At 66.8% G+C, this 56,912-nt stretch carries 53 protein-coding genes and 1 tRNA gene (2 of these 54 running past the window's edge); 27 read left to right on the top strand and 27 right to left on the bottom strand.

The genetic code is table 11. From position 1 onward, the window contains the following. The 11 genes from AC07M1_RS01720 to dapF all read right to left on the bottom strand — a co-directional run. Window positions 1-321 carry the 5' portion of a GFA family protein gene (locus AC07M1_RS01720; protein WP_495160842.1) on the bottom strand. 81 nt of this gene lie to the left of the window's left edge, so the window shows 321 of its 402 coding nt (coding positions 1-321); the start codon lies at window positions 319-321; its stop codon lies beyond the left edge, outside the window. 197 nt (window positions 322-518) lie between these two features. Next, the gene (locus AC07M1_RS01715) at window positions 519-1,649 is read right to left on the bottom strand and encodes an OmpA family protein (protein ID WP_495160841.1); all 1,131 of its coding nucleotides are present in this window, start codon (window positions 1,647-1,649) and stop codon (window positions 519-521) included. Window positions 1,650-1,758: 109 nt separating this feature from the next. Further along, a complete protein-coding gene (locus tag AC07M1_RS01710) occupies window positions 1,759-2,259 on the bottom strand; it encodes a DUF2793 domain-containing protein (protein WP_495160840.1) in 501 nt (166 codons plus the stop codon). 16 nt (window positions 2,260-2,275) lie between these two features. Then, complete coding sequence (locus AC07M1_RS01705) at window positions 2,276-3,607, bottom strand: GTA baseplate fiber-binding domain-containing protein (protein WP_495162792.1); 1,332 nt, start codon at window positions 3,605-3,607, stop codon at window positions 2,276-2,278. Between the two features lie 4 nt (window positions 3,608-3,611). Further along, window positions 3,612-4,511, bottom strand: coding sequence for a phage portal protein (locus tag AC07M1_RS01700; RefSeq protein ID WP_495160839.1), 900 nt, complete (start codon window positions 4,509-4,511; stop codon window positions 3,612-3,614). 75 nt (window positions 4,512-4,586) lie between these two features. After that, window positions 4,587-5,255, bottom strand: a complete 669-nt coding sequence (locus AC07M1_RS01695; protein WP_495160838.1) for a spermidine synthase — start codon at window positions 5,253-5,255, stop codon at window positions 4,587-4,589. 66 nt (window positions 5,256-5,321) lie between these two features. After that, window positions 5,322-5,939 (bottom strand): PilZ domain-containing protein, encoded by a 618-nt coding sequence (locus AC07M1_RS01690; protein ID WP_495160837.1) that lies wholly within the window; start codon window positions 5,937-5,939, stop codon window positions 5,322-5,324. A gap of 255 nt (window positions 5,940-6,194) precedes the next feature. Continuing rightward, entirely contained in the window at window positions 6,195-7,250 is a 1,056-nt protein-coding gene (locus AC07M1_RS01685) for a right-handed parallel beta-helix repeat-containing protein (protein WP_495160836.1), read from the bottom strand. A gap of 321 nt (window positions 7,251-7,571) precedes the next feature. Further along, window positions 7,572-8,903: a DNA-packaging protein gene (locus AC07M1_RS01680; protein WP_495160835.1), complete on the bottom strand. Its 1,332-nt coding sequence runs from the start codon at window positions 8,901-8,903 to the stop codon at window positions 7,572-7,574. Beyond that, on the bottom strand, window positions 8,900-9,415 hold the full coding sequence (locus AC07M1_RS01675; protein WP_495160834.1) for a hypothetical protein: 516 nt from the start codon (window positions 9,413-9,415) through the stop codon (window positions 8,900-8,902). Before AC07M1_RS01675 ends, AC07M1_RS01680 begins: the two co-directional genes overlap by 4 nt. A gap of 642 nt (window positions 9,416-10,057) precedes the next feature. Beyond that, on the bottom strand, window positions 10,058-10,996 hold the full coding sequence (gene dapF, locus AC07M1_RS01670; protein WP_495160833.1) for a diaminopimelate epimerase: 939 nt from the start codon (window positions 10,994-10,996) through the stop codon (window positions 10,058-10,060). A gap of 104 nt (window positions 10,997-11,100) precedes the next feature. Here dapF and AC07M1_RS01665 point away from each other — a divergent pair, with 104 nt between their 5' ends. Next, window positions 11,101-13,572 (top strand): DUF2339 domain-containing protein, encoded by a 2,472-nt coding sequence (locus AC07M1_RS01665; RefSeq protein ID WP_495160832.1) that lies wholly within the window; start codon window positions 11,101-11,103, stop codon window positions 13,570-13,572. Here the strand turns inward: AC07M1_RS01665 and AC07M1_RS01660 are convergent. After that, on the bottom strand, window positions 13,557-14,036 hold the full coding sequence (locus AC07M1_RS01660; protein ID WP_495160831.1) for a DUF6456 domain-containing protein: 480 nt from the start codon (window positions 14,034-14,036) through the stop codon (window positions 13,557-13,559). The two genes, AC07M1_RS01665 and AC07M1_RS01660, sit on opposite strands and share 16 nt — an antisense overlap. A gap of 89 nt (window positions 14,037-14,125) precedes the next feature. Here AC07M1_RS01660 and AC07M1_RS01655 point away from each other — a divergent pair, with 89 nt between their 5' ends. Together AC07M1_RS01655 and AC07M1_RS01650 are read left to right on the top strand one after the other, a co-directional pair. Further along, entirely contained in the window at window positions 14,126-14,695 is a 570-nt protein-coding gene (locus AC07M1_RS01655; protein ID WP_495160830.1) for a helix-turn-helix domain-containing protein, read from the top strand. Between the two features lie 67 nt (window positions 14,696-14,762). Further along, on the top strand, window positions 14,763-15,125 hold the full coding sequence (locus tag AC07M1_RS01650) for a hypothetical protein (RefSeq protein WP_495160829.1): 363 nt from the start codon (window positions 14,763-14,765) through the stop codon (window positions 15,123-15,125). 12 nt (window positions 15,126-15,137) lie between these two features. On the opposite strand, the gene AC07M1_RS01645 is transcribed toward AC07M1_RS01650, so the two are convergent. Next, window positions 15,138-15,213, bottom strand: a tRNA-Val gene (locus AC07M1_RS01645). A 99-nt stretch (window positions 15,214-15,312) separates the two neighbouring features. Here AC07M1_RS01645 and gltX point away from each other — a divergent pair. The 9 genes from gltX (at window position 15,313) to AC07M1_RS01600 (ending at window position 22,007) form a co-directional block, all read left to right on the top strand. Beyond that, window positions 15,313-16,638, top strand: a complete 1,326-nt coding sequence (gltX, locus tag AC07M1_RS01640) for a glutamate--tRNA ligase (protein WP_495160828.1) — start codon at window positions 15,313-15,315, stop codon at window positions 16,636-16,638. Window positions 16,639-16,766: 128 nt separating this feature from the next. Beyond that, on the top strand, window positions 16,767-17,435 hold the full coding sequence (locus AC07M1_RS01635; protein ID WP_495160827.1) for an energy transducer TonB: 669 nt from the start codon (window positions 16,767-16,769) through the stop codon (window positions 17,433-17,435). Window positions 17,436-17,478: 43 nt separating this feature from the next. Further along, entirely contained in the window at window positions 17,479-17,835 is a 357-nt protein-coding gene (locus AC07M1_RS01630; RefSeq protein ID WP_495160826.1) for a hypothetical protein, read from the top strand. 31 nt (window positions 17,836-17,866) lie between these two features. Next, a complete protein-coding gene (gene ribD / locus AC07M1_RS01625) occupies window positions 17,867-18,823 on the top strand; it encodes a bifunctional diaminohydroxyphosphoribosylaminopyrimidine deaminase/5-amino-6-(5-phosphoribosylamino)uracil reductase RibD (RefSeq protein WP_495160825.1) in 957 nt (318 codons plus the stop codon). Between the two features lie 4 nt (window positions 18,824-18,827). Then, window positions 18,828-19,439 (top strand): riboflavin synthase, encoded by a 612-nt coding sequence (locus tag AC07M1_RS01620; protein WP_495160824.1) that lies wholly within the window; start codon window positions 18,828-18,830, stop codon window positions 19,437-19,439. Further along, window positions 19,423-20,577, top strand: a complete 1,155-nt coding sequence (gene ribB / locus AC07M1_RS01615) for a 3,4-dihydroxy-2-butanone-4-phosphate synthase (protein ID WP_495160823.1) — start codon at window positions 19,423-19,425, stop codon at window positions 20,575-20,577. The genes AC07M1_RS01620 and ribB overlap by 17 nt, the downstream gene beginning before the upstream one ends. Continuing rightward, window positions 20,577-20,996, top strand: a complete 420-nt coding sequence (ribH, locus tag AC07M1_RS01610; protein ID WP_495160822.1) for a 6,7-dimethyl-8-ribityllumazine synthase — start codon at window positions 20,577-20,579, stop codon at window positions 20,994-20,996. Before ribB ends, ribH begins: the two co-directional genes overlap by 1 nt. Before the next feature lie 10 nt (window positions 20,997-21,006). Next, complete coding sequence (locus AC07M1_RS01605; RefSeq protein WP_495160821.1) at window positions 21,007-21,564, top strand: GNAT family N-acetyltransferase; 558 nt, start codon at window positions 21,007-21,009, stop codon at window positions 21,562-21,564. Further along, window positions 21,561-22,007: a hypothetical protein gene (locus AC07M1_RS01600; protein ID WP_495160820.1), complete on the top strand. Its 447-nt coding sequence runs from the start codon at window positions 21,561-21,563 to the stop codon at window positions 22,005-22,007. Before AC07M1_RS01605 ends, AC07M1_RS01600 begins: the two co-directional genes overlap by 4 nt. On the opposite strand, the gene AC07M1_RS01595 is transcribed toward AC07M1_RS01600, so the two are convergent. Then, a complete protein-coding gene (locus AC07M1_RS01595) occupies window positions 21,992-23,092 on the bottom strand; it encodes an alkene reductase (RefSeq protein WP_495160819.1) in 1,101 nt (366 codons plus the stop codon). The genes AC07M1_RS01600 and AC07M1_RS01595 overlap by 16 nt on opposite strands. A 56-nt stretch (window positions 23,093-23,148) precedes the next feature. On the opposite strand from AC07M1_RS01595, the gene AC07M1_RS01590 reads away from it, so the two are divergent. From AC07M1_RS01590 to AC07M1_RS01570, 5 genes are all read left to right on the top strand, one after another. Continuing rightward, window positions 23,149-24,084 (top strand): DMT family transporter, encoded by a 936-nt coding sequence (locus tag AC07M1_RS01590; RefSeq protein WP_495160818.1) that lies wholly within the window; start codon window positions 23,149-23,151, stop codon window positions 24,082-24,084. 2 nt (window positions 24,085-24,086) lie between these two features. Continuing rightward, on the top strand, window positions 24,087-24,746 hold the full coding sequence (locus AC07M1_RS01585) for a COQ9 family protein (protein ID WP_495160817.1): 660 nt from the start codon (window positions 24,087-24,089) through the stop codon (window positions 24,744-24,746). Window positions 24,747-24,812: 66 nt separating this feature from the next. Beyond that, complete coding sequence (locus tag AC07M1_RS01580; protein ID WP_495160816.1) at window positions 24,813-25,064, top strand: hypothetical protein; 252 nt, start codon at window positions 24,813-24,815, stop codon at window positions 25,062-25,064. A 39-nt stretch (window positions 25,065-25,103) separates the two neighbouring features. After that, entirely contained in the window at window positions 25,104-27,821 is a 2,718-nt protein-coding gene (locus tag AC07M1_RS01575) for an ATP-dependent DNA helicase (RefSeq protein ID WP_495160815.1), read from the top strand. After that, complete coding sequence (locus tag AC07M1_RS01570) at window positions 27,821-28,363, top strand: SixA phosphatase family protein (RefSeq protein ID WP_495160814.1); 543 nt, start codon at window positions 27,821-27,823, stop codon at window positions 28,361-28,363. Before AC07M1_RS01575 ends, AC07M1_RS01570 begins: the two co-directional genes overlap by 1 nt. A gap of 3 nt (window positions 28,364-28,366) precedes the next feature. Here the strand turns inward: AC07M1_RS01570 and AC07M1_RS01565 are convergent, their stop codons facing one another. The 5 genes from AC07M1_RS01565 to rpmF form a co-directional block, all read right to left on the bottom strand. After that, window positions 28,367-28,717 carry a MerR family transcriptional regulator gene (locus AC07M1_RS01565; protein ID WP_495160813.1) on the bottom strand — a complete coding sequence of 117 codons (351 nt, stop codon included), beginning with the start codon at window positions 28,715-28,717 and terminating at the stop codon, window positions 28,367-28,369. Between the two features lies 1 nt (window position 28,718). Next, window positions 28,719-29,018, bottom strand: a complete 300-nt coding sequence (locus AC07M1_RS01560) for an integration host factor subunit alpha (RefSeq protein ID WP_495160812.1) — start codon at window positions 29,016-29,018, stop codon at window positions 28,719-28,721. Between the two features lie 86 nt (window positions 29,019-29,104). Then, window positions 29,105-30,085 carry a beta-ketoacyl-ACP synthase III gene (locus tag AC07M1_RS01555; RefSeq protein WP_495160811.1) on the bottom strand — a complete coding sequence of 327 codons (981 nt, stop codon included), beginning with the start codon at window positions 30,083-30,085 and terminating at the stop codon, window positions 29,105-29,107. Next, window positions 30,082-31,113: a phosphate acyltransferase PlsX gene (gene plsX / locus AC07M1_RS01550; protein ID WP_495160810.1), complete on the bottom strand. Its 1,032-nt coding sequence runs from the start codon at window positions 31,111-31,113 to the stop codon at window positions 30,082-30,084. Before plsX ends, AC07M1_RS01555 begins: the two co-directional genes overlap by 4 nt. 25 nt (window positions 31,114-31,138) lie before the next feature. Then, window positions 31,139-31,318 carry a 50S ribosomal protein L32 gene (gene rpmF / locus AC07M1_RS01545; protein ID WP_447727913.1) on the bottom strand — a complete coding sequence of 60 codons (180 nt, stop codon included), beginning with the start codon at window positions 31,316-31,318 and terminating at the stop codon, window positions 31,139-31,141. 212 nt (window positions 31,319-31,530) lie between these two features. On the opposite strand from rpmF, the gene AC07M1_RS01540 reads away from it, so the two are divergent. Beyond that, on the top strand, window positions 31,531-31,962 hold the full coding sequence (locus AC07M1_RS01540) for an MAPEG family protein (protein WP_495160809.1): 432 nt from the start codon (window positions 31,531-31,533) through the stop codon (window positions 31,960-31,962). Here the strand turns inward: AC07M1_RS01540 and nudC are convergent. Genes nudC through mutY form a run of 3 tightly spaced genes read right to left on the bottom strand, consistent with a single transcriptional unit; the run spans window position 31,959 to window position 35,208 of the window. Then, window positions 31,959-32,831: an NAD(+) diphosphatase gene (gene nudC / locus AC07M1_RS01535; RefSeq protein ID WP_495160808.1), complete on the bottom strand. Its 873-nt coding sequence runs from the start codon at window positions 32,829-32,831 to the stop codon at window positions 31,959-31,961. The genes AC07M1_RS01540 and nudC overlap by 4 nt on opposite strands. After that, complete coding sequence (locus tag AC07M1_RS01530) at window positions 32,831-34,138, bottom strand: serine hydrolase domain-containing protein (protein WP_495160807.1); 1,308 nt, start codon at window positions 34,136-34,138, stop codon at window positions 32,831-32,833. The genes nudC and AC07M1_RS01530 overlap by 1 nt, the downstream gene beginning before the upstream one ends. Next, window positions 34,135-35,208: an A/G-specific adenine glycosylase gene (gene mutY / locus AC07M1_RS01525; protein ID WP_495160806.1), complete on the bottom strand. Its 1,074-nt coding sequence runs from the start codon at window positions 35,206-35,208 to the stop codon at window positions 34,135-34,137. The genes AC07M1_RS01530 and mutY overlap by 4 nt, the downstream gene beginning before the upstream one ends. Before the next feature lie 27 nt (window positions 35,209-35,235). Between mutY and AC07M1_RS01520 the strand changes: the two genes are divergently transcribed. From AC07M1_RS01520 to AC07M1_RS01490, 7 genes are all read left to right on the top strand, one after another. Beyond that, window positions 35,236-35,748, top strand: a complete 513-nt coding sequence (locus AC07M1_RS01520) for a DUF721 domain-containing protein (RefSeq protein ID WP_495160805.1) — start codon at window positions 35,236-35,238, stop codon at window positions 35,746-35,748. Then, window positions 35,748-36,461 carry a DsbA family protein gene (locus AC07M1_RS01515; protein WP_495160804.1) on the top strand — a complete coding sequence of 238 codons (714 nt, stop codon included), beginning with the start codon at window positions 35,748-35,750 and terminating at the stop codon, window positions 36,459-36,461. The genes AC07M1_RS01520 and AC07M1_RS01515 overlap by 1 nt, the downstream gene beginning before the upstream one ends. A gap of 22 nt (window positions 36,462-36,483) precedes the next feature. Next, complete coding sequence (locus tag AC07M1_RS01510) at window positions 36,484-37,212, top strand: thioredoxin domain-containing protein (protein ID WP_495160803.1); 729 nt, start codon at window positions 36,484-36,486, stop codon at window positions 37,210-37,212. A 39-nt stretch (window positions 37,213-37,251) separates the two neighbouring features. Beyond that, window positions 37,252-37,977 (top strand): DsbA family protein, encoded by a 726-nt coding sequence (locus AC07M1_RS01505; protein WP_495160802.1) that lies wholly within the window; start codon window positions 37,252-37,254, stop codon window positions 37,975-37,977. Between the two features lie 33 nt (window positions 37,978-38,010). Continuing rightward, window positions 38,011-41,418: a chromosome segregation protein SMC gene (smc, locus tag AC07M1_RS01500; protein ID WP_495160801.1), complete on the top strand. Its 3,408-nt coding sequence runs from the start codon at window positions 38,011-38,013 to the stop codon at window positions 41,416-41,418. Between the two features lie 172 nt (window positions 41,419-41,590). Next, window positions 41,591-43,996: a glycoside hydrolase family 31 protein gene (locus tag AC07M1_RS01495; RefSeq protein ID WP_495160800.1), complete on the top strand. Its 2,406-nt coding sequence runs from the start codon at window positions 41,591-41,593 to the stop codon at window positions 43,994-43,996. Next, a complete protein-coding gene (locus tag AC07M1_RS01490; RefSeq protein ID WP_495160799.1) occupies window positions 43,993-45,324 on the top strand; it encodes an MFS transporter in 1,332 nt (443 codons plus the stop codon). Before AC07M1_RS01495 ends, AC07M1_RS01490 begins: the two co-directional genes overlap by 4 nt. 215 nt (window positions 45,325-45,539) lie before the next feature. Here AC07M1_RS01490 and AC07M1_RS01485 read toward each other — a convergent pair whose 3' ends face one another. Further along, window positions 45,540-47,831, bottom strand: coding sequence for a glycoside hydrolase family 3 N-terminal domain-containing protein (locus AC07M1_RS01485; RefSeq protein WP_495160798.1), 2,292 nt, complete (start codon window positions 47,829-47,831; stop codon window positions 45,540-45,542). A gap of 190 nt (window positions 47,832-48,021) precedes the next feature. On the opposite strand from AC07M1_RS01485, the gene AC07M1_RS01480 reads away from it, so the two are divergent. Both AC07M1_RS01480 and AC07M1_RS01475 read left to right on the top strand, forming a co-directional pair. Beyond that, window positions 48,022-49,017: a LacI family DNA-binding transcriptional regulator gene (locus AC07M1_RS01480; RefSeq protein WP_495160797.1), complete on the top strand. Its 996-nt coding sequence runs from the start codon at window positions 48,022-48,024 to the stop codon at window positions 49,015-49,017. A 30-nt stretch (window positions 49,018-49,047) separates the two neighbouring features. Next, entirely contained in the window at window positions 49,048-50,481 is a 1,434-nt protein-coding gene (locus tag AC07M1_RS01475) for a glucoamylase family protein (RefSeq protein WP_495160796.1), read from the top strand. A 165-nt stretch (window positions 50,482-50,646) separates the two neighbouring features. Here AC07M1_RS01475 and AC07M1_RS01470 read toward each other — a convergent pair whose 3' ends face one another. The 4 genes from AC07M1_RS01470 to AC07M1_RS01455 all read right to left on the bottom strand — a co-directional run. Then, complete coding sequence (locus AC07M1_RS01470; RefSeq protein WP_495160795.1) at window positions 50,647-52,494, bottom strand: family 43 glycosylhydrolase; 1,848 nt, start codon at window positions 52,492-52,494, stop codon at window positions 50,647-50,649. Continuing rightward, complete coding sequence (locus AC07M1_RS01465) at window positions 52,491-53,165, bottom strand: DUF6445 family protein (protein WP_495160794.1); 675 nt, start codon at window positions 53,163-53,165, stop codon at window positions 52,491-52,493. Before AC07M1_RS01465 ends, AC07M1_RS01470 begins: the two co-directional genes overlap by 4 nt. Before the next feature lie 74 nt (window positions 53,166-53,239). Further along, entirely contained in the window at window positions 53,240-56,296 is a 3,057-nt protein-coding gene (locus AC07M1_RS01460) for a TonB-dependent receptor (protein ID WP_495160793.1), read from the bottom strand. 189 nt (window positions 56,297-56,485) lie between these two features. After that, on the bottom strand, window positions 56,486-56,912 hold the 3' portion of the coding sequence (locus AC07M1_RS01455) for an amidohydrolase family protein (RefSeq protein ID WP_495160792.1). It continues 2,771 nt past the right edge of the window; the window shows 427 of its 3,198 coding nt (coding positions 2,772-3,198); its start codon lies off the right edge, out of view; the stop codon is at window positions 56,486-56,488.

Here is a 56,912-nt window from a genome sequence, read left to right as displayed (position 1 = left end):
GGCGATGCGGGTGGAAGGGAAGCTGTTCGGATCGCCGTTCTTCGGCGTCCCATCCGCATTGTACACCGATGCCCAATCCGGTGAATCGCCCCAGCTGCTGCTCCCGCACTGGCCGCAGAAATGGTGCTGGTTCATGCCACCGCTCGCGGAATAGATCTTGTCCGCTTCACCCGACAGGATCGTGATCGCGTCGGGCGGAAAATAGCTCCAGATCGCCCCGGTCTTGAAGCAATAGGTGCAGTTGCACTGCTTCGCTTCGGTCGGCGGATGCGGCAACGCGATCTTGGTGGCGCCGCAATGGCAGGTGGCGGTCAGGGTCATCGATGGTCGCTCCGTGGGGATTCGATGACGATGCTACATCAGGGGAATGTCAGGAAGTGGCAGCAGTCGATGACTGCCGGCAGAATCCTTGACCAACCGGAACCACGGACCTTGGCGTAACTTGCGCACAAAGAAAAAGGGAGGCTGGTTGCCCAGCCTCCCCAATTCTTGTCGATCCGCGGAGCGGACCGCGCGGCTTACATGCCCGAACCCGGACCGTAAGTGATTTCCACGCGGCGGTTCTGCAGCTCGCGGACGCCATCGGCGGTCTCGACGCGCGGACGGCTTTCGCCGAACGCTTCCGTGCTGATCGTGCCGTCGGCGATGCCGCGACCGGTCAGATACCCCTTCACGGAGTCCGCACGGCGCTGCGACAGACCGACGTTGTAGCTCGCCGAACCCGAACGGTCGGCGTGGCCCGCCAGCATGACCTGCGCGTTACCGCAGTTCTGGTATGCCGAGATCGCATTGTCGAGAATGCCGGCAGCCTCAGGCGTGATGTCCGACTTATCCCACTCGAAGAACACGATGTACGGTCCAGGAGTGCAAGGGGTCGGCGGCGGCGGCGGCGGCGGCGGCGGCGGCGGCGGAGGCGGCACCTCGACCGGCGGCGGCGGCGGCGGCGGCGGCGGAGCTGCCGGTTCGCCGAAGTTGAAGGTCACGCCACCCAGGATGCTGTGCGAACGGAAGCGACCGTCGAACTGACGGCCGGTCACGTCGACCAGCTTGACGTTGTCGGCGTTGAAGAAGCGATACTTCAGCGTCACGTCGATGTTGTCGCTGATCGGCTGACGCAGACCGGCGAGAACCTGCCACGCGAACACGGTGTCCGAATCGTCGAGGAACGAACCGCGAGTGTTCAGACCATAATCGGCCTTGACGCGCGACACGCCCGCGCCACCACCGATGAAGCCCTGCACGCCATCGTCATCACCGAAATCGAGCAGGCCGTTGACCATGAAGCTCAGCGCCGACGACGAGCCGCCAGCATAGTCATAGTTGCCAGCCGGCGCGTTCACCAGCGCATTGGCCGCATTGTAGGCCGGCGTGGTCAGGGTCGAACGATAGGCATCGACGCCTGCACGACGATAGCTGACGTCCGCCTCGATGCGGAACGCACCGAGATCGTAGCCGATGACGCCGCCGACGTCCCAGCCATAGTTGTGGTCGACGGTGCCAGCAGCGGTCGCCGCGCCGATGTCGAAACTGATATCTTCGACGATCATCGCGCCGCCTTCGACGCCCACATACCACGCGTTGTCGCGGGCGAGGGCGGGCGTTGCGAGCGCGGTCGAAGCGAGTGCCAGTGTTACGGCAAGCTTCCGCATCATAAATCCCCTTTCTTGGTTGCCACTTCGGACAGCGCTAACTTCCTACCGTGCGGAAAGTTTCCGCGCAAGCGAACAAAATCAGGGGACTGTTGCCGGAACGTCACAGTCAGAGCGGGTCGATCAGGCCGTGACTTCGGAGCGCTCCAAGGATCGCCTCGATCGCCGTCCGTCCCTCGACATCCACCACAACGCCACCGTCGGGATCCTCGATCGCCGGCTCGCGCGGACCCACCACCGGCTCGCCGTCAATCTCGAGCCGCGTCGCAGTCAGCCGTCCGTTTCGCCACGCCCCCGCCGTAAAGCGCGCGCCCACCGCGTCGGCCGAAACCCACGCGGTCATGCCCTCGCGCGGTGCGATGAAACGCCACCCGCCCGCGGTCCAGACCGCCAGCGTCCGGGCCGCGCCCGCCCATTCTCCCGTGGGCGATTCGCCAACGATCCAGCATTGCCCCACCGCCGGGGCGGCCGGTGGCGCGTTGCCTCCCATCGCTTCGACGCAAGGCTGCATCAGCGCGTCCGCTATCGTCAGCGCTTCGTTGTGAAACAGTTCCTTCTGCGCCTGGCCGGGATACAGCAGGGGCAGCGCGAATCGCGCGGTTACGCTCATGGTCGTTGCTCCAATTCTAAAGGGTCAGCAAGGCGGGCGGCGACAGGCCGTGATCGCCGATTTGGCGAACCTCGATTCGCACCGGTCCGGCAAGACCGGCCGGCAGCGGCCGTTCGGTCACGGTCACCATATCCACCAGTTCGTCGCTCGCTGCGGGGATGATCCGCACGCGATACCGCTCGGCCTCTTCGCCCATCGGTACCTCGATTCCGTCCTGCCAACGCCAGCCGGTGCGGCTGCGCCGCGTCCAGTGAATCCGCGCATCTCCGCCCGCTGAGGTCTCGATTCGCAGGTGAACTGGAGCGGGCGGAAGGATCGACGCGCCACTAAGGTGGGCCTCGACCTCCACGCCATCGCCATCGGCGGGCGCGGTCCCCAGGATCGCCACGGTTGCGCCAATTCCCGCCACCCCGTCGCGTGTCGCGAGTGTCATGGGGTCAATCAGAACGAACCGGTCCCCCGCCACCGCCGTGCCGGCCGCCGCCTCCGTGCCGCGACGCCCGCGCCACAGTTGAGACAAGCGCCAACGATTGCTCCCCAGCGCTTCAGCCTCTCCGAACTGAAGCAGCTCGCCGCCAACCAGTGCCAGATTCGCGCCCGCATCGAGCCCCGCATCGTCCGCATCCGCCAGCATCATCTTGTCATGCGCCAGCGCGACGATGATCGCGTTGCGACGATCGACAATTGTGCAGTCGGCAGCCCCGCCCGGATCCTCGACGGTTCCGGCAGCCGCCGACGCGGCCGTAACGCCTGCAGGTTCCCAACGCGCGCCGCCATCGATGCTCACCGCAAGAGCCGCCAGCCGCCAGCCGGCACCGGTGCCGCACGCGGCGATCGACAGGCGCGGCGCGGCCAGGGCGCCTTCGCCCAGATGCGGTAGCTCGAACGCATGCAGGATTGTCGTCCCCGCCACGTCATCGGGCGCAGGCAGCACGCGTCCCGGCGTTGCTCGGGCGGGGAGCGGCGCCGATGCGATTCGCACCAGTTCCAACTTCACGGCCATCGTCTCCAGGTTCCAGTCGACGACGCGCCACTGTCCCGGCTCTCCGGCGATCCGAACGCGTGCGCCCAGCGCGTTCCACCCGGCCCGCACCATCCGTCGCTCCCGCTGCTGATCGGCTCGGGCTAGCGCGGCTTCGGCAAGCTGCTTGGCCGCTTCGGCGGCAAGCGCGGCGGGCAGTTCGATTATCGAGTCCCGATATCCCGCGCCCGGCCGCGTCGCGGTCTGTACCCCGGCCTGATAGTCGCGGGCCGGATCATAATGGCTCAACGTCACCCGTCGCGGCGTCCGGTCCGCGGTCGCAATCGCGCGATCGCCCGCCAGCCCCGTTCCCGCGCCGATATCCACAACCTCAACCGCGTCGCCGGTCCCGCGCAGCAGCTTCACGCCGCCGGCCAAGGTCGGCCAAGCCCCCAGAGCATCGGCAAGCGGTTCGATCACGCCGCGCTGCGATCCGCCATAGGCGGAAAAGCCATTGATCGGCACCAGTGCATCGCCACCGGAAACCCGCCCGCCCGAAACGGCGTCGACAATCGCCTCCGCCGCCACCGGCCCCGCGTCGGCGATCACCTCGAACGACAGTGAACCGCTCGAACTGCGCGGGCGCCAGCGCGCTGCCGTCGCCTGGGTCATAGACCAGCGCCCCGGACGGTCGCGCGGCATTGTCGAGCAGCGCCTTGTTCCAGCGCGTCGCCGCGTTGTGGATCGCCACCGCGCCGCTCGCCGCGCCCAGACACCCCAGCCCATAGTGATCGTCGACCGGACTGAACGCCTTCAGGTGGATCAGCTGCGACTGGCCCGCCGCATCCTCCGCCGCGATCCGGCTCACGCTCCCACCGACCCGATAGCGATAGGCGGCGGGCCAGCCGCCCGCGTCGGTCTCCACCGACACCCGCTCGGGCCGCAGGGCGAACAGCTCCGCCACCCCGCCGGCGCCATCGCCCAGGATCTGCACGAACGCGTTGCCGTGCAGCAGCAGTTGCGCCGCCAGCGTCGCGATCAGTTCCTGCCCCTGCGACCGCCCCTTCACCAGCGCCAGCAGCGCCGGGGCCGACGCTTCAAGCGGCGCGTCGGTCACGCCCTCGACGATGATCTTCACCGCGCGCTGCGCCACCGGGTTGGCGCAATAGCCCTCGCGCACCTGCGCCTCATAGCTTTGCGGCCATTCGCCCAGAACGCCCGCCGCGCCATGCGCACGCGTCAACACCGGACGCGACGCATCGCGCCCGGACTTCCGTCCGAACCAGTTCATGAAGATGTCTCCTGTGGTCGCCTCGCGGCGCTTGAGCGGCGCCAACCGGCACCGCATCCGCGTCAGCGGATCAAACTAGCGTCTTCCAAACCAGATCACGTGCCGCGGTCCCTTGCCGTTCTGGCGCGCGCGCACCGCCACTTCCTCGACGGCAAATCCAACCTCGCCCATCCGCCGCGCGAATTTCGGGTCCGGCCCCGCCGACCACACCGCCAGCACCCCGCCGGGCTTCAGCGCCGCCCGCGCCGCGCGCAGTCCGTCGAACGTATAGAGCCGGTCGTTCGCCAGCCGCGTCAGCCCGTCCGGCCCATTGTCGACGTCGAGCAGGATCGCGTCATAGGCGCCCCGCCCACGCGCGATCGCCGCGCCGACATCGCCCATCACCACCTCGGTGCGCGGATCGTCGAGGCATCCGGCGGCGAGCTCGGCCATCGGCCCGCGCGCCCAGTCGATGATCTTGGGCACCAGCTCGGCGACCACCGCCTTGCCCCCCGGGCCCATCAGCGCCAGCGCCTTGCGCAGCGTGAAGCCCATCCCGTACCCGCCGATCAGCACCGTCGCCGAAGCCGGCGCCGCCAGCCGCGCCAGCGTCATCTCCGCCAGCGCCTCTTCCGATCCGCTCATCCGGCTCGACATCAGCTCGTTGCGATCGAGCACGATCATGAAATCGTCGCCGCGCCGGAACAGCCGCAGCGGATCGCCGCCCGGCACCTCGGCCACATCGATCAGCTCGCGCGGGGTCATGGGTTCGTCCTCATCCCCGCCTCATAGCCCGCTTGCCGGACAGGGCCAGCGAAAGCCGCTCGCGCGTCAGCGTTCGCCAGGCAGGGTCTGCGCCCATTCGGCAAGGTCGGCGAGCGCGATCGCGGTCGAGAATTCGATGCCCACCCGGTCGCCCTTCATCCAGCGGACCCGGCCCGACAGCGCGTCCAGCCCCTCGACCGCCAGCTCGACCGCGGCGTCCGTCTCCATCGGCAGGTCGCTCTGGACCTTCGCCCCCTTCTGCGACAGGTCGATCAGGTCGACGACATGCCACATCGCCCCGACGCGCAGCCGCGCCCGGCGCTCGACCATCAGCCGGGGTCCGCGCGGCGTCTCGCGCTCGACGGGCAGGTGGTTCAGGTTGAGATAGTCGGCGACATCGATCGCCGCGTCGAAGGCGACGCCGGCATTGCGGTCCTTGACCCAGCAGATCTTGCCCGTGACCGGCTCACACCCCTTGGGCTCGACCCGCACCACGGTCCCCAGCGCGAACGGCGCATAGGTCTCCAGCATCAGCCCGCCCGCGCCGATGTTGCGGATCAGGCATAGATGCTGCGTGCCGTTCTCGACCACCACCCGCGCCACGCGGAACAATGTGGTGAACCGCGTACCAGAGCGTTGGTCGGGTATGGCGTTCCAGTCCGGCGCATCCGCGGAACCACGCACGAGCAATCTCCCGCGAGCAATCGATTACCGAAACAGGGAAAATGCTCGCCACCCCCATCCCGGCCCCACCCCTTCCTCATGCCTTTCCAGGGCTAACCAAAATTTGCGAAACATGATTAATATACACAGCATGTATGCGCTGCCTCTCGGCAGCGCATACAGAATAGAGACCGATTTGGTTCTACTCCCGCCTACGACACCGTCGGTGTCGCCGGACGGCGTCCCGGCCTTGTGAGCGCCAAGACTTGGCTGTTGCTAGTGTCCGATCAACCCATGTCCGGTGTCGCTGTGCAGGTCATCGATTAGAGCCTTCAGCCGCTGCGCCAGCTCGGAAAGTGTCACCGTGCCGGGATCGAAGCTGGCGCGCGAGGAGGCCCCTGTCGGTGGAGTCCAGCCAGTCCGACGCGCTTCCAGAACCTGCTCGGTCCCCACGTGATAGGTGCCATTGACGGAGAGCTCCCCATAGAATCGCGTTGCCTGGCCTGAAGCCAGCGAATTTTCATTCAGCACGATGTTCCTGGTTGCCGAAGCGCCGAAGAATGCCCGATGGTTTCCGTTTGGCGGGTCGAAGTAATTACCGGATTCGGTACATGCGAATGCTCCACCCGTATAGGTGATGCCGGTGGTCATCGACTCGAAACGGCATCCGCTGATCAATGTCGCGTGCCCGGAGTTGTAAATACCAGTTCCGCCATTGCTTTCAAAGGTCGTGTTTTCAATACGGATATTCTGGCAATTGTCGCCGATATAAACGCCAGTATTCCCTGAGCCCGGCTGGATGCGACAATCAGTCACGGTGTTGCTGTTACATCCACCTGCTGCGGTAAGTGAGTCATTGAACACGATGCCAGCTGCTAGATTGCCCATGTAGCAGCGATCAAAACTGTTGTAATAAGGCGATGAGCCTGTGCCCCCCGCTCCGAAGAAACAGATGGTTTTTGCGGCCGTGCCGTTCACCCAAACATCGACGAACTTCGAGAATGACATCGCGCTGAAGTCGACAACGCGCCTTTCAAAGGTCGTGTGCGATTCGCACAGTATCAAAGCGCGCGTCAGAGAGAAGTAATTAATTGCGGTTGCTCCAGCGGCGTGCCGAAACACCTCGATATCGCCGTCCGCCAAGATGGTCAGGTTACGGATTTCGAGAAACCTGCTTTGGTTCGGAATATTCAATGGCGCCGTGATGCGATACGTCTTTCCATTCCCGTCGAGAACTTCCCAGGACGGGTTTGCGTCTATCAGAGCCTGCATTTCGATAGTATCATCCCGAACGCCGTTGCCGGCAGCTCCGTAGTCGGTAAAGATTTTCATTGAACTTCCTTCTATAGAAGATAGATGACCATGATTATATAATTCCGCGCCATATCGTATGATCAAAATTTTGGCATCAGTCCCTGTAGTCGATGTATGCAGTGTTACTTGATCGAAATATGCTACTGAACTGCATCCACAACTTCTATGATACAAGTTATCTATTCGGCAGCTTTTGGCGTGACGCTACCTTCATGAATTGCACCTATTTTTATTATTATTGTATCATTACTGCGATAGGAACGACGGCTTTCGACCTGGTAACCAGCGTACCTCCGATATGACGCCGATATCGATCCGCTCGCGGCGGTCCGGTTCACCTCACCCCAGCCCGCGCACCTTCACCGCGCGCTTGCGTCCCAGCATCAGTTCGGTCAGCGCCCAGACCAGCGCATCCGCCCGGTCGGGCGATCGCCCCGGCCCTTCATAGCTGCCGCCCATCGACAGGCCGCACAGCTCGTCCTCCAGCGCGGGGAAGCGCCCGGCATGCTTGACCCGCCCGGCCTCGTACAAAGCCGCCACCGGTTCAGCGCGCGCGACCTTGCCGTGGCTGGCATGGACCAGCTTCAGCGGCAGTGTGACATCGGCCGCGCGCAGCACGCTGCGCACCATGTCGCCGCCCTGGTTCTTCTCGGCCACGACCTTGTCGGCGCCATGCTTCGCCGCGCATGCGGCGACCGCGCGCGCCCAGCCCTCGGGGGACAATCCCTTCACGCTGGCGTCGGCGATGACATGGCCGATATCGGCGGCATCCAGCGCCACCGCGACGATCCCGCACGCGTCGCCCTCCGCGCTGGCCGGGGGATCGACCGCCACCACCACTCGCACCACGTCTTTGGGCTTCTTTCCTCGGCACGCCTCGATCATCGCACGCGGCCACAGCGCGCCCGCCACCTCGTCGATCAGCTCGCCATCCAGCTCCTGCCGGCCGAGCCGCGTGCCGCCATATTCGGCCTCCATCGCCTCGATGAAGCTCGCGGGCAGGTTGGGATTGTCCCGTGTCCGCCCACGCGTCTCGACCGTGCCGGGCAATGCCATCACCCGCCGCATCAGCCGGGTCGGTCGCGGCGTCGTCGTCACCAGCACGCGCATATCCTCGCCCGCGCGCAGCCCCAGCATCAGATTGTCCCACACCGTCTCGCCATGCCGCCACTTGCCGAGCTCGTCGCACCAGGCGGCGTGGTGCTCGGGGCCGCGCAGCCGCTCGGGCGCTTCCGCCGAATAGACGAACCCCTTGGCGCCGGACGCGAACTCCACCTCACCCACACTCGGGCGCCAGTGCACCCGCTCACCGTCATGCGCGATCGCGATCAGCCCGCTCGGGCCTTCGATCATCACCTTGGCGACGTCGTCCCCACTCGCGCCGACCAGCGCGATGCGCCCATCCTTGTTGCGCCGCGCCCAGTCGCTCACCCATTCGGCGCCCGCGCGCGTCTTGCCGAAACCGCGCCCGGCCCGGATCAGCCACACCCGCCAGTCGCCCGGCGGCGCCATCTGCCCGCCATGCGCCCAGGCATCCCATCGCTCGCGCAGCTCGATCTGCTGCATCCGGGTGATGCGCGACAGCACCCGGTTCCGGTCCACCGTTCTCAGCAGCGCCAGCCGCTCGGTCGCGTTCTGCGGAATCGGTTCGCCCGCTTCCTCCTCGCTCACGATCTCCGGCCGCTTCCGCGCAGCCTGCGCTCAAGCGCGTCGAGCTGCTTGGTGAGCGCCGCGTCGGTCTCTTCCGGAGTCGGGCGGGGGCCGCGCTTGGTCACCGGCTTGCCGTCCACGGTCTGGCGATGCTTGGTCAGCAGCGCCATCGCCAGCTGCAGCCCGCCGGCGGTGACCAGGTCCGGCGCCGCGGCATCCCCCGCCGCCTCGACCGCCTCGCCGATATCGATCGCATTCACCCCGATCAGCGCATGTTCCAGCAGCGCGATCTCCAGCCGCTCATAGCCCAGTCCCAGCGCCTCGGCCCATAGATCGCCGAACGCCGGGTCACGCTTGCGCAGCTGATACACGCCGCTCGGCGTCATCCCGGCCGCCGCAGCCGCTGTCTTGACGTTGCACGTCCCGGCCAGCGTCGCCAGGAACAGCTCGCGCTTGGCCTTGGTCCACCCGGTGGCCGCCACGTGCCGTTTCTGGATCGGGCGCCGGTATCCTGGCTCCAACTTCTCCGTCATGATCCGCTCCTGCAAAACAGAAACGGGCCGGATGCGCCCCGGCCCGATCGAAACGCCCAAGGCGAACGGGCCGGCAGCGCGCCATGGCGCGCCAGCCCGTTCGCTGCGAATCCGGCGATGCGCCCCAGAGCCGCCCGCTCCCGCATCCGCCCGACTCGCAATTCTTCAGCGTTCTTGTTTTGTACCTAAACAGCGTGACGATGTCAAGCACATTTTACCCATTTGGTTCGTTGTGGTCGAGGATCCTGGTTCCCCCGCGCTTTCCGCCACCGGGCAGGATACTTCGGCGGCTGGCACAAGCCGCCGCCTCTTGCTTGCACGCTAAACACGCGGTTCAACGACCGTTCACATGCCCAGCAACAGCATGCGATGGGCATAATAGGGGGTATCGCATCGTGAAGCCTTCGATCCGACCACTGCTCGCTCCGGACCCGCCAGCCGCGCGGTCGACCGGAACACGCTGATCCGTGCAAATGGCGAGCAATGCCGCCTCAATTCGCTGGTCCAGCTTCCCGGCAATCCGCCGGCGACGGAACGGGACCGCGAAGCGCACCCTCCCCGTTCAGGCGGGCTGAAACCACGCAGTACCGCACCCAGAAGCTGTCGCTCTAGCGATCGGCGGTCCGCGCCCCGGCCGGACCGCTAGCCGCGCACCGCCGCCCAGGCCGCGATCTCGTCCTCGCGCCGCCGGGTGACGGTCAGTTCGCCCAGCACGCCGGTCGCCGGGTCGATCTCGATCTCGGCATCCCATTCGAACGTCGCGTTGCCCGCGATCGTCACCGCGTCGCCGCCTTCGGGACCTTCGGCGCGGGTGCGGACGCGGCCCCCGGGATTGTGGACGGTGATCCATTCGCCGAACGGGATGCGGCCGGTCAGCCCGGCGACATGCGTCGCCGCGCCCATCGCGGTGCCGCACGCGTTGGTCAGGCCGACGCCGCGCTCATAGGTATGGACGAACAGGCCGTCGGGGCGCCGCTCGACGAAGCTCACATTGGCGCGGTCGGCCAGCAGCGCCGGGCCCGCTTCGCACCAGTCGCCCAGCGCGGTCAGCTCGGCGACGTCGATCGCGTCGACAAAGGTGATGAGGTGCGGGTTGGGCATGGCGACCGCGGTGAAGGCGCGCTCGCTCGGCAGGCCGGGCACGCGGGCCTCGATCGCCGGCGCGGCGACATGGATCCCGGCCGCGACCGGGTCGGTCGATGCCGGGCCGACGGTGGTGCGTACGGTATAGACGCCCGGCGCCAGCTCGGGGTCGTGCGCGACCTGCGCGTCGCTGGTCTTCAGCCTGACCGCCGCCGCTTCGATCCCCAGCGCCTCGAACCCCGCGCGCGCGGTGCAGCGCAGGCCGTTGAGGCAGGTCTCGGGGATCGATCCGTCGGCATTGACCACCATCTGTGCGAATGCCGCGCCGCCATTGGCTTCGCCCAGCAGCAACAGCCCGTCGGCCCCGACCGGGCCGGCGCGGTCGCACAGCGTGCGGGCGACGCGTCCCCACTCGGCGTCGGTCAGCCGGAGCGTCCGGGCATCGAACAGGGCGAAGTCGTTCCCCGACCCGTGGCATTTGGTGAAGGTCAGCCGCATGGTTCCGCATCTAGGCGCACTGGCGCGACGCGCAACCGCAGATCGGCTTGGCCCACATATAGCGGGGCTGGCGCCACCGCGTTTCTGCTGCGACAAGCGGGGGGATGGAGGGCATCCTTTTCCTTGCGATCGTGGTGCTCGGCATTGTCGCCGCGGCGCAGGGCCAGCGGCTGAAACGGCTCGCCCGCCGGATCGAACGGTTGGAGCGCGATCCCGTAGCGGTCCTTCGCGAACCCGTGGCGGCACCGCTCGCCCGGCCGGAACCGGAGCCTGCACCCGCTCCCGAGCCTGCCGTCGTCGCACCGCAGCCGAAGCCGGAACCCGCACGGGGTCCTGGCCTGGAATCACTCATCGGCGCGCGGCTTCCAGTCTGGATCGGCGCCATCGCGCTCGTCGCCGCGGGCTTCTTCCTCGTCCGCTACTCCATCGAAATCGGCCTCCTCACCCCCTCCGTCCGCACAAGCATGGCCGCCTTGTTCGCCGTGCTGCTGGTGGGGAGCAGCGAAGCAGCGCGACGCCTGCCTGCAACGCGGGAGGATCCGCGGATCGCCCAGGCGCTGGCCGGTGCCGGTATTGCCAGCGCCTATGGTACGCTCTACGTCGCCGCCGCGCTCTACCATCTGATCGCACCGCTTCCCGCCTTCACACTGATGGTTGCCGTCACCGGGCTCGGCCTCGGGCTGGCATTGCGCCACGGCCCGCCAACCGCTGTTCTCGCACTCGCCGGCGGGTTTCTCGCTCCCCTGGTCGCAGGCTATGACGCTGCAGGAATTGGCGCGCTACTGATCTACCTCGCGCTGTTCACCACGGCGCTGTTCGGCCTGGCGGTTCATCGCGGCTGGGCATGGCTCGCGATCGCGGCCACAACCCTCGGCTTCGCATGGATCAGCTTCTTGCTTTTCGCACTCGGGGCGAGCGAACTCAGCGCGCCCGCAGCATTCGTCGTACTGCTCGCGATCGGTGCCTGCCTCGCCTTCCCCCGCGCCGGAATTGCATCGCCCTGGCTTCGCCTCGCGCCACTGGTTGCCGGGCTTGTCCAACTCCTTTTGTTTGCCCCTGCGCTCGACTTTTCGGCACTCGCCTGGGCACTCTATCTGACCCTCGCCGCGGCGGCGCTGGCTCTTGCTTGGCGCGACAACGCCTATCTGCCGGGCGCACTGGCGGCGCTGACGCTCACCCTCCTTCTGCTCACAATCGGTCTCGCCCAACCGCAAATGGGCACCGGCTGGGCCGCCGCGATCGCTGCGGCCTTCCTCTTTGCGGTACCGGGCCTGACATTGCTTCACCGCGCGCGCATTTGGGCTGTCGTCGCCCTAGGCGGCATCGCGGGTCCGCTGCTGCTTGCCAACGCAATAGATCCGGCCCGTATTGTCGAGTGGCAATGGGCCGCGCTCGAGCTTCCCGCAGCCGCCCTTGCCGGCTGGGTAAGCTGGCGCCGTCGCCAGGCGACCGGCCAGCGTGATCCCGGCCTGATCGGTGGCGCGAGCTTGGCTGCGATCCTTGCCGGCACCGCACTGGGCCAGCTGACAGGTGCCGACTGGATCGCGATCCCCTTCGCAGTCATCGCACTGGCACTTGGCTGGTGGGCACGCCGCACAGGCGACCCCCAGATGCGAACGCTTCCCATCCTAGCGCTTGCCGCGATCCTGATCGCCGGAATCATGCCGCTCGCAGACTACATTACGTTGATCGCCGGCTCCGCCAGCGGTGCGCATCTGCCCTATCTCGAACTTCCCGACCTGACCGAAGCGCTACGCCATTTGCTGCCGGCGCTCGTCGCCGCCATCTTGCTTCTTGTCGACCCTGAGCAGTTCGGTCGCCTCCGCCCGGCGATCCTCGCTGGCGCCATCGCACTTGGGCTGATGCTGCTCTACCACCTCGCCAAGCTACCGCTCGCCATCGCCGACGAAGCTCGCTTCGCCGACTGGGGTTTCATCGAGCGCGCCGTCATCACCCAGGCATTGCTTGCCGGCGGCTGGTTGAGCGTCCGCCGCGCGCGCCTTCCCGCACTCGGCCTCACCCTGTTCGGTCTTGGCCTGGCCCGTATCATCTGGTTCGATCTGCTGCTGCTCAACCCCGCCCTTGTCGCGCAGCATGTGGGGGGCATCCCACTCCTCAATGCCGCGCTCTTCCATTTCGGGCTTGCCGCCGTCTGGACGTGGAGCTTCGCGCGTCAGCCCATCTGGCGATATCTCGGCATCGGCTTGACCTTCATATCGCTCGTCGCGGCGGTACGTGAGGCCGCACACGGCACACTCCTCACCGGTCCCGTCACCACAAGTGAGAATTACGGCTACTCCGCCGCATTCCTGTTGCTTGCGCTTGCCTGGCTCACGCTGGGGATCCGTAGCGGTGCACGCGACCTGCGCCTGGCCGGCCTCGCTCTGCTCACCCTCGTCACGTTCAAGGTCTTCCTGATCGACGCCGCCGCCCTGGACGGGTTGCTCCGCATCCTCTCTTTCCTCGGGCTTGGTATCGCGCTGATCGGCATCGGCTGGGCGTATAGCCGATTCCTCGGCACCACGCCCAAGCCCGCTTCCCCCGCGTCCGGACCCACGAGTCACGCCAACCCATAGTGACTCGCGACCCGATCGAGCGCGAGCGTCAGGACCAGGCGCCCCGCGCGCACCGGCCAGCCCAGCGCCTTCTCCGCCACCGGCACCGTTTCGCCGGCACAGATCACCCGCCATAATATGTCGGCCAGCCCCGGCCCCGCTGCCGCCACCGCCGCGTCGAATCGCCGCTTTGCGGCGATCTGCGCGATCGTGGGGTCCAGCCCGCCATGCGGCATTCCGCCACGGCGAGCGGCGGGTGCCGCATCCCAGCGCATCGTTACGCGCGGGCCGAGTGCCGCCATTTCATAGTCCTCGCGCAGCCGCTCCCCCGCCTCGAACTGCCGACCATCCACCAGGCCCCGGGCGCGCAGCCAGCCCAAAGGTGATTCGGCAAGGTTCACGGTTACCCGCCGCCCGGTCTTGCGTGCCGGCGCGTTGCGGATCACAAACCCATCCTCGATCGACCGTTCTGCCAGCTCGCGCATCCGCCTCTCCCAAATTGCCGAATCATGCTTGCCATATCGTCACGCTTGTAGGAAAGTGTTTTTACCATATTGGTTATCTGGAAGGCGCCATGATTACAGCCATTCGTGAAGTCCGCCGTGCCAAGGGCCTGACTCTGGAAGAGGTGGCGCTGCGCTGCGTGCCCCCCACAACGGCCCAGACCATCGGTCGGCTCGAAACCGGCACGCGCACCGTCTCGGTGGCCTGGCTCAATCGTATCGCCGGGGCGCTGGCCGTCGATACGGCTGATCTCGTGCGCCTTCCCGATCGGCCCGATATCCCCGTCGCCGCCACACTCGATGCCGCCGGCGCACAGGCGTTACGCCGTCCAGCGACCGTCACCCCGCCGCATGCCGAGGCGGATCTGGTCGCCGTCACCGTCAGCGGCGGCATCGGCGATTATCGGGCGGGAGATGCCATCTGGTGCCGTCGCCTCGCCCCGGACGCCTTTGCCTCGGCACTGAACCGCGACGTGCTGATCCCGCGTCCGGCCGGGCGCTTTCTGTTCGGCCGGCTGATCGCCTATGAAGGGGAAGGTGGCCGTCTCAACATCCTGCCGCTGGGTCCCGGCGCGCGGCAACAGGTGGTGGCGGATCCGCCCTGGATCGCCTGCGCCGTCCAGCTTGTTCGCCAACTCTAGCAAGCGCTTGCGAAGCGCGCCGCACAGGCGCATGCTCTCTCCTGTTCCTGTAGGGGAGGGATGCAGCATGAAACTTCTTGCCGGTCTCGGGGGGCTGATGCTTGTGGCGTCACCTGCGCTTGCCGAGGATTGGGACTTCATTCTTACCAACGCGTCGGGCAAGCCCATCAAGACGATTGAGCTCGCGCCCGCGGGCACCACGGACTGGAAACCCCAGACCGTCGATGCGGAAACCAAGCCCGAGTCGATGATCAAGGTGAATGCGCGAACCACAGTCCGGTTCGACAAGGCGGAAAAACAGTGCCGCTACGACATCAAGGCGACGTTCGAGGACACGACGACGCAGGTGTGGGCCGCCATCAATGTCTGCGACAACAGCTACATCACGCTGAAGCTCGCCAACGGCAAGGCGTCGTTCACCGTCAACTGAGCCGGTCTGGAATGGTGGGCGCTGACGGGCTCGAACCGCCGACCCTCTCGGTGTAAACGAGATGCTCTACCAACTGAGCTAAGCGCCCGGCGCATGGCCGTTGGCGCTCCGATAGGCGGGTTCCGCGCGCAGGTAAACCGGGTAGAGATGATTTCGCGCGCCCGCGAAATCGGCTAGCGGACATGGCATGACCGTCGTCACCCGTTTCGCCCCCAGCCCCACCGGCCGCCTTCATGTCGGCAATATCCGCACCGCGCTCCACAACTGGATGTGGGCACGCAAGAGCGGCGGCCGCTTCCTGCTGCGCATCGACGACACCGATGGCGAGCGGTCCCGTGAGGAGCACGTCATCTCGATCCGCGACGATTTGTCGTGGCTCGGCCTCGTCCCCGATGGCGAGGAACGTCAGTCGCAGCGTTTCGATCTTTATGAGCGCCGCTTCGCCGAACTGGCTGCGGCCGGCCGGGTCTATCCGGCCTATGAGACTCAGCAGGAACTGGATCTCAAGCGCAAGATCCTGCTCGGCCGCGGTCTGCCACCGGTCTATGATCGCGCCGCGCTCACGCTCACCGAAGCCGATCGCACCCGGCTCGAAGATGAAGGCGTCCACCCGCACTGGCGCTTCCGTCTCGATCATTCGGCGCCGATCGAATGGCATGACCTGATCCGCGGACCCCAGCGTTTCGATCCGGCGACAATGAGCGATCCGGTCGTGCGCCGCGCCGACGGCTCGTGGCTCTACCTGCTCCCTTCGGTGATCGACGACATCGACATGGGCATCACCCATGTCGTGCGGGGTGAGGATCATGTCTCGAACACCGCCGCGCAGCTGCAGATGTTCGACGCGCTCGCCGCCACGCCGCCCGCCTTCGCGCACGAAGCGCTCCTGACCGGATCGGAGGGCAAGCTCTCCAAACGCCTCGGTTCGCTCGGCGCCGATCATTTTCGCGAGACGGGAATCGAGCCGAAAGCGATCGTCGCCTTGCTCGCCCGGCTCGGCACCAGCGATCCGGTCGAGCCGCAGACGGATATCGCGCCGCTACTTGCCAGCTTCGATTTCGCCCGCTTCGGCCGTGCGCCCGCGCGCTTCGACGAAGCCGAACTCGCCCAGCTTAACGCACGCATCCTGCATCAGCTCGACTATGACGCGGTCGCGCCGCGCCTGCCGCTCGGCATGGACGCGGCCGGGTGGGGCGCGATCCGTCCCAATCTCGCGACCCTCGCCGAAGCCGCCGACTGGTGGCAGGTGGTCGAGGGACCGGTCATCGCAACAGCCGATCCGGAAGACACCGCATTCCTGGCCCAGGCCGCACAGGTCGCCGCGAGCCTCGACTGGTCGCAAGACCCGTGGCACGCCCTCACCGCCGCGCTCAAGGACGCCACGGGGCGCAAGGGCAAGCCATTGTTCCTCCCGCTCCGCCGTGCGCTCACCGGGCGCGATTCGGGGCCGGACATGGCCGCCTTGCTCCCGCTGATCGGTCGCGATCGCGCCATCGCCCGGCTCCGCGCCTAGCAATCGCCCTCAACGGGTTAGTCGTGCGGGCCCTTTGTCCATGATACATAATCACCTTGACCCTGAAATGTTATGATATATCCTTGTATCGACTCGACCAGGACAGGCCGAGGACAAGGAGAGCAGCCATGTATGCCAATCGGTATCACTCCACCGCGTCGCGCCCGGCCGGGGCCGGCGGCGCGCTCCTGATCAGCGGAGCAATGATCCTCGGACTCTATTTTGCCGGCCCGAAGATCGTCCCGGGCGATTTGCTTGATCCGCCGATCAAGACAAAGAACATCCCGATCGACAAGCCGGTACCGCCCGATCCCAAGCCCAAGCCCAAAACCGATCAGCGCAAGGCGGTCACGACTCCGTTGCCGCACACGCCGGACCCGATTGTCGATCTCAACACCGACACCAGCGGCATCACCGGCACCCATGTAATCACCCCGGTCACGCCGCCCCCCCCTGGCCCCATCGGCCCGATCGGCGGCGGCACCGTTGTCGATCCTCCACGCCCGCCGGTGATGGTCGCCCCCTCGGTCGATCCGCGCTTCGCCGATGCGCTCCAGCCGCCCTATCCGCCCGCGGAGATTCGCAATGGGACCGAAGGGAATGTCACCGCCCGCGTACTGATCGGCACCGATGGTCGGGTAAAGGCGATCGACATCGTCAAGAGCCCCAGCGATCGCCTGTCCGAAGCGACGCGCAAACACGCGCTCGCCCGCTGGCGCTTCAAACCGGCGACGCGTGACGGCGTGCCGGTCGAGGGATGGAAGACGATGACGCTGCGTTTCCAGATCGTGGAATAAGCAGGACTGGTCCCGGCCGCGCGGCACGCCTATCTTGCGCACCATGTTCTTTCTTCGGCGCAACAAGCATGTCTCGTCGGTCGGGCCGCTTCAGGACCTGCGCGCGGTCCTGCGCATCCGTCACGGCTATCAGTTCTGGTTCCTGCTCGCCTCGTTCGCGACCACTGCCCTGATCCTCACCGGCTTCTATCTCGATTCCTATTTCGAGCGCCCGTACAAGCGCGAGATCATCTACGTTCAGAACTGGCGCGCCGACCGCACGCTGGATGAAATCATCGCCCAGCAAAAGGTCGACGAGGAAGCCCGGCTCAAGCGCGAGGCCGAAGCCAAGGTCAAGGCCGAGAAGAAGCGCCTCGAATACAAGAAGGTCGACGATCAGCTGAAATCCTGGGGCCTGTGACCGCATGCCCCCCGTGAAAGATTTTCGCTGGATGGACGCCGCGCTGACGCTGGCGTCGCGCGGCCAGGGCATCACCGCGCCCAACCCCAGCGTCGGCTGCGTGATCGTCGGCGATGGTCATGTCGTCGGTCGCGGCTGGACCCAGCCCGGCGGGCGTCCCCATGCCGAGGCGATGGCGCTCGAAGAAGCCGGTAGCGCCGCTCGCGGTGCTACCGCCTATGTTACGCTCGAACCCTGTGCCCATGAATCCGCGCGCGGTCCCGCCTGTACCGATCTGCTGATCGCGGCAGGGGTCGCCCGCGTCGTCATCGCCTTGCGCGATCCCGACCCCCGCACCGACGGCAAGGGCATAGCCCGACTTGGCGAAGCGGGGATCGAGGTCGCGACCGGCGTGCGCGACGCCGAGGCGCGCAGCGCCATCGCCGGCTTCCTGACGCGCCGGTTCAAGGGGCGGCCCTATGTCACGCTCAAGCTCGCCACCTCGCTCGACGGCTGCATCGCGCTTGGCAACGGCGAAAGCCGCTGGATCACCGGGCCGGAGGCGCGGGCGCACTCGCATCTCGAACGTGCCCGGCATGAGGCGATCCTGATCGGCCGCGGCACGCTGGAAAGCGATTCTCCGAAACTGAACGTGCGCCTGCCCGGCCTCGAATCCCGCGCGCCACGCCGCGTGCTCCTGTCCGCGCGCACCGCCGACGACTGGCATATGATCTCCCAGCCATCGGCCATCGCGACGCTTGTCGGGGTCGATTATCTGATGATCGAGGGTGGCGCGATGACCGCCGCCACCTTCCTGCGCGCCGATCTGGTCGATCGCCTGCTGCTCTACCGCGCGCCGGTACTGCTCGGGGGCAAACCGGGCATCGGCGATCTCGGCCTCACCGAACTTGCCGGCGCGCATGGCAGCTGGCGCCTCACCGATACGCGGATGCTTGGCAGCGACCGGCTCGAGGTCTACGAGCGCGCCAGCAATCGGGATTCAGAATAACGGTATGTTCACGGGAATCGTCACCGATATCGGCACCATCGAAAGCGCCGAGGACCGCGGCGATCTGCGCGTGCGGATCGCCACCGCCTATGACACCGCCACGGTCGATCTCGGCGCGTCGATCGCCTGCTCGGGCGTCTGCCTCACCGTGGTCGACAAGGCGCCGGGCTGGTTCGCTGTCGACGTCTCGCACGAGACCGTCTCGCGCACAGCCGACCAATGGGCGCGGGGCCACCGCCTCAACCTCGAGCGCGCGCTGAAGCTCGGCGAGGAACTGGGCGGCCACATCGTCACCGGCCATGTCGACGGCACTGGCGCCGTGCTCGACATCACCCCCGACGGCGACTCGCGGCGGATCACCTTCTCGGTCCCGGTCGCGCTCGCGCCGTTCATCGCCGCCAAGGGATCGATCACGATCGACGGCGTCTCGCTCACCGTGAACACCGTGACGGACCAGAGCGACCGCAGCGCCCAGTTCACCGTCAACCTCATTCCGCATACCCAGGCCGTCACCACCCTCGGCGCGCTCGCGCAGGGTCAGGCCGTCAACCTCGAGATCGACGTGCTCGCGCGCTATCTCCAACGCATGGAGGCCCATCGTGGCCCAGCCCGGTAAGAACCCTGAAATCGCGCGCCTGCGCCACGCCTTCCTCTCCTCGCCCGAGGAAATCATCGACGAGGCGCGCAACGGCCGCATGTTCATCCTGGTCGATGACGAGGATCGCGAGAATGAGGGCGATCTCGTCATCCCCGCCCAGATGGCGACCCCCGACGCGATCAACTTCATGGCCAAGCACGGCCGGGGCCTGATCTGCCTCGCCATGACCAAGGAGCGGACCGATCAGCTCGGGCTCGAGCCGATGGCGCGGCGCAACGGCACCCGCATGGGCACCGCCTTCACCGTGTCGATCGAGGCGAAGGAGGGCGTCACGACCGGCATCTCCGCCGCCGACCGCGCACGTACCGTCGCCGTCGCGATCGACGCGGGCAACGGCGCCGCCGACCTCGTCTCGCCCGGACATGTCTTCCCGCTGGTCGCACGTGAGGGCGGAGTGCTCGTCCGCGCCGGTCATACCGAGGCCGCGGTCGACGTCGCCCGCCTCGCCGGCCTCAATCCCTCGGGCGTGATCTGTGAGGTGATGAAGGACGACGGGACGATGGCCCGGCTCGACGACCTCGTCTCCTTCGCCCAGCTCCACAATCTCAAGATCGGCACGATCCGCGACCTGATCGCCTATCGCCACCGCTACGACCATCTGGTCGAGCGCCGGGCGGAGACGAGCTTCACCAGCCGCTGGGGCGGCGACTGGCGCGTCATCACCTTCTGGAACAAGGCCGCCGGCACCGAACAGGTCGCGCTGCTCAAGGGCCGCGTCAACGCCGACAAGCCGACCCTGGTTCGCATGCACGTGCTCTCGCCCTTCGGCGACCTGTTCGGCGAGGAAGGCGCGCGCGGCAAGCTGCTCGAGCGATCGATGGAGATCATCGGCGAGGAAGGCGCGGGCGTGATCGTCGTCATCAACCGGCCGCGCGCCGATGCCTTCACCATGGCGGTCGAGCGCAAGGCAGGCCTCCGTACCGAGGCGGACATGGAGGAACTGCGCGACTATGGCGTCGGCGCGATGATCCTCACCGAACTCGGCGTCGAGGAAATGATCCTCCTCACCAACACCCACCACACGCTGGTCGGCCTTGACGGCTACGGCCTGTCGATCGTCGGCGAACGCCCGATCGATCTCGGAGGAAATGCCTGATGGCCAAGGTTCTGCTCGTCGAAGCCCGCTTCTACGATCATCTCAACGACATGCTCCTCGCCGGCGCCCGCGCCGCGGTCGAGGCGGCGGGGCACAGCCACGAGACGATCACCGTCCCCGGCGCGCTTGAAGTGCCCGGCGCGATCGCGATGGCGGCCGAGACCGGCCGCTACGACGCCTATGTCGCGCTCGGCGTCGTCATCCGCGGCGAGACCTATCATTTCGAGATCGTCTCGAACGAGAGCGCGCGTGGCGTGATGGCGCTGACGATGGACGGTATCCCCATCGGCAACGGCATCCTGACGACCGAGAACGAAGCGCAGGCGATCGCCCGCGCCGATCCCAAGCACCTCAACAAGGGCGGCGGCGCGGCCGAGGCGGCGCTGGCGATGCTCGCATTGCGCGAAAAGCTCGGCTGACGATCCGGCGATGAACGGGCCGATCCTTTTCACCGAACGCCTGATTTTGCGGCGTCCCCAGGCATCGGATCTCGACGCCTGGGCCGCCTTCAACGCGGATGCGGAGACCATGCGCTTCCTCGGCGGTCCGATCGCGCGCAGCATGGCGTGGCGCCAGCTATGCGCGATGTCGGGTGCATGGGACATCGCCGGCTTCGCGATGTTCTCGGTGATCGAGCGTGCAACCGGCAAATGGGTCGGTCGCCTGGGGCCGTGGCAGCCCGACGGCTGGCCGGGAACCGAGGTCGGTTGGGGCGTCGCCCCCGAATTCGCGGGCAAGGGTTATGCCTATGAAGGCTCGGCCGCGGCGATGGACTATGCCGTCGATGTGCTTGGCTGGACCACGATCATCCACACGATCAACCCCGACAATCTGGGCTCGATCCGGCTCGCCCAGCGGCTTGGCTCGTACAATATGGGTCCAGCGCAGCTCCCCGCGCCCTATCTCGACGAGCGCGTCGACGCCTGGGGTCAGACGGCTGACGAATGGCGGGCACGACGCGCGGATCCGGGGCGCGCGACGAAATGACCGACGCGCCGCCCAGCCGCTACAAGGTGGTTGAGCGAGGGCGACGGCTGATCGTGATCGATACCCGCACGGGCCAGCCCGCGACGCGGGAGGTGAAGCCGGCCCCGTCGTCCCGGACGCCGATGCCGGTTTCCGCGCCGATCGAAACGACACAGCCCCGCACCATCGACGACCGCAGCGGCGCGGCGATCCTGCGCACCACGCGGCTCTACGACCTGAAAGGGCCGCGCGAAATCGTCATGAACCAGGGGTTTTCCGATCGCCTTGGCCGCGCGATCGGCGGCTGGCTGATCGCCTTCTTCGTGTTCGCGGTGGTCGCGACCCTGTTCTTCCCCTGGCTCTGGCTGCTGCCCATTGCCGCGCTATTCCAACCCAAGGTCCACGCGGCCTTCCGAAAATGGATGACCGCGCGGCTGGACGAGGCCGATCAGGCTGCTTCCTGAACCTCAGGGTCCCCAAGTGCGGGATAGTCGGTATAGCCTTCGCCGCCCCGCCCATACCAACCCTTGACGTCGCCTTCGTTGAGTGGCGCCCCCAGCCTTAGCCTCTCGGTCAGGTCCGGATTGGCGATATAGGCGCGCCCGAAACTCACCGCGTCCGCCACGCCGCTGTCGATCGCCGCCTGCGCCGCCTCCCGTGTGAAATAGTCGGAATTGACGATCAGCGGCCGGTCGAAGACCTGACGGATCGCCGGGCTCAGTCGCGGCACATCCGTCTTGCCATGGCTACCGTCGGGACCCGGTTCGCGCAGTTCCAGAAAGGCGATCCCGATCTCGCTCAATCGCTTCGCCGCGGGTACGAACACCGACCGCGGATCGCTGTCGTCGACGCCCTGCGTCGGGCCGTTGGGCGACAGGCGCACGCCGGTCCGATCGGCGCCGGCGACGGACACCACCCGCTCGGCAACCTCGCTCAACAGGCGGATGCGATTCTCGACGCTTCCGCCATAGCGATCGGTCCGGAAATTGGCGTTGTCGCGCAGGAACTGGTCGATCAGATAGCCGTTCGCGGCATGGACCTGGACCCCGTCGAACCCGGCCTTGAGCGCATTCTCGGCCGCCCGAGCATAGTCGTCGAGGATGCCGGGAATTTCCTCGGTCCCCAGTGCCCGCGCCCATTCATAGATCTGGCGGCCCTCATAGGTATGGACCGTCCCCGGGGTGATCGTCGCCGAAGACGATACCGGCTGCTCGCCGGTCACGGAGCTGTGGACCTGACGCCCCATATGCCACAATTGCGCGACGATCCGCCCGCCCGCCTGGTGGACCGCGTCGGTCACCGGCCTCCAGCCCGCGACCTGCGCGTCGGTCCACAGGCCCGGCGCGAACGGCCAGCCCAGTCCCTGACGGCTGATCCCCGTGCCTTCGGAGATGATCAGGCCGGCGCCTGCACGCTGTGCATAATGCTCCGCGATCACCGCTGTCGGTACCGCCTCGAACGTCGCGCGGCCGCGCGTCAGCGGCGCCATCAGAATGCGGTTGGGCGCCTGGATCGCGCCAAAAGCGATCGGATCGAACAAACTCGGCATGGGGAATTTCCTCCCGATGGGTTGCAATATGCATGAGGTAAGGCGCTAAGGGCGCGATGCACGACTCCGCCCCCTCAAGAAAAGTTGCACTGCAGCAAAGCGGAGCTGCGCTGCCCTTCGCCGCGCTGCTGCTGGGCAATATGGCGCTCGCCTTCGGGCCGTGGTTCGTGCGCGCCGCCGATGTCGGCCCGGTCGCCGCCGGCTTCTGGCGGCTGGCGCTGGGCGTGCCCTTCCTGTTCGCGATCGTGCTGGCGGTGGAGGGCAATCCGCTCCGCCATGCCAAGGGGTTGGGCCTGACCCTGTTCTTCGCGGGTATCGCCTTCGCCGCCGATTTGGCGTCCTGGCATGTCGGTATCCTGCACACCACGCTCGCCAATGCGACATTGTTCGGCAATTCGGCGACCTTGATGTTCCCGATCTGGGGTTTCCTGATCGCGCGCGCCTGGCCGAACCGGCAACAGGGGATCGCGCTTGCGCTCGCCGCGGCCGGCGCCGTGCTGCTGCTCGGCCGTTCGTACAGTCTGTCGCCGCAGAACATGCTCGGCGACCTCCTCTGCCTGCTCGCAGGCGCGCTCTACACTGTCTACTTCATCCTCATGACCCGCGCCCGCGGGGCGATGACGCCGCTGTCGGCGCTCGCATTGTCGAGTGCCGTGGGCGCGCTCCCGCTGCTGCTGTTCGCCGTTGCACTCGGCGAGCAGATCTGGCCGCACAATTGGGGCGTGCTGGTCGGTCTCGCCCTTGCCAGCCAGGTCTTCGGACAGGGTCTGCTGATCTACGCGCTCGGTCATTTGTCGCCGCTGGTCGTCGGCATCGCCCTGCTCTCGCAGCCGGTCATTGCCGGGACGATCGGCTGGGTCGTCTATGGCGAGCGGCTGGGCGTACCCGATTTCATCGGCGCGGTCCTGGTGGCAATCGCCTTAGTGCTGGTCCGACGTGGATCGACACCGCCAGGGCAGGTTGCAACGAGCGAACAGGAGGCTAAATCTTGAGCATGGTTGCTGTCGCAGACATGACGCTGGACGAGTTGCGCATCGCACTCGCGCCGCACCTTGCTCCCAACGCCGCATTCGACGGGTGGACGGCGAAAGCGGTTGAGGCCGCTGCCGACGCGATCGGCGCCGACCATGACGTCGCGCGGCTCGCCGTGCCGGGCAGCGCGGTCGACATGATCGACCTGTGGTTCGCCGGGATCGACCGGCGGATGGCACAGGCGCTGCCGCCGGAAACGCTCGGGGCAATAAAGATCCGCGCAAAGATCACTGCGCTGGTCGAAGCGCGGCTCGACGCGCTCGCACCCGATCGCGAAGCGCTGCGCCGCGCCGTCGCGATCCTGGCGATGCCCCAGAATGCCACGCGCGCCGCGAAGCTCGGCTGGCGTTCGGCCGACACGATGTGGCAGCTCGCGGGCGACACGGCCACCGACTATAACCACTATACCAAGCGTGCGATGCTCGCAGGCATCTATGCCGCGACGATCGCGGTGTTCCTGAACGACGAAAGCGAAGGCCAGGCCGAAACCCGCGCCTTCCTCGCCCGCCGGATCGAAAACATCATGCAGTTCGAAAAGGCCAAGGCGAAGCTGGCGGGGCGCAAGGACCATCGTTTCAGCATGTCGCGCTTCATCGGCCGACTGCGCTACAACGCACGGTGACGGCGCGGTTGCCCGAGAAGTATTTCATGCATAGTCTCACCACTTCGGACAAGAAGGGGGACGTCCATGAAAATCGTGGCCATCATCGTCAATTTCTTCATTCCCGGAATCGGCAGCCTGATCATCGGCAAGGTTGGCACCGGCATTGCGCAGCTTCTGATTTATGGACTCGGCGTGTTGTTCACGCTGACCGTAATCGGCGTGATCATTGGTGGACCGATGATGCTGGCCGCGTGGATCTGGGGTCTGATCACGGCGGCAACCTATGAGGAGCAGCCGGCACAGGCCATCCCCGGTAACGAGCCGCCTGCAATCTAAGCGCGGGACCGGCGCCGCCATACCCCCGGACGGGCAGCGATGAACCCGCTGCCCTATCCGGCACTTTACGCCAGTCATAGCGGCATCTGGATCGCGACCGACGAAGGCACACGCAGCGTCGGGCGGGGGGAAGCCACACGCATTGCCGCCGACACGCCGGTCATCCTGCTCAACGCGCCGCTGGCCGCGCAGCGGCTCGGCTATGCCGAGTTGTCGGGGCTCGACCTGCTCGAACTCTTCGCCTTTCTCTGCCCCGCACGTTTCATGGTCCCGACTCCGCGCGGCGTCGCGCGTACGCTCGATCTGCCCGAACCCGGCGATGACTCGACGGTCGCCGCGTTCCTGCGCGATGCGACCCGCGCGATGCTCGCCATCACCGACAGCGACTGGCCCGAGCGCGAGGGCGCGTGGCACGCCGCCCAGTCGCTCGCGCGCCTGCGCTGGAGCTGGGCACCCGCGCTCGCGTCGCGGCTTGGCCGTCCCGAAAAACCCGAACGATGGCTGTTCTCGCGCCTGCCCGAATGGACCGAGCAACCGCCGCGCACGCCGCCGCGCACCATCTCGCTCGAGCCGGACGAGGTGCGCGGACGCTTGGCCGAACTCACCGGCAACGGCGCCGAGGAACGCGAGGGCCAGCGCCTGTACGCAGAGGCGGCGGCAAGCGCCTTTACCCCGCGCACCATGCGTGATTCGCCCAATTTGGTGCTGGCAGAGGCGGGCACGGGCATCGGCAAGACCCTGGGCTATCTCGCTCCCGCCTCGCTCTGGGCGGCCAAGGCGGAGGGTCCTGTCTGGGTCTCGACCTTCACCAAAGCCTTGCAGCGCCAGCTCGGTCATGAGGGCGAGCGGCTGTTCGCCGATCCCGAGGTCCGCAAGCGTCGCATCGTCACACGCAAGGGGCGCGAGAACTACCTCTGCCTGCTCAACCTCGAGGACGCACTCCAGGGCGGGTTCGCGGGCCGCGCGGCGATCCTTGCCCAGCTGGTGGCGCGCTGGGCGGCCTATAGCGCCGATGGCGACATGATCGGCGGCGACCTGCCCGGCTGGCTGCCCGCCCTATTCCGGCGCAACGGATCGACCGCCTTGACCGACCGGCGCGGCGAGTGCGTCTATGCTGGCTGCCCGCACTACCGGAAATGCTTCATCGAGCGTGCGGCGCGAGCCAGCGCGGACGCCGATATCGTCATCGCCAACCACGCGCTCGTGATGGTCAATGCCGCGCGCGGGCGCGAGACCGCGACCCGACCCACCCGCTATGTCTTCGATGAAGGCCACCACCTGTTCGATGCCGCCGACGCCATGTTCGGCGTGGCTCTGTCGGGTCAGGAGACGATCGAGCTGCGCCGCTGGGTTACCGGTCCCGAATCGGGTTCGCGCGGCCGCCGTCGCGGCCTAGCCGCGCGCCTATCCGACGTGGCGAGCTATGACGATGCCGGCGCGCAGGCGATCGCCGAGGCGGTCGATGCCGCGCGCGCGCTCCCGTCGGACGGCTGGCTCCAGCGGCTCGTGGAGGGCCAGCCCTTCGGCGCGATCGAACAGCTTCTCGCGGCGGTGCGCGGCCTCACCTATGCACGCGACGCCAATGGCGCGGGCGAGGCCGGCTATGGCATCGAGACCGAACTGGCCGAGCCGGATGCGACGTTGATCGACGCCGTCGGCCCCGCCGCCGCTGCGCTCGAACGACTGCTGCGCCCCATGATGGCACTCGGCCGGCGTCTCGAAGCCGTGCTCGACGAGGCCCCCGACTGGATGGACGGGCAGGCGCGCGCGCGGATCGAGGGCGCGATCGCCTCGCTCGGCTGGCGTGCCGAAACGGTCGCCGCCTGGCTTGCGCTGATCGCCCGCATCGGCGGCCCCGCCACCGAGGATTTCGTCGATTGGCTCGCGGTCGAGCGGATCGAAGGCCGTGAGATCGATATCGGACTGCATCGCCGCTGGCTCGATCCGTCCAAGCCCTTTGCGGAAACGGTGCTCAAGCCCGCACACGGCGCGCTCATCACCTCCGCCACCTTGCGGGCGGGCGGGGATTGGGAGGTGGCGGAAGCGCGCAGTGGGGCGCAGCATTTGCTGCACCCGGCGGTGCGGTTCGAGGCCCCATCGCCCTTCGATTATGCCAATCGTTCCGAAGTGCTGATCGTCACCGACATCAAACGGGGTGACACCGCCGCGCTCGCGGGCGCCTATGGCCGGCTGATCGTCGCGGCGCAGGGCGGCACATTGGGCCTGTTCACCGCGATCCGGCGGCTGCGCGCGGTCCATGCCCGTATCGCCGACCGGCTCGCGCGGGAGGGACTCCCGCTCTATGCGCAGCATGTCGACCCGATCGACACCGGGACCCTGGTCGACATCTTCCGCGACGATCCCCGCGCCTCACTGATCGGCACCGACGCGCTGCGCGACGGGGTCGATGTGCCCGGCCATTCGCTACGGCTGGTGGTAATGGAGGGCGTGCCCTGGCCCAAGCCGAGCGTGTTGCACGGCGCGCGACGGCTGGCGGGGGGCGGAAGCGCCTATGACGATCGTATCGTCCGCGCGCGGCTGGCGCAGGCGTTCGGACGACTGATCCGGCGTGCTGACGACGCGGGTGCCTTCGTGCTGCTGTCCGCGGCGATGCCCTCGCGGCTGCTCGGCGCCTTTCCGTCGGGCACCCCGATCTCGCGGATCACGCTCGACGAGGCCGTGCAGCGCGTCGAACGGCTTTCATCTGTCGCGCCGCTGGGGCAGAAGGCGCCCGCGATCGTCCCCCGGGAGGCCTGATGAAGACGTTGACGTTGCTGCGCCACGCAAAATCGAGCTGGGACGATCCCGTCGCGCGCGATTTCGACCGACCGCTCAACGGCAAGGGGCAACGCGCGGGGCTGGCGATGGGCCGGTATCTGCGCGGCGAAGGGCTGACGTTTGATCATGTCGTCGCCTCACCCGCAGTCCGCATTGTCGAGACCGTCGAACAGATAGAAGCCGGCTATGGCTGCGACCTTGCGCCCGCTTGGGACCGGCGGCTCTACCTCGCCTCGGCTGGGAGCTTACTCGATATTGTCCATGAACTGCCCGCACCAGCACAGACCGCCCTGCTGATCGGTCACAACCCGGGCCTGGAGGATCTCATCCTGATGCTAACCCCGGACCGTACCGGGAACACGCTACGCGATTCGGTCGAGGAAAAGTTTCCGACTGCCGCACTGGCGGAGATACGCTTCGATGTCGCCGACTGGTCCGCGATCAGCGCCGACAGCGGAACGCTGCTCCGCTTCATCCGCCCCCGCGACCTCGATCCCGCGCTTGGACCCGATAGCGACTGACCGCTAGGATTCGTCGTCCTTCAACGCCCCCGCCAGCGCATCGCGCACGTCAGTCAGTGTCCCGGCTAAAGGCTTTCGCCCGGACGCCCGTTCACCCGCGAGCAGTTGCTGGACGCCGCGGATCGTATAGCCTTCCTTGCCGAGCAGCGTATCGATGCGGCGGACCAGCGCGACATCTTCGGGGCGGTAATAGCGGCGCCCGCCGGCGCGCTGGAGTGGGCGGAGCTGCGTAAAGCGCGTCTCCCAGTACCTTAATATATGCTGGGGACGCCCGATTTCCTGTGCAAGCTCGCCGATCGTCCGGAAGGCGCCTGGCTTTTTGTCCATCGCGCCCTTCTCCGGACTGATGCTCATTTCATCCCCCGTTTACGATCCGGTCGCGCAGCATCTGGCTGGCGCGGAACGTCAGTACCCGACGGGGCGCAATCGGCACTTCGACACCGGTCTTGGGGTTGCGACCAACGCGCTCGCCCTTGTCGCGCAGGATGAAGCTGCCAAAGCCGGAAATCTTCACATTCTCGCCCTCGGCGAGCGCTTCGCACATATGGCGCAGGATCTGTTCGACCAGCCGCGAAGCGTCGGCACGCGACAGTCCGACTTCGCGATGCAGTGCGTCGGCAAGATCGGCTCTCGTCAGCGTCGCAGCGGTGGCCATCGAAAACTCTCCAACTCCGGCAACGTCACTCTAACACACGGATATCATGGCGCAACCGTCGTGACGCCGCCGCCTGAAGCGCTGTGTCAGAACCGGACGACCGACGCGCCCCAAGTAAAACCGCCGCCCATCGCTTCCAGAACCAGCAGATCGCCCCGCTTGATCCGCCCGTCGCGCACTGCCGCGTCGAGCGCGAGCGGCACCGAAGCCGCCGAGGTGTTGGCATGCTGATCGACCGTGACGATCACCTTTTCAGGCGCCAGGCCCAGCTTCTTGGCGGTCGCGTCAAGGATCCGGGCATTGGCCTGATGCGGCACCACCCAATCGACATCCGTTGGATCGAGCCCCGCCGCGGCCAAGCTTTCGCCCATCACGCTGGCAAGGTTCGTCACCGCGTGACGAAATACTTCCTTGCCCTTCATGCGCAACTTGCCGACGGTGCCGGTGGTCGACGGGCCGCCGTCGACATAGAGCAGTTGATTGTGCCGTCCATCGGCATGCAGCTTGGTGGCAAGGACGCCGCGTCCGCTCGCAGCCTCGGTTTCCTGCGCCTCAAGCACGATCGCGCCCGCGCCATCACCGAACAGCACGCAGGTCGCCCGGTCTTCCCAGTCGAGGATACGGCTGAACGTCTCGGCACCGATCACCAGCGCCTTGTGAGCACTGCCCGCGCGGATCATGCTTTCCGCGACCTGCAGCGCATAAAGGAAGCCCGAACAGACCGCAGCGACATCGAACGCGACGCAATCATTGATGCCGAGTGCCGCCTGCACCTTGGTGGCACTGGCGGGAAAGGTCTGGTCGGGCGTCGCGGTGGCCAGCACGATCAGGTCGATCGCCGTCGCATCGACGCCGGCGGCGGCCAGCGCAGCCTTGGCGGCATCGGTCGCAAGCGTCGACGTGGTCTCGCCTTCGGCGGCGATATGGCGGAACCGGATTCCGGTCCGCTCGACGATCCACTCGTCGCTCGTATCCACCTGCTCCGCCAATTCGGCATTCGACACCCGGCGCGGCGGCAGGGCCGATCCGGTTCCGGTAATCACGGCGCGACGCACCAACTCACTCATGCAGCTTGGGCCTCGAAATTACCCAGATCCTCAGCGATCCGTCGTGTGAGATCGTCACGCACCATCTTCGCCGCAACCCCGATCGCAGTGTCCACGCCCAGTTCGTTGGCGCTGCCATGGCTCTTCACGACGATGCCGTTGAGGCCCAGGAACACCGCACCATTATGGTTGTTGGGATCGAGATGGTGGCGCAGTAGCTCGGTAGCCGGGCGCGAGATCAGGAAGCCGATCTTGGAACGGATCGAGCTCGAAAAGGCGCGGCGGAGCAAGTCGGCGACGAAGCGCGCGGTGCCTTCGACGGTCTTGAGCGCGATATTGCCGGCAAAGCCGTCGCAGACGATGACATCGACATTGCCGCGCGACAGGGCATTGCCCTCGATGAAGCCGGTGAAGCTCAACGGCAGGTGAGTCGCGGCCCGAAGCTGCTGCGCTGCATCACGAATGATGTCAGTGCCCTTGAGTTCCTCGGTGCCGATATTGAGCAGCGCGACGCGCGGCGCCTTGAGGTCCAGCACAGTGCGCGCATAGGCGGCACCCATCACCGCGAACTGGACGAGATTGCGGCTATCGACCTCGGTATTGGCACCCAGGTCCAGCATCACCACGTCGTTGGCGCCCAAGGTCGGCATCCGCGCGGCAAGCGCGGGCCGGTCGATCCCCGGCATTGTGCGCAACGCAAGCTTCGACATCGCCATCAGGGCGCCGGTATTGCCCGACGACACGGCGGCGGCGGCCTCGCCCCGCTTCACCAGATCGATCGCGACACCCATCGACGTCACCTTGGCCCGACGAATCGCCTGGCTCGGCTTCTCGTCAGCGGTGACGATTTCAGGCGCGTGGACGATCTCTGACGCGGCGGTGAGGTTGGGGTGCGACTTCAGGCCCTCGCGAATCGCGGCCTCGTCGCCTACCAACAGGAAGCGCATTCCCTCGAACCGGTGCCGCGCGCGCGCGACTCCGGCGAGCATAACCGCCAGCCCCTCGTCGCCGCCCATCGCATCGACAGCGATCCGCGCGCTTGAGGTCATGGCTGACGGCCCCCGTTCTTCGAGTTCAGCCCTCGACCGAGACGATCTCGCGGCCGTTGTAATGGCCGCAGGCGCCGCAAAGCACGTGCGGACGCTTGAGTTCACCGCAGTTCGAGCATTCCTGGAACGCTTCGACCTTCAGCGCGTCATGCGACCGGCGCATACCACGGCGGCTCGGCGAAACTTTTCTCTTGGGGACGGCCATTTCGGCAACCTTCTTGAATTCGTGTCGTCAAAAACTGGATCGCGATACGCCCGGCACGGCGTTCGGGCAAGCGCCGAGGTTCCGGCACTCGCCGGACCGCCGGTCAGGCCTGTCGCAAAGCGAGCGAGCGCCTATACCGATTTCCGTCCAAGTTGCAAGGCAGCGCGCGGCGTGGCAGCGAGTGACGATTAGATAGGGGGAAGCTGGAACCGATGGACGCAATCATTCTGCCCGTAGCGCTGGCCACGACTGCTGCATGTGCAATCCTCAACCTCTGGCTTGCCATGCGGGTTGGAATGGTGCGACGGGCTGAGAAGATCTCGATCGGCGATGGCGGCAGTGAACGGCTCACCGCACGGATGCGCGCGCAGCTCAATTTCGCCGAATATGCGCCGATCGTGCTGATCCTGATCGCGCTGATAGAGCTGGCGGTGGGAACCGTCGACTGGCTCTGGGGCGTCGCGGCCCTGTTCGTCGTCGCGCGAATCCTTCACCCCTTCGGCATGGACGGATGGAAGCCGGGCCGTGCGATCGGCATCATCCTCACCTTCCTGATTCTCGCGGGCCTCGCGCTCTACGCGGCGAGCATCCCTTATTTCGGCGTCGGCGAGAGCGAGACGATCGAGCTGATTCAGGCGGGCTAGTCGCCCAGCCACGCACGCAGCAGCGTGTGAGCGATCGCATAGGGCGGCGGCGCGCCGAATCGCGCGTCGGGCCGCCCGTCGAGCGCCGCGCGCACTTCATCGCGCGTCACCCAAATCGCGTCCTCAAGCTCGTCCGTGTCGAGGGTGAGCGAATCGCCCTGCGCCTGCGCGATGCAGGCGATCATCAGCGACGAGGGGAAGGGCCAGGGCTGGCTGGCAACGTAGCGAACATCGCGCACAGCGACGCCGGCCTCCTCCAGCGTCTCGCGCGCCACGGCCTCCTCGATCGATTCGCCGACCTCGACGAACCCGGCGAGCGCCGAATAGCGGCCTGCGGGCCACGCCGCCTGACGGCCGAGCAGCGCGCGGCCGTGATGCTCGGCGAGCATGATCACCACCGGATCGGTGCGTGGGAAATGCTCGGCGGCACAGGAAGGGCAGCGCCGGGCCCAGCCGGCACGGAAGATTTCGGTAGCGCCACGACAAGCGGGGCAGAAGCCGTTGCGCTGGTGCCAGTCGACCAAACTGCGCGCGCAGGCATAGAGACCGGCCTGATCGGCGGGCATCAGCCCCAGCATCCGGAACAGCGCCGGCGAGCGTGTCACGCCGTGCCGCTCCCCCATCGCCAGCGGCACGAAATGCGGCTTGCCGCCGATATAGCCGAGGAACAGCGGCTCGGCCCCCTCGGGCAGATCGGCGAGGCTGGTCCAGACCAACCGCCCCTCGCCGTCGATCTCCGGCTCAAGCCCGTCGAGCTTGAGCAGCCGCGCGCGCCAGTCGGCAAGCGCCGCCGCCAGCGCCTGAGGATCATTGCGTTCGCGGTCGGCGCGATCGAGTAGCGCACCGGTAAATCCCACATCTGCGCGCATCAGCGTGCGACGTCCGAATAGACCGCTTTGACCGCATCCGCGCGCAACGGCCATTTGTCGCTGGGGAAGTAATTGACCATCACGGTCGCCCGCACCTTGTTCGCCGGATCGACCCAGGCGATCGTGCCCGCCGCACCGCCCCAGCCATAAGTGCCCTTGCCCGGCCCGCCCGGCACGCCTTCGAGATAGACCGAGCCACCGGCGCCGAAGCCCATTTTCGGCGCGGTATCGCCGCCGCTGCCGCCGGGCGCGCGTTCGAACACCACACCCGCCGGCAGAAGGTTCGACATGGCGAGGCGCACCGTTTCGGGCTTCATCACGCGGGCGCCGTCGAGCGTGCCCTGGTTCACCAGCATGTGGAGAAAGCGGTCGTAATCGCGCACCGACATCACCAGCCCCGCGCCGCCATAGGGAAAGGACGGCGGCGCGGCATAGGCCGAACCCTTGGCCGGATCGAGCGGGATGCGATTGTCGCCCGCCCACAGATAGTTAGTCGCGAATCGGCCGATCTCGCTTTGCGGCACGCTCCAATAGCTCGATTTCATCGCGAGTGGGTCGAACAGCCGCGTCTGCACGAAGCGTTCGAACGGCATTCCACCCGCGACCTCGACGACACGCGCGAGCACGTCGAGGCCGATCGAATAGCTCCACTTGGTCCCCGGATCGGCGATCAGCGGCAGGGTCGCGACGCGATCGGCGAATTCCTTGAGCGAAGTCGGGCGGGTCTTGCGTGCCTCGACCTCGACCGCGGCGCTGATCGCGCCCGGCGTGATGCCGAGCCGCTCATATTCCTTGAGCAACGGCCCCTTGGTGACGATCGTGTAGCCAAGGCCCGCGGTGTGGGTGAGCAGATGCCGGACCGTGACCGGTCGCGCCGCGGGACGGCTGGCGAGGCTGTTCGCGGGATCGGTCAGTACCTTCATCGACTTGAAGCCGGGGATGAAGTCGCTGACCGGCTGGTCGAGCCTGAGCTTGCCGTCCTCGACCAGCATCATCGCGGCAATGCCGGTGATCGGCTTGGTCATCGAATAGACGCGCCACAGCGAATCGGCGCTTGCCTTCGCCGCGCCCGCATCGTCCGCGATCGATCCGGCCGCAGCCAGAAACGGCGGGTGGTCGCCCTTGGCATAGGCAATGGCGATGCCCGGCGCCTTCCGGTCGACGACATAGGCACGGGCAAGCGCGAGCGCCGCTTCCGGCCCGACGGCGTCCGCCACCGGCGCCGAGGTGACAGCCTGTGCGAAGGCCCCCGTAACCGCCGTGATCGCAAGCGCGGCAGCGCCGCCGGCCAGCCAGAAACGCTTCATTCGCTCCTCCCGATCGCTTTCACCGCCTTGGTGAACAGGGTCGGCAACCCCGCCGAGTCGAGATCGGCGATCGGCCACCATTCGCCGTCAGCGACGCCTATGTGGCTGCCGATCGTTGCAGTCGCAAGCGCGGCGACCAGTTCGAAATGGGTGAAGACGTGCCGCACCGTGGCGTTGCGCAGAATCCAGTCGGCAGCGAGCGGTGCACCGATGAGGGCGGGCGGCGTGTCGACCCAGGGGCCGGTGGGAAGCGCGCGCATCCCGCCGAGCAACCCCTTGTCCGGGCGGCGGACGAGCAGCACCTGCCCGTCCCGCTCGATCCAGAAAAAAGTGGCATGGCGCACCGGTCGCGCCTGCTTCTTCGTCTTGACCGGGAAAGCCTCGGGCGTGCCCATCGCCCGCGCATCGCACGGACCGGAAAGCGGGCAGAGCAGGCATTTGGGCGAGCGCGGCGTGCAGATCGTCGCGCCCAGATCCATCATCGCCTGCGCGAAATCCCCGGCCCGCGCGTCCGGCGTGATCGAATCGGTGAGGTCGCGGATGCGCGGCTTCGCGCCCGGCAACGGATCCCCCACCGCGAACAGCCGCGCGACCACACGCTCGACATTGCCGTCGACCACCACCGCGCGCTGGCCGAAAGCGATCGCCGCGACTGCGGCGGCGGTATAGGCCCCGAAGCCGGGAAGCATGCGCAGTTCGGCTTCGGATGTCGGAAGGCGTCCCCCATGTTCCCGGGCAACGGCGCGCGCCGCGGCAAGCAGGTTACGGGCACGGGCATAATAGCCGAGCCCGGCCCAGGCGCTCATCAGATCGGCGTCCTCGACCGCCGCCAGGCTCGCAAAATCGGGCCAGCGCGCGGTGAATTTCTCGAAATAGGGGATGACCGTCGCGACCTGGGTCTGCTGGAGCATCACTTCCGACAGCCACACCCGATAGGGGTCAGGCGCCGGGCTGCCCGGCGGCGCGCGCCACGGCAACACGCGGGCATTGCCATCATACCAGCGCAGCAGCGGCCCGGCGACGTGCCGAGGGGCCTGTTCATCGATGTCGCGAGAAGGATTGGCGGGCACGCCCCGGCTATGGCATGGACTGGCCCGATGAGTAAGTCGCGCGCCACCACCGACGAACCCAAGCGCAGCAACCGCATCCGCCAGGTGGCGGATCTGGTGCCCGATGTCGGCCGTGTCGCCTTCCGCAAGTTCGGTTTTGTCCAGAGCGCTGTGGTGCGCCGCTGGAGCGAGATCGTCGGCGAACGCTACGCCGGTGTCTCCGCCCCCGAATCGATCCGCTTTCCGCGCGGCGAGCGTTCGAACGGCGTGCTCAACCTAGTCGTTCAGGGCGCGCATGCACCGATGATGATGCACATCGCGCCCGAGATCATGGAACGGGTCAACCGCTTCTTCGGCTATCCCGCCGTCGCCCGCGTCGCGATCCGACAGGGCGAGGTCGTCCGTCCCCCGGCACCCGCGCCGAAGCCCGAACCCGCCCCGCTTCCCGTCGAAATGGGCGAGAGCCTGCGCGGCATCGCCGATCCGGAATTGCGCGCGGTGCTCGAAGGACTCGCCGCCGGGGTGGCCATGCCTGTTCTTAAGCTTGGAAAGATCGATTGATGCGCCTGCTGCATGTGACCCTTGCCGTGATCGCCACGCCCTTGCTGACCGTCGGCGCATCCGCGCAACAGGCGAAGCCGGCGCCCAAGGCTGCTCCTAAGTCCACGGACTGGCGCACGCATGTCGTGCAGACAACCTCAGGCGCGACCCTGACCGGCAACCCGGCCGCCAAGGTCAAACTGGTCGAATATCTGAGCTATACCTGCTCGCACTGCGCGCATTTCATCGCGGAATCGAAGGTGCCGCTCTATGACGACCTGATCCGTCGGGGCCAGGTGCGCATCGAGTTCCGTCACGCCGTGCGCGACCCGCTCGACATGGCCGCCGCGCTGCTGGCGCGCTGCACCGGCCCCAAGGGATTCGGCGCCGCCACCCAGGCGATCTTTGCCGAGCAGGAGACGTGGTTCGAACAAGGTCGAACCTGGTGGCAGGCCAACGCCGCCTCACTCCAGTCGCAGCCCGAACTCGCCCGGATCAAGGCCGCCGCGAACGGATCGGGGCTGTCGGCGCTGATGCAGAAGCGCGGCATGACCACCGCGACGATCGACCGCTGCTTCGCGGCGACGGGCGACATGGACAAGCTGACCGCGATGGCGAAGGCCGCGTGGGAAACGATCAAGGGCACGCCCAGCTTCACCGTCAACGGCAAGCCCGTCACCGGTAGCGACTGGGCGACGCTTCAACCCGAATTGCGTGCCGCCGGCGCGCGCTGATTTCGAACGGAGAGAAAGACACATGCGTATTGCGATTGGCCTGGCTGCCGCGATCACTCTGGCGGGCTGCGGCGGCGGCGAGACCGGCAACACCACCACGCCCGCCGCGCCGGTGGCTGGCGCCAGCGCGCCGGCGGGCACCCAGTGGGTCGACAAGGTCGAGAAGACCGCCGAGGGCGGTTTCCGCATGGGCAACCCCGACGCGCCGATCAAGCTGATCGAATATGGATCGCGCACCTGCGGCCATTGCGCGGCGTTCGCGACCACCGGGATGGAGCCGCTCAAGGCCTATATCGCGGCAGGCAAGGTCAGCTTCGAGTTCCGCGACTTCCTGCTCAACCAGATCGATCTGGGCGCGGCGCTGCTCGGCCAGTGCGCCGGCCCGGGCCCGTTCTTCGCGATCATGGACCAGATGTACGAGCAGCAGCACACCATCCTGCAGAACGCGCCGAAGCAGGATGACCCCTTCTACAAGCAGGTCGAAGCGATGCCGCCCGCGCAGCGCGTCGCCGCGACGGCGGAGCGGTTCGGCTATCTCGCCTTTGTCCAGCAGCGCGGCGTTTCCGAGGCGCAGGCGAAGCAGTGCCTGGCCGACCAGGGCGCGGTCGACGCTCTGGTGAAGAGCAACGAGACGGCAGCCAAGGAGTATAACATCCCGGGCACGCCGACCTTCATTCTCAACGGCAAGGTGCTGGAGAATACCGGCACCTGGCCGCAGGTCGAAGCGGCGTTGAAGGCCGCCGGGGCCTGACGCACACGCCCGGCGGGGCCGGATAAGGGGGAGTTGGCCATGCGGATTGCGATGATGCTGGTGATGGCGGGGGCGCTGTCGGCATGCGGCGGCGGTGACGCCGCCAATGTCACCGCACCCGCCGGTTCGGTCGCGGGCGTCGCACCCGCGGCCGGCCAGGACTGGTCGCTGACCGTCGCCCAGACCCCCGAAAACGGCTATCGCATGGGGAACCCCAACGCCCAGCTGAAGCTGGTCGAATATGGGTCACGGCTCTGCCCCGGCTGCCAGCGTTTCTATGCCGACGGCAACACGCCGCTGGTCGAGAATTACGTGAAGACCGGGAAGGTTTCGTACGAGTTCCGGGACTTTCCGGTGCACGGCGCGGTCGACATCCCATCGATCCTGCTTGGCCATTGCGTCGCCAAGGAAGCCTATTTCCCGATCCTCGACCAGATGTTCGAAAACCAGCCCGCGTTCCTCGAGAAACAGTCGAAGCTGTCACAGGAACGCTATGGTCAGTTGCAGCGCGATCCCGTCGCGCTCGCCGGCTGGCTCGCCACCGAAATGGGCTATCTCGACTTCGTCCAGCAACGCGGCGTGCCCGAGGCGAAAGCGAAGCAATGCCTGTCCGATCGCGCCGCCATCGACAAGATCGCCGCCGACGCGAAGGCCGCGACGGATCAGGGCGTGGGCGGAACCCCGACCTTCTTCCTCAACGGTACCAGACTTGAAGCGGGCGACTGGCGCGGCGTCGAGGCGGCGCTGAAACAAGCGGGCGCCTGACGATGGACCGGGCGGGGGGAGCGTAAACCCAAGGTGCAGATCAAGCGGCTTCGCCTGACCGGCTTCAAGAGCTTCGTCGATCCCGCCGACCTGCGCATCGAACCCGGGCTGACGGGGATCGTCGGGCCGAACGGGTGCGGCAAGTCCAATTTGCTCGAAGCGCTGCGCTGGACGATGGGCGAGAACAGCGCCAAGTCGATGCGCGGCGCCGGGATGGAGGATGTGATCTTCGCGGGCACCGCGACCCGCCCACAGCGCGATTTCGCCGAGGTCTCGATCCTGGCCGAACAGGCCGGCGACGACGGAGAGCTTGAGGTCGTCCGCCGGATCGAGCGCGGCGCGGGATCGGCCTATCGCATCAACGGCCGCGATGTGCGCGCCAAGGACGTGGCGCTGCTGTTCGCCGATTCGGCGACCGGCGCCCACTCCCCCGCGCTGGTGAGCCAGGGACGCATCGGCGCGATCATCATGGCCAAGCCGGGCGAGCGACGGCAGATGCTGGAGGAGGCTGCTGGCATCTCTGGCCTGCATGTCCGGCGCAAGGATGCCGAGCAGAAACTCCGCGCGACCGAGGCGAACCTCACCCGGCTGGACGAGGTGATCGGCGACCAGGAAGCACGTGCCACGGCGCTGAAGCGCCAGGCGCGGCAGGCCGAACGCTATCGCGAGCTCTCCGACAAGATCCGCACCGCGGAGGGGCGGATGATCTTCGCGCGCTGGCGTGAGGCGGCGAGCGCGGCGGACGCGGCGAAGAAGGAGGCGGCCGGGGCCGAAGCGCTGGTCGCCGAGCGGACCCAGGCGCAGGAGAATGCGCTGGCTGCGCAGCGCGAGGTGGCCGACCGGCTGGCCAGCGCGCGCGGCGCAGCGCTGGCGGTGCGCGACCGGGCGAGCGAGGCAATGCACGCGCTGGCGGGGCTACGCGGCGAGCGGGCGAGCGTCGAGCGGCGGATCGCCGAGCTGGCCGACAGCTCCGCCCGGCTGGAGGCCGACAAGGGACGCGAAGGGGCGCTGGCGCATGACGCCGCCGATGCGCTGGCGCGGCTGGAGGACGAGGCCAAGGCGCTGCAGAATCGCATTTCGGACGCGGAGGGACGGATGCCGTCGCTCGAGTCCGCGCTGGCGAGAGCGGAGGGAGAATCGCGCGACGCCGAAGTTGGTTTGGCGCAGGCGCTTTCCGCTCAGGCAAGTGAAACGGCCGAAGCGCGCGTCGCCGATGCCGCGTTCACCTCCGCGAGGGGAAGAGTGGAACGCGCGGAACGCGACGTTTCCCGGGTCGCCGCCGAGTTGAGCGCCTTGGGCGACCCCGCCCCGCTCAAGGAGGCGCGGACCAAAGCGGCGGACGACAAGGCTAGGGCCGAGCGTCAGGCGGAGACCGCGCGCACCGGGCTGGCCCGTGCCGACGCGACCGAGCGCAGCGCGGTCGAGGCGCGGACGCGCGCGCAATCGGCGCGGGCCGAAGCGCATGCCGAACTGGCACAGCTCGACAGCGAGGCGGCGGCGCTGACCAAGGCGACGCGGCCGAGCGGCAAGGACCGGCTGCTCGACCGGCTCAAGGTCGATCCGGGCTATGAACGCGCGCTCGCCGCGGCATTGGGCGACGATCTGGAGGCGGGCCTCGATCCCGCCGACGAACGCCATTGGGCGGGGGCCGAGGCGCTAAAGGGCGATCCGGGCGCGGCATCGGGGACCACGCCGCTGGCTCGGCACGTCGAGGCGCCCGCTTTGCTCGCCCGGCGGCTGGCGCAGGTGCTGGTGGCGGAAAGCGACGACGGCCAGCCATTGGCAGTCGGGCAGCGGCTGGTAACGCTGGGAGGCGTGCTGCGGCGCTGGGACGGCTATGTCGCGAAGAGCGGCGGCGCGGCGGCGGCCGAGCGGCTCGAGCGCGTCAACCGGCTGCGCGCGATCGAGAAGGCGCGGCCCGCGGCGGTCCGCGCGGTCGATGCCGCCGACGCCGAACTGGCGCGGATCGATAGCGACATCGCCGAGGCGCGGCGCGCGGCGGCGGAATGCAAGCGCCTGCTCGACCATAGCGAGACGGCGGCGCGCGAGGCGGCAAGGGCAGAGGACCGCGCGGCGGCGGCGCTGGAACGGCTCGATGGCCAGCGCGCCGACCTTGAGGCGCGGCGCGCGCGGACGGCGGCCGAGCTGGAAGAGGCGAATGGCGAGCTCAAGCGGGCCGAGACGGCGCGCGCGGCGCTGCCCGACGGGAGCGCGACGCGCGCGAAGGTGGCGGCGCTGACCGCCGAGGCCGAGGCGCGGCGCAACGCGGCGGCCAATGCGCGGGCGGAGCGCGGCAATCTGGAACGCGAGATGGCGGCGGCGCGCGAACGGCTGGCGGCATCGGTGGCCGAAAGCAAGAGCTGGAAAGCGCGGGCCGGGGAGGCGGCGAAGCGAATTGCCGAGATGGACGCGCGCGCCATCGAACTGGCGGAGGCCGCCGAGACGATCAAGGACAAGCCTGGGCAACTCGACGAAGCGATTCTGCGCGCCGAGAAGGCCAATGACGAAACGCGGATCGAGAGCGCGGCGGCACAGCTTGCCGAACGCGAAGCGGAAGGCGCTCTGCGCGATACCGAGGGCGCGGTGCGCGCGGCGGGCGAGGCGCTGGCGCAGGCGCGCGAGGGCCGGGCCGGCGCGGTGGCGCGGCACGAGAATCAGGAGATGCGTCGCGTCGAGATGGGGCGGCTGTCGGGCGAGCGTTTCGAATGCCCGCCACCGCTGCTGCCCGAGCGTGCCGGGTTCGCCGAGGAGACGGTGCGTGGGCCGCAGGACGAATCCTCCGCCCACGACCGGCTGATCGCCGAGCGCGAGCGCATCGGACCGGTCAACCTGGTGGCCGAGACCGAACTGGCCGAACTGACCGCCAGCGCGCAAGCGAGCGCCAAGGAGCGCGACGAGCTGATTCAGGCGGTGCACCGCCTGCGCGGGAGCATCGGCACGCTCAACCGCGAAGGACGCCAGCGGCTGCTCGCGGCGTTCGAAGCGGTCGACCAGCATTTCCGACGGCTGTTCACGACGCTGTTCAACGGCGGACAGGCGCATCTGGAGCTGGTCGATTCGGACGATCCGCTGGAGGCGGGGCTGGAGATCATGGCGCAGCCGCCGGGCAAGAAGCTCCAGTCGTTGACCTTGCTGTCGGGCGGCGAGCAGGCGCTGACCGCGGTGGCGCTGATCTTCGCCCTGTTCCTGACCAACCCGGCGCCGATCTGCGTACTCGACGAAGTCGATGCGCCGCTGGATGACGCCAATATCGAGCGCTTCTGCGACCTGCTCGACGCGATGACGCAGCAGACCGCGACCCGCTATCTGATCGTCACCCACAATGCCGCGACGATGAGCCGGATGCACCGCTTGTTCGGCGTGACGATGGTCGAGCGCGGCGTGAGCCGGCTGGTATCGGTCGATCTGGGCGGAGCGGAGTCGCTGCTGGCGGCCGAGTGAGGAACTGTTGATGGAGCGCAACGTCATTCCCGCGCAGGCGGGAATCCATTCTGGCTGACGGCGCGGCGCTTTTGAGAATGCAGGAGGAATGGATCCCCGCCTGCGCGGGGATGACGATTCAATCTGTGGTTGATCTGCTTAGAATGGGCGTTCGAGTAGGAGAGGCGTTGCCATGAGACTGCTTCTGACAACCTTGTCAGCGTTCGCGCTGGCGGCACCGGCGGCGGCGCAGGTGCGGGCGCTGGACGATGGCGTCGAGGTGACGCGCGGTGAGATGGCAGTGCGGGTGACGGCGCTGTCCGCATCGGTGCTGCGCGTGCGGATGGCGCGCGACGGCAAGTGGCCCGAGGATGCGAGCTGGGCGGTGCCCGCCGCGGTCCGGGCACGAACGGCAAAAGTGATCGCGCGCGCCGACGGCTTCGACACCGATGCGCTGACGGTGAAGGTCGATCCGACGACGCTGCGCCTGACAGTGCATGAGCGCGGCGGACGGCTGGTGGTGGCCGATGCCGCCGATCCGGTGATGCGCGCCGACGGCAGCTTCGAGCTGAGCCAGAAGATGCCCGTGGGCGAGCGGTATTTCGGCCTGGGCGACAAGACCGGGCCGTTCGACCGGCGCGGGGCGAGCTATGTCCACTGGAACACCGACACGTTCGGCTATGGCCGCGAGACCGACCCGACCTACAAATCGATCCCCTTCTATGTCACCACCGGCGGCGGGTTCGGCAGCTACGGCCTGTTCCTCGACAATTCGACGCGCAGCTGGTTCGATTTCGGGCACCGCAACGATGGCGAGCTGAGGATCGGCGCGCCGGGCGGGCCGGTCGATTATTATGTGATCGCCGGCCCGATGCTGTCGGAAGTGGTCCAGCGCTATCACGGGCTGACCGGCAAGGCGCCGCTGATCGCGCCCTGGGGGCTGGGCTATCAGCAGTCGCGCTACAGCTACATGTCCGACACCGAGGTGCGCGAGCTGGCGGCCCGGCTGCGCAAGGAGCGCATTCCCACCGACGTGATCTGGCTCGACATCGATTTCCAGGACCGCAACCGGCCGTTCACGACCAATCCCAAGACCTTTCCCGATCTGCCCAAGCTGGCGCGCGACCTGAAGGCCGACGGGATCGGGCTGGTGGCGATCACCGATCTGCACATCGCCCATGCGCCGAGCCAGGGCTATGCGCCGTTCGACAGCGGCGCCGCCGGCAACCACTTCGTTCGCACCGCCAAGGGCCGGACCTATGTCGCGCCGGTATGGCCGGGGGATTCGCTGTTCCCCGATTTTACGCGGGATGCGTCGCGCGACTGGTGGGGCGGGCTGTACAAGGACTTCGTCAGCGCCGGCATCGCCGGCTTCTGGAACGACATGAACGAGCCGGCGATCTTCGAGACGCCGAGCAAGACCATGCCGCTCGACAATGTCCACCGCATCGAGGGCGACGGCTTCGCGCCGCGCGAGGCGAGCCATGCCGAAGTGCACAATGTCTATGGCATGCAGAACAGCCGGGCGACGTTCGAGGGGCTGGAAAAGCTCGATCCCGGCGCACGCCCGTTCGTGATGACCCGCGCGACCTATGCCGGGGGGCAGCGCTACGCCGTCACCTGGACCGGGGACAACAACGCGACCTGGGATCATCTCAAACTTTCGGTCCAACAGCTGGTCAATCTGGGCCTCTCCGGTTTCTCGTACAGTGCCGCCGATATCGGCGGGTTCACCGGCGGGCCCAGCCCCGATCTGCTGACACGCTGGATCCAGATCGGCGCCTTCACCCCGGTGATGCGCGTCCATGCCGCGGTGAATACGCCGCGCAGCGAACCCTGGGTCGATGGGCCCGAGCATCTGGCTTTGCGGCGAACGGCGATCGAGGAACGCTATCGCCTGTTCCCCTATCTCTACGCCGTCGCCGAACTACAGGCACGGTCGGGCGACCCGATCATGCGTCCGGTATTCTACAACTATGACAGTTCGGGCTGCGATTCGCCGATGAGCTTTACCCTGGGCCGCGACCTGATGATCGCCGCGTCGCCCAAGCCCGAATCGCCGCAAGCCTATGACGTGTGCCTGCCCAAGGGCGGCTGGTATGATTACTGGACCGGGCGTTCGGTGGTGGCCGTGGCGGGCAAGACCGCCGATAGCGTGACCGAGACGCCGCGGATCGACCGGCTGCCGGTGTTCGTTCGCGCCGGCGCGATCATCCCGCGCCAGCCGCTGGTGCAAAGCCTGAGTGAGACGCCCAAGGGCGCATTGGAACTGCTGGTCTATCCCGGCGACGATTGTCACGGCACGATCTATTTCGACGACGGCAAGGCGCGGGCGATCGAGCGCGGTGCCTATCTGCGCCAGAGCTTTCGCTGCTCGACGACGCCGACCGGGTTGCGGATCGATCTCGACCCGCGTTCGGGCAAGCTCAAGCCATGGTGGAGCGAGATCGCGATGACCGTGCATGCGGTTTCGGACATTGGCACGGTGCGCTTCGGACGGCGGAAGATCGCGGCGGAAATGGACGAAAGCGCCGACCGCGTCCGCTTCACGCTGCCCGATTCGGCCAAGGCGGCGACCATCACCGTGGCGGGACCGTGACCCCTGATCGCCCCTCGCGGGCGCGCCTGACCCTGTTCGCTTTCGGGGACTTCGCGTTCAACCTCTACTGGCAGAGCGCGATGCTCTTCCTGCTATTCTATTATACCGATGCGCTGGGCCTTCCGGTCACGGCGGCGGCGGCGATCTTCATGGCGGCGTCGGTGTGGGATGGGGTCGCCAATTTCGCGGCGGGGCTGCTCGCCGACCGGCGCGAACCCAAGGGCGGACTCGGGCGGCTGGTGGCGATCGGCGGCGTGCCGCTCGGGTTGGGCTTCGTGCTCGCCTACCTCCCGCCGGTCGTGCCGGGATGGTGGGGAATGGTTGGCGTGTTCGCGGGACATATCGCGTTCCGCACCGCTTATGCCTTTATCAACCTGCCCTATCTGGCGATGAGCGCGCGGGTGAGCGCGGACAGCAACGATCGCGCCTATGTCGCGGGAATGCGGATGCTGTCGGGCACGCTGGCGGCGGTGGTGGTGGCGCTGGGGACGGTGCCGCTGGGCGGCATGTTGCTGGGGACCAAAGCGGCGGCGGACGCCTATCTGGGCGCGGCATTGCTGTTCGCGGTGGCGGGCGCGGCGATCCTGGCCTGGGTCGGCGCCACCTATCGCGAGGCGGACGTACCCGAGCGACGGGAACCGGTGCCGGTTTGGACCGCGCTCAAGGCGATCGCGGGGAACAAGGCCTTCGTGACGCTCAACCTGGCGATGGTGGCGATGATCATCGCGGTGACGATCCTCAACAAATCGGTGCTCTATTATTTCAAATACTTCCTCGGCGACGAGAGCGGGGGACAACTCGCGCTGGCGTCGATGAGCGTGGTGAGTGCGGTGTCGGTCCCCTTGTGGATGCTGCTCCAGCGGCGGCTGGGGACGCGTGCTCTATGGTTCCTGGCGGCGGCTGGGGCGATGACCGGGCTGTCGCTGTTCGCACTGTTCGATATCCACCGCGCCGGGGTGATGCAGGCCTATCTGATGGCGATGCAGGCGATGATCGTCGGCCTCAACTTCGTTTTCTGGGCGATGCTGCCCAACACGATCGAATATGGCGAGCAGCGCACGGGGCTGCGCGTCGAGGGCGCGGTATTCGGGATGGCGGCACTGCTGCAGCGCGTGGCGATCGGAATCGCGACGGCGATCATCGGGCTGGGCTTCGAGCGCGCGGGCTATATCGCCAATGTCGGCCAGAGCCCGGCGACGCTGACCGCGATGCGGCTGACGATCGCGCTGGTGCCTTTGGGCTTCCTGGCGCTGTCATGCCTGTTGATGGCGATGAACCCGCTTGGCCGCGGGGAGCATGCGCGGATCGTGAAGGATCTACGGAGATAGATTTGGGCGGCACCAGCCCGCTCCCCCACCCGGCCACCCATAACATACGATGCCGTTGGGTGGCCGGGTGGGGGAGCGGGCTGGTGCCGCCATTCAGCGAAGCTGAATTACCCCAAGAGCACAAACATGATCCGGCACCGCCCCGGGGAGGGAGGGGGAGCGGTGCCGGACCCCCGGCCACACCAAGAAGACTTGGGGCCGGGAAGACGTAACGATCAGGCGGCGGTGAGGGTGAAGGTCGAACGGACCCCCTGCGCCTGAGCCGAGGGCGCGATCCACACGTCGAACAGGCCCGGCTCGACCGTGGGCTTGAGATCCCGGCCGATGAATTCGAGCTGCGGCCGCTTGATCACGAAGCGCACCGTTTCCGAAGCCCCCGGGGCGAGCGCGACCTTGCGGAACGCCTTGAGCTCACGAACCGGGCGGGTGATGCTGGCGGTGCGATCGCGGATGTAGAGCTGGACCACCTCCTCCGCCGCGCGGGTGCCGCGGTTGGTGATCGTGGCGGTGAAGACGATCTCGCCGTTCCACGCCAGGCTGCCCTTGTCCGGGGTCAGACCCGAATATTCGATCTTGCCGTAGGTCAGGCCGTGACCGAACGGATAGAGCGCCGAGTTCGGGATCGAGCGATAATGGGTCTTATACTCCTCAAGCTTGTCGTCGCTCGGGTTCGGGCGGCCGGTCGGCTTGTGCGCGTAATAATAAGGCTGCTGGCCCGGCTCGCGCGGGAAGCTGATCGGCAGACGGCCCGAGGGGCTGTAGTCGCCGAACAGCACGTCGGCGATCGCGTTGCCGCTTTCCGAGCCGAGGAACCAGGTGACGAGGATCGCGGGCGCGTTCTTGACCGCGCCTTCGAACGCCAGCGCACGGCCGTTCTTGAGCACGACGATCACCGGCTTGCCGGTCGCGGCGACGGCTTCGGCCAGCGCCTGCTGTGGCGCGGGGACGGTGATGCTGGTGCGCGACTGCGCCTCGCCCGACATGCGCTCGCTCTCACCGATCGCGAGCAGGACGACGTCGGCGTTGCGGGCGGCAGCGACCGCGGCTTCGATCCCGCCGGGAAGCGGGGCCTCGACCTGCGACCCCTCGACCACGGTGATCTGGGCGGTCTTGCCGAGCGCGTTGCGCACGCCGGTCTCGAGGTCGATGGCGAGCTTGTTGTCGCCATAGACGCACCACGGGCCGTTGAGGTCGTGCTGGCCGGCGGCGAACGGACCGATGATCGCGATCTTCTGACCGCCCTTGCGCAGCGGAAGGATGTCGCCTTCGTTCTTGAGCAGGACGACCGACTTCTTCGCCATCTCGCGCGAGAGTGCCAGCGTCGCCTTGTTACGGCTGCGCGCGGCTTCGCGCTTCTCGTCGATACGGCGGAAGGGATCCTCGAACAGGCCGAGCTTGGCCTTGATCGCCAGCACCTTGCGCACCGAATCGTCGAGCAGCGCCATCGGCACTTCGCCCTTTTCGACGAGGTCGGGCAGGTGATCGCGATAGAAGCCGCTGGTCATGCTCATATCGACCCCGGCAAGAAAGGCGATCTTGGTCGCCTCACGCGCGTCGGCGGCGAAGCCGTGGTCGATCATCTCCATGTCGCCGGTGTAATCGGAGACGACGAAGCCCTGATATTTCCACTCGTCGCGCAGCACGGTGCGCATCAGCCATTCATTGCCGTTCGACGGCACGCCCGAAATCTCGTTGAACGAGGCCATCGCCGACAGCGCGCCGGCGTCGAACGCGGACTGGAAGGGCGGGAAGTAGATCTCGCGCAGCGTGCGCTCCGACACGTCGACGGTGTTGTAATCGAGCCCCGCCTCCGCCGCGCCATAGGCGGCGAAATGCTTGGCGCAGGCCATCATCGTGTCGATCGCCTTGAGGCTGGCGCCCTGGAAGCCCTTCACGCGGGCGGCGGCAAAGAGGTTGCCGAGATGCACGTCCTCGCCCGCGCCCTCCATGGTGCGGCCCCAGCGCTGGTCGCGCGAAATGTCGACCATCGGCGCGAAGGTCCAGTCGATGCCGGCCGCGGCGGCTTCATAGGATGCGGCGGCGGCGGTCTTCTGCGCCAGCGCCGGCTCGAAGCTCGCGGCCTCGCCGACCGGGACCGGGAAGATGGTACGGTGGCCGTGGATGATGTCGGCGGCGAAGATCATCGGAATCTTGAGGCGCGACTCCTTCATCGCCGCGGTCTGCATGATCCGGCACATATGCGTGCCGCTGCCGTTGAACACGCCGGTGATCATGCCCTTGCGGACTTCCTCGACCTGCTGCTCGAAATTGGCGTTCGAGCCGCTGGCCGGGTTGATCACGGTGCTGCCACCCCAGGCCGAGGCCATCAGGCTGAGCTGCCCCGCCTTCTCGGCGAGCGTCATCTTCGCGATCAGCGCGTCGATGAAGGGCGGAACCTCGACAGTCGCCGCCTGGCTCATCAATGCGCGGGCCGGGCTGTGGAGCCACGCCGCGATCGCACCTGCGCCCATCAGCGCCGCGCGGCGGGAAATCCGGTTGTCGAGCATTGTCTGTCCTCTCCTGAACGCATCGCGCCTCGGCGCGTGGTAAATGCTGGTTGAATGCCGTCCCCTGTTCGAAGCCCGCTTTAGGGGTTGTCGCGGCAAACCGTAACCGGTTACATGACGTCGAAACTTGGAATTTGCAATCGCGAATGATCCGCCCGAATACGTAATCATTTCGGGAGTGAGGGGATAGATGGCCGAGGCGACGATCCGCGATGTGGCACGGCGGGCGCAGGTATCGATCGCATCGGTATCGCGCGCGCTGAATGGCCTGGGCAATGTCCGGCAGGAGACACGCGAGCGCGTCATCGAAGCCGCGGCCGAGCTGGGATATGTCCCGCATGCCGGCGCGCGTAGCCTCAGCCTTGCCCGTGCGCACGCCGTGGGCGTGGTACTGCCCGATCTGCACGGCGAATTCTTCAGCGAGTTCGTACGCGGGATGGACCGTGAGGCGAGCAGGCGCGGCTATGTGCTGCTGCTGTCCAACATCCATGACGAAAGCGAACAGGCGGCCAATGCGCTGCGCGCGATGCGCGGGCGCGTCGACGGGCTGATCGTGATGGCACCGCACCTTTCAGCCGAAATGCTCCAGTCGGCACTGCCGCCGACCCTGCCCTCGCTGTTCATCAACGGGCCCGAAGAGATCGATGACCGGCCGACGGTGCGGCTCGACAATGTCGGGGCGATGGAAGCGATGGTCGCGCATCTGACGGCGGGCGGCCGCAAGCGGATCGTCCACATCGCCGGACCTGAGGGCAATGTCGATGCGCGCGAGCGCGTCGAGGGCTATCGCGCGGCGTTGGCGCGTCATGCGCCGGGAGTCGAGCCGATCGTCCTGGCGGGCGACTTTTCGGAGGAAGCGGGCGAGGCTGCGGCGCGGACGATCATCGACAACGCGATACCGTGCGACGCGGTGTTCGCGGCCAACGACATGATGGCGATCGGCTGCCTTCAGGCGCTGCAGGGCTCGGGAATCGATGTCCCCGGCGAAATTGCGGTCGCCGGCTTCGACGATGTGCCGCTCGCCCGCTACCTCCGTCTGACTACAGTGCGTGTACGGATCGCGGAGATGGGCGCGCGCGCGATTCTGCGGCTGATCGACATCCTTGAAGGCGGCCCGGCGGATGAGCGAGCCGAACGCCATGGCGCCGAGCTGGTGGTGCGCGGCACCACTGCGGCGCGCGAATGAATCCCGGTAGTTGCTGGAGTGAATTGTAAGATGCGTATTCCGATCACCCGCCGAACCCTGCTCGCCGCGCCGGCGCTCGGCGCCGCCGCGCTGACCCCCGCCTGCGCGCGGCCGCTGCTGGCCGAACCGGCCAAGCCCGCGCTGCCCGGCTGGTATGCCGATCTGGAGAAGCGCACCTTCGACTTCTTCTGGCAGACCGCCAACCGCAAGAACGGGCTGGTGCCTGACCGCTGGCCGAGCAAGTCATTCTGCTCGATCGCGTCGGTCGGCTATGCGCTGACCGCCTATCCGGTCGGAGTCGAGCGCGGCTGGGTGTCGCGCACCGACGCGGCCGAGCTGACGCGCACTACGCTGCGCTTCTTCTGGAACGCGCCGCAAGGACCGGAGCCGAGCGGTACCGCCGGCCACAAGGGCTTCTTCTACCACTTCATCGACATGGAGACCGGGCACCGGTTCCGCACCAACGAACTGTCGAGCGTCGACACCACATTGCTGTTCATGGGCATCCTGTTCGCGGCCGAATATTTCAACGCCGACAACGCTGTCGAGGCCGAGATCCGCAAGCTTGCGCACGACATCTATGCCCGCGCCGACTGGAACTTCTTCCGCAGCGACGGGCGCGCGCCGATTTCGATGGGCTGGCACCCCGAGAGCGGCCTGATCCCGGCGAGCTGGCAGGGCTATAATGAGGGGATGTGCGTCTACATCCTCGCGCTCGCCTCACCGACGTATCCGGTGCCGGCGAACAGCTGGGACGTGTGGACAGCGAAATACGACCATTGCTGGCGCGGCCAGGGCGACACCCGTCACCTCGCCTTCGCGCCGATGTTCGGTCACCACTACAGCCATGTCTGGGTCGATTTCCGTGGAATCCACGACAAGCCGATGCGCGAGGCGGGACTCGACTATTTCGAGAACAGCCGTCGCGCCACCTATGCCCAGCGCGCCTATGCCATCGCCAATCCGATGGGCTGGACGGGCTATTCCAAGGATATCTGGGGCCTGACCGCCTGCGACGGGCCGGGCGGATATGACCTTCCCTTCAAGGGCCGGACCGCGAATTTTCGCGCCTACTCCGCACGTGGGCCGTTGGGTCAGCCCGACGAGTATGACGACGGCACGATCGCACCGACTGCGGCGCTGGGATCGCTGCCCTTCGCACCAGAAATCGTGATTCCCGCCGCAAACGCGCTGCGTAAGTGGCCGGGCCTGTACAGCCAATATGGCTTCCTGGATTCGTTCAACCCGAGCTTCACCTGGACCGACAAGCGGCTCGCCAATGGCCGGATCAACGGCAAGAGCGGCTGGATCGACACCGACTATATCGGCATCGACCAGGGACCGATCCTGTTACAGGCGGCGAACTATCGCAGCGATTTCGTGTGGAAGGTGATGCGCGGATCGAAGGTGGTGCGGCGCGGGCTGGAGGCCGCCGGATTCGCCGGCGGTTGGCTGGCAGGATAGGCCCTGATCGAGGCTGGACCTGCCCTACCCGTCACCCCGGCCTTGCGCCGGGGTCCACCGAGAGGCGATGGTTGGAAACGAGGTTCCAGCGCAGTCCTCGGGGCGGGGGGGACCCCAGCACAGGGCCGGGGTGACGGTTTAGGGGCGGGTTGGGCGACCGGAACCTCAGCGGATCCGTACCGGTTTGCTGCGCTTGGACACCCCGGTTTCGTTGAACGCCTCGACCGCGGCATAATAGCCGACGCCGAGGTTGAGCGCGCGGATATCGAGCTTGGCATCCGCGCCGAGATCATCGGCGAAGACCTGATAGGTCAGCGTCAGCCGGTCGGGCCGTACGCCCCACATCACATTATAGCCGACGGCGCCGGGCACCTTGCGCCAGGTCACGCGGGCATTACGTTCGTCCTTGTCGCGGATCGCCGCGACGCCGCCCGGAACCGTGGGCGCGGCGCCGTCGGCGTTGCCGAACACGCGCAGATCGTTGATCGCGAGATGGGCGCCGCCGATATGGCCGTGGACGTAACGGACATAGCGGATTTTTGCGGGTGTCTTGAGCTCGAGATAGGCATTGGGGCGGTCGCGGCGCGGGCCTTCGGTCTGCGCGATCTTCGACCAGCTCTTGCCGTCCGTAGACCCCTCCACGTGGAATTCGGTATAGATGTCGGGCGCGTCGGCGAAGCGACCCGCCTTGTAATCGGCGAAATTGACCTGGATCGCACGCACGGCCTTGGCCGCACCGAGGTCCATCGTCAGCGTCTCGCCCGGCTGTTTGCTTCCCGCGACCCAGAAGGTCCGGGGATTCTCGTCCGCGGCGCGGCTCGCGACAAACTCGCCGAGCGTCGAGGAAGCGGTCAGCGGCTTGCGGTAAGAGAGCAGCATCCAGCCGGTGAACAGCGATTCGATGTCGTCGACCTTCCCCTCCGGCGCCCAATGCGGGAAGTCGCCGAAACGCGACGAGGACCACATCTGCCCGTCCGCCTCGAACCGCGTCGGGAACAGGTTGATGCGGCGTTCGAAGGTCCAGTTGGCGCCGAGCCACGGCGTGCCGGTGTTCCACCAATTGCCGTGATTGTCCTCGAAGGTGGAGCCGTGCCCGGCACCCTCGACGAAACCCCCGGGCTTGTAGGCGACCGGGTTCCACGGGGCGTAGGTCCATGGCCCGAGCGGCGACTTGGACGTGTAAGTGCCGTTGGCATAGGCGTTATACTCGGTGCCCGGCGCACCGTACTGGAGATAATAGGTGCCGCCGACCTTGGTCATCCAGGCGCCCTCCATGAAGGGGGCGATGGGCGTACCGTCGGGAAGGCCGCCGCTATGGTCCTGTCCAAACCGCTCCCAGCCATGCTGGTCGGGATGGAGTTTGAACATCTCCTTCGCCGGGCCCTTGTAGATGAGCTTGCCGTCCCTGAACTCAATCTCGAGCCCGTAGAGCGGGAAGACGTTGGACGAGTTCCAGTAGAGATACCATTTGCCGTCATCGTCGAGGAACAGCGCGGGGTCCCACGGGCCGGGCGGGATCTCACCGGGTTTCATCTTCTCCTCTTCGCCCGGACGCACCTGTCCCGGGAGGCGCGGCATGCGGCGCACGAAATAGTCGAGCTTACCGGTCTCGGGCGCGTCGGAGACATAGATCGCGCCCGGCTCCATCATCGAGGGCATGAGATAGAGCCGCTCGCCGTCCGACCATGCGGCGGGCGCGACGAAGCTGTTGTGCTGCCAGCGGCTCGGCGTGATGAAGGTCCAGTCGGCGAGATTGGTCGATCGCCAGTATCCGTCGGCGAGTGTCTGGAAGAGATAATAGGCGCCCTTGTGCCGCACGATCACCGGATCGGCGCCGGTGCGGTACGAGATGCCCTCGTTCACCTGCTCGAAATTGTAACGGTAATCGATGTCGATCGGGTTGGCGTAGGTGCGCTTGCCCGGCTGAGCTCCCGAGCTGCCTGCGCTCGTGGCGGTCAGCGCTGCGAGCGCGATCGTCAGAGCAGCGGCGGTCTTGAGCATCGGAAACCTCACTGGATGCGGATGAAGAGATTGGCGGTGAGCCGGCCCTGGCGCGGGTCGGCGCTGAATTTCATGGTGTCCGGGATGATCCCCGAATGGAGCATGGCGCCGCGATAGATGACAAGCCGGTCGGGCGCCGCGTCGATCCGGCCGATCTGGTCGAAATGCGCGTTGCTGTTGCTGGTATAGCCGACAAGGCCGGCGCCTTCGGCGCGGGCAGCGGCGACGAAGGCATCGCGATTGGCTTCGTCCACCAGCTCGATCCCGGTCGAGCGCTGGCGGTAGAAGGCCGTCCCAGTGCCGGGCGTATCGGCGAGATAGTGGATCAGCGCGATGTCGCGGGAGTCCGCGGAGTCGAAATGCGGCGCGCGCTGGGCCGGCTGGAGTGCCTCGGGCGCGGTGGTGACAATCGAGAAGCTCGCCTCGACCAGCGTAAAGCTGTCGGCATCGAACCCGCCGCCGATGAAGGAGGCTGCGGCTTCGAGGAGGGAGCAGACATAGGCATAGGCCGGCGCATCGGCTTCCGTCACGATGCGGCGCAGGCCGGGATAATAGGTCCGGCTCACAGGAAATGGCGCAAGCGCCGCCGCGATCGCGATCGCCGCGCCGGGATCGCCGGTGATCCCGTCGATGGTGACGACCGGTTGCCGGCTGTGGCCGAAACGGTGCAGTTCGGGCTTCACCCTATTCCTCCCCGCCCGACAGAAACTGGGGGAGGCGGCATCAGCCCCCTCCCCGGAACGCCCCGATCCGAAGATCAGAACTTGTACTTGAGGCCCGCCTGGAAGCTGCGCGCATTGCCAACCGTACCATTCTCCTCAAACGTCGGGTTCAGGCCGCTGCCCGCCCCCCAGGCCGAATAGTTGCGGTTCACCGTGTCGAACACGTTGAACGCCGCGAAGCTGGCCTCGAGGTCGTGGCCCCACGGCATCTTGAAGTTCTTGGCGATGCGTAGGTCGAGGTTGGAGTAGGCGAAGGTCTCCTTGGGGAAGAACACACCGCCCATATTGCCGTAGCAGCAGGCGCCGTCGGGCTGGTTGGGCAAGCCGAAGATGACGTTGCCGAAGGCCGGACCCGAGCTCAGTGTCAGCGTGCCAGACAGCACCGTGTCGAACGGGCCGCGAACAATGCCGGTGCCGACGAAGCGGTATTTTTCCACCCCTTGCACCCAGCCCCAGCCATAGGCGTCCACCGACGCGCCGTTATAGAACTCGTCGTTGTTGGCGAGTTCCTGCGCCACGTTGGTGCGGGCGAACTGCACCGTGACCGCGGCGGAGAAGCCCCAGCGCGAATTGGCCACGAACGGCTTTTCCGCAGTCAGGTAGATCGCATTGTAGACCGCTTTACCGCTGTTATCGCCGATGTTGAGCTTGCCGTTGAACCCGGCCAGATCACCCTGCTTGGCGGCGCATGCCGCATAGTCGGTGTCCGGGAAATTGTCCTGGATCCAGGCGTTGCCGCCATTGGTGCAGCCGATCACGTTACCGGCGCCGTCACGCTGCAGGACCCGGCTGTACCAGCCATTCGAGAAGCGGTTGCCGCGCACGAAACGGAAGACATTGTGGCTGCGGATGTGCGAATAGGTGAGCGAGGTCTGGATCTCGCCGAACCGCTTGCGGACGCCGATGTTGAACTGGTCCGAATAGGGCAGCTTGGTGTTGTTGTTGAGCAGCCAGATATCGCCGCCCACGCCCAGCCCGGCAGCGGCGGTACGCAGCGTATCGACATTGCGATAGGCGGGATTCCACACCAGCGTCCCGCGCGGGAGTACGCCGCCGTTGCCGGCCCGCAGCGTCGCGCAGTTGGCGATGCCGCCCGTGCCGCCTTCGGTACAGAAGTCGGCCTGGACGACGCGCTCGTGCCGGTTCTTGATCGTTTCGATGCCCGAGGTGATGAACAGCGGGCGATCAAAATAGCGGCCTGCACCGGCGAAGAAGACCAGATCACGATCGCCGTTCACGTCGTAGCTGATGCCGATGCGCGGCTGGAACGCCCCCCAGAACGGGTCGCGATTCTTGCCGGTCGAGATATAGTCCTCGGCATTGATCCCGGCCGCTTTCCAACCCGGATAGGCCCGCAATGCCGTTGCGACATCCGCAGGTGTTACGAAATTCTCGTTCTTGGCATTGGTCTCGAAATCCCAACGCAAACCGAGATTGAAGGTCCAGTGATCGTCGAGCGCCCAGTCATCCTGCACGAACAGACCAATCTGAGTGTTGTTCGCGCGGCCCGGCTCGAATTCCTTGACGTTGATGCGCGCGCCATAAGGTGTCGAACTATCAAAGCCGGTATAGCCGGCGGCGTTGAAGAAATAGCCGCCGTTGCTGCGGTTGTCCTCAAGCCGCTCATATTTGTTGAACGCGATCTTGGCGCCCGCCTTGATCGTGTGCGCGCCGCCAAAGAATGTGATGTTGTTCTTGATCGTCCACGATTTCTGCGAGTCGTTCTGCTCGAAACTGCCGGCGCCGAGGGCAGCGACGGTGCCATAATCGGGCCCGGCTGAGAGGATGATCTCAGGCCCCGCGCTTCCGCGCCGCGCGCCGTTTTCGACCGTGCTGTACGACAGGAAGAGTTCGTTGAGCCAGCTGTCTCCGCGGTGGCTCCAGTCGAGCTGGAAATTCTTGACCTTGTTGTTGATCGGCCCGCCATGGCTCGGCACCGACGTACCGCCGACGCCGCCGATATTGGATTCATCGCGAATGAATGCCGAGAGGTTGACCGTATCCTGCGCCGAGGCGAACCAGGTCAGCTTGCCGAAGTAGAGCTTCTGGCTGAAGTCGAGCCCGTAGCTGCCATTATATTGCGAGATCAGGTTGGCCGGCACCGGCGACTTCAGCTCGACATTGCCCGACGGCTTGGTCTTGTCGGTCGCTTCGAACGCACCGTAGAAATGCAGCACATCCTTGATGATCGGGCCGCCGAGGTCGGCGCCATATTGCCAGCGACCGTAATCGGGCTTGGGATTGGTGCCGTTGGGATTGTTGGCCTTGCCCGGCCTGTCGAAATAGGGGCGGCCGAAGAATGCCTTGGGCTGCCATTCGCCAAACAGCGTACCGTGCAGCTCCTGACCGCCGGTCTTGGTCACGGCGGTGATGATCGCCGACCCGGCCTGCTCATACTCCGCCTTGAAGTTCTGGGTGTTGACCGCGAACTCCTGAATCGCGAGCTGCGGGAAGGGGTTGCCTTCGGAGAAATTCTGCCCCGACAGACCGCCATGGTTGATCGGGTTCTTCATGCTGAGCCCGTCGATGAACACATTGGTCTGATCCGGGCTGACCGCGCCCGCCTGCACCTGCCGGTTGCTGCCCGAAGGCGACACGGTGACGCCGGGCGCCAGCGCGGCGAAGTTCAGGAAGTTGCGGTCGTTCTGCGGAAGATTTTCGATCTGCTGAGGCGAGACGTTCGTAGTGATCGTCGCCGTTCTAACCTCGTTGCGGCCGCGCCGCCCGGTAACGATCACCTCCTGACCGGCAGGGGCCGCAGCCGATGGCGGAGCGATATCGTAGACGACGGTCTGACCGACCGGAACCACAACAGCCTCCGCCTCGACGCCGGGCGCCTCGACGCGATAGGTGCCCGGACGTAGACCCGGCACGAAATAGTTGCCGCTCGCGTCAACCGTCGCCGTAACCGTTCGACCGGTGCTGCTATCCGTGATGGTGACTGTCGTGCCCGCCGACGCGCCTTCGACATGACCGCGTAAGGCGGAGGTGGTCTGTGCAAAGGCGGAAGTGCTGACCATCAGTGCGGCGGCAAAGGCGCCCGCCGAAACGCCGCGGACAAGTTGCGAACGCTTGCTACGGAAATCCGTCATCAATCTGCTCCCCTAAACACCGGCTCGATCGATAGTGTAACCGGTTACAGTGCCGTTGGAGCTTTTAACATCTCCTGACCCTGGCTAGAGAAGCGACAAATGACTACGTTGTCAATTGCGTTTGTCGATATGACTGACCACAATGGGTAGGCTGGTCCGAATGCGCGGCATTCGGACCGTTTCCAGCCTTTACTCCCACCAATAGGGCAAACGCTTCGCCGTCCCCGTCTCGACTTCATTCATCGTCTTGGCGTCGTAGAGACGGCCGCCCAGCATCACGCGGCTGATCTTGTCGCTATTGCGAATATCAGCGGTGGGATCGGCATCGAGCACGACGAGATCGGCCAGTTTTCCAACCTCGATCGAGCCGATGTCCTTGGCAAAGCCCAAAGATTTGGCGGAATCGATCGTTCCAGCACGCAGCGCCTCCACAGGAGTCATCCCGCCGCGTACGAACGACCACAGCTCCCAGTGCGAGCCGATACCGGCCTGTTGCCCGTGCGCGCCGATCGCGACCAGACGGCCCGTCTTGGCGATCTTGTGTGCCTCACGCGCATTGTCGTCGTCGACGAAATTGTCCTCGGGCGCCTTGGTGATGCGCATCGTGTCCGAGCGC

The organism is Sphingomonas sp. GW821-FHT10C01, assembly GCF_059415525.1.
The sequence above is the reverse complement of the archived record's forward strand: the minus strand, read 5'-3'. Positions and strand labels throughout refer to the sequence as shown.

Bases quoted from the DNA above. Each gene is read 5' to 3' on its own strand.
- AC07M1_RS01565 (WP_495160813.1), bottom strand. From the start codon at position 28,717: ATGAGCATCAGTCCGGAGAAGGGCGCGATGGACAAAAAGCCAGGCGCC.
- AC07M1_RS01570 (WP_495160814.1), top strand. From the start codon at position 27,821: ATGAAGACGTTGACGTTGCTGCGCCACGCAAAATCGAGCTGGGACGAT.
- rpmF (WP_447727913.1), bottom strand. From the start codon at position 31,318: ATGGCCGTCCCCAAGAGAAAAGTTTCGCCGAGCCGCCGTGGTATGCGC.
- AC07M1_RS01700 (WP_495160839.1), bottom strand. From the start codon at position 4,511: ATGAACTGGTTCGGACGGAAGTCCGGGCGCGATGCGTCGCGTCCGGTG.
- AC07M1_RS01595 (WP_495160819.1), bottom strand. From the start codon at position 23,092: ATGCCGAGTTTGTTCGATCCGATCGCTTTTGGCGCGATCCAGGCGCCC.
- nudC (WP_495160808.1), bottom strand. From the start codon at position 32,831: ATGCGCGCAGATGTGGGATTTACCGGTGCGCTACTCGATCGCGCCGAC.
- AC07M1_RS01560 (WP_495160812.1), bottom strand. From the start codon at position 29,018: ATGGCCACCGCTGCGACGCTGACGAGAGCCGATCTTGCCGACGCACTG.
- ribD (WP_495160825.1), top strand. From the start codon at position 17,867: ATGGACGCCGCGCTGACGCTGGCGTCGCGCGGCCAGGGCATCACCGCG.
- AC07M1_RS01710 (WP_495160840.1), bottom strand. From the start codon at position 2,259: ATGAGCGTAACCGCGCGATTCGCGCTGCCCCTGCTGTATCCCGGCCAG.
- AC07M1_RS01685 (WP_495160836.1), bottom strand. From the start codon at position 7,250: ATGAAAATCTTTACCGACTACGGAGCTGCCGGCAACGGCGTTCGGGAT.
- AC07M1_RS01630 (WP_495160826.1), top strand. From the start codon at position 17,479: ATGTTCTTTCTTCGGCGCAACAAGCATGTCTCGTCGGTCGGGCCGCTT.
- plsX (WP_495160810.1), bottom strand. From the start codon at position 31,113: ATGACCTCAAGCGCGCGGATCGCTGTCGATGCGATGGGCGGCGACGAG.
- AC07M1_RS01620 (WP_495160824.1), top strand. From the start codon at position 18,828: ATGTTCACGGGAATCGTCACCGATATCGGCACCATCGAAAGCGCCGAG.
- AC07M1_RS01575 (WP_495160815.1), top strand. From the start codon at position 25,104: ATGAACCCGCTGCCCTATCCGGCACTTTACGCCAGTCATAGCGGCATC.
- AC07M1_RS01485 (WP_495160798.1), bottom strand. From the start codon at position 47,831: ATGCTCGACAACCGGATTTCCCGCCGCGCGGCGCTGATGGGCGCAGGT.
- AC07M1_RS01675 (WP_495160834.1), bottom strand. From the start codon at position 9,415: ATGACGGAGAAGTTGGAGCCAGGATACCGGCGCCCGATCCAGAAACGG.
- AC07M1_RS01585 (WP_495160817.1), top strand. From the start codon at position 24,087: ATGGTTGCTGTCGCAGACATGACGCTGGACGAGTTGCGCATCGCACTC.
- AC07M1_RS01480 (WP_495160797.1), top strand. From the start codon at position 48,022: ATGGCCGAGGCGACGATCCGCGATGTGGCACGGCGGGCGCAGGTATCG.
- gltX (WP_495160828.1), top strand. From the start codon at position 15,313: ATGACCGTCGTCACCCGTTTCGCCCCCAGCCCCACCGGCCGCCTTCAT.
- dapF (WP_495160833.1), bottom strand. From the start codon at position 10,996: ATGCGGCTGACCTTCACCAAATGCCACGGGTCGGGGAACGACTTCGCC.
- AC07M1_RS01520 (WP_495160805.1), top strand. From the start codon at position 35,236: ATGAGTAAGTCGCGCGCCACCACCGACGAACCCAAGCGCAGCAACCGC.
- AC07M1_RS01460 (WP_495160793.1), bottom strand. From the start codon at position 56,296: ATGACGGATTTCCGTAGCAAGCGTTCGCAACTTGTCCGCGGCGTTTCG.
- AC07M1_RS01660 (WP_495160831.1), bottom strand. From the start codon at position 14,036: ATGCGCGAGCTGGCAGAACGGTCGATCGAGGATGGGTTTGTGATCCGC.
- AC07M1_RS01505 (WP_495160802.1), top strand. From the start codon at position 37,252: ATGCGGATTGCGATGATGCTGGTGATGGCGGGGGCGCTGTCGGCATGC.
- AC07M1_RS01715 (WP_495160841.1), bottom strand. From the start codon at position 1,649: ATGCGGAAGCTTGCCGTAACACTGGCACTCGCTTCGACCGCGCTCGCA.
- AC07M1_RS01510 (WP_495160803.1), top strand. From the start codon at position 36,484: ATGCGTATTGCGATTGGCCTGGCTGCCGCGATCACTCTGGCGGGCTGC.
- AC07M1_RS01475 (WP_495160796.1), top strand. From the start codon at position 49,048: ATGCGTATTCCGATCACCCGCCGAACCCTGCTCGCCGCGCCGGCGCTC.
- AC07M1_RS01600 (WP_495160820.1), top strand. From the start codon at position 21,561: ATGACCGACGCGCCGCCCAGCCGCTACAAGGTGGTTGAGCGAGGGCGA.
- ribH (WP_495160822.1), top strand. From the start codon at position 20,577: ATGGCCAAGGTTCTGCTCGTCGAAGCCCGCTTCTACGATCATCTCAAC.
- AC07M1_RS01495 (WP_495160800.1), top strand. From the start codon at position 41,591: ATGAGACTGCTTCTGACAACCTTGTCAGCGTTCGCGCTGGCGGCACCG.
- AC07M1_RS01580 (WP_495160816.1), top strand. From the start codon at position 24,813: ATGAAAATCGTGGCCATCATCGTCAATTTCTTCATTCCCGGAATCGGC.
- AC07M1_RS01665 (WP_495160832.1), top strand. From the start codon at position 11,101: ATGGAGGGCATCCTTTTCCTTGCGATCGTGGTGCTCGGCATTGTCGCC.
- AC07M1_RS01695 (WP_495160838.1), bottom strand. From the start codon at position 5,255: ATGACCCCGCGCGAGCTGATCGATGTGGCCGAGGTGCCGGGCGGCGAT.
- AC07M1_RS01590 (WP_495160818.1), top strand. From the start codon at position 23,149: ATGCACGACTCCGCCCCCTCAAGAAAAGTTGCACTGCAGCAAAGCGGA.
- AC07M1_RS01605 (WP_495160821.1), top strand. From the start codon at position 21,007: ATGAACGGGCCGATCCTTTTCACCGAACGCCTGATTTTGCGGCGTCCC.
- AC07M1_RS01635 (WP_495160827.1), top strand. From the start codon at position 16,767: ATGTATGCCAATCGGTATCACTCCACCGCGTCGCGCCCGGCCGGGGCC.
- AC07M1_RS01650 (WP_495160829.1), top strand. From the start codon at position 14,763: ATGAAACTTCTTGCCGGTCTCGGGGGGCTGATGCTTGTGGCGTCACCT.
- AC07M1_RS01655 (WP_495160830.1), top strand. From the start codon at position 14,126: ATGATTACAGCCATTCGTGAAGTCCGCCGTGCCAAGGGCCTGACTCTG.
- AC07M1_RS01530 (WP_495160807.1), bottom strand. From the start codon at position 34,138: ATGAAGCGTTTCTGGCTGGCCGGCGGCGCTGCCGCGCTTGCGATCACG.
- AC07M1_RS01555 (WP_495160811.1), bottom strand. From the start codon at position 30,085: ATGAGTGAGTTGGTGCGTCGCGCCGTGATTACCGGAACCGGATCGGCC.
- AC07M1_RS01515 (WP_495160804.1), top strand. From the start codon at position 35,748: ATGCGCCTGCTGCATGTGACCCTTGCCGTGATCGCCACGCCCTTGCTG.
- AC07M1_RS01540 (WP_495160809.1), top strand. From the start codon at position 31,531: ATGGACGCAATCATTCTGCCCGTAGCGCTGGCCACGACTGCTGCATGT.